This is a genomic window from Marivita sp. GX14005, assembly GCF_023370775.1.
Taxonomy (GTDB): domain Bacteria; phylum Pseudomonadota; class Alphaproteobacteria; order Rhodobacterales; family Rhodobacteraceae; genus Marivita.
In genome coordinates this window covers 1-57,671 of the sequence record NZ_JAMCCQ010000007.1, presented here as the reverse complement: position 1 = coordinate 57,671, position 57,671 = coordinate 1, and the positions used below count along the sequence as shown (strand labels likewise).

Annotated in this window: 51 protein-coding genes and 2 pseudogenes (1 of these 53 running past the window's edge); 31 read left to right on the top strand and 22 right to left on the bottom strand. The window is 62.7% G+C overall.

Annotated elements, in window-relative coordinates; all coding sequences use genetic code 11:
• On the top strand, positions 1–894 hold the 3' portion of the coding sequence (locus tag M3465_RS16685) for a quaternary amine ABC transporter ATP-binding protein (protein ID WP_249502835.1). The gene continues 174 nt to the left of window position 1, outside the view; the window shows 894 of its 1,068 coding nt (coding positions 175–1,068); its start codon lies off the left edge, out of view; its stop codon occupies positions 892–894.
• Here M3465_RS16685 and M3465_RS16680 read toward each other — a convergent pair.
• From M3465_RS16680 to M3465_RS17210, 9 genes and pseudogenes are all read right to left on the bottom strand, one after another.
• Entirely contained in the window at positions 891–2,327 is a 1,437-nt protein-coding gene (locus tag M3465_RS16680) for a UdgX family uracil-DNA binding protein (protein WP_249502834.1), read from the bottom strand. The genes M3465_RS16685 and M3465_RS16680 overlap by 4 nt on opposite strands.
• On the bottom strand, positions 2,327–3,562 hold the full coding sequence (locus M3465_RS16675; RefSeq protein ID WP_249502833.1) for a putative DNA modification/repair radical SAM protein: 1,236 nt from the start codon (positions 3,560–3,562) through the stop codon (positions 2,327–2,329). The genes M3465_RS16680 and M3465_RS16675 overlap by 1 nt, the downstream gene beginning before the upstream one ends.
• 213 nt (positions 3,563–3,775) lie before the next feature.
• Entirely contained in the window at positions 3,776–5,068 is a 1,293-nt protein-coding gene (locus tag M3465_RS16670; protein WP_249502832.1) for an HlyD family type I secretion periplasmic adaptor subunit, read from the bottom strand.
• A gap of 53 nt (positions 5,069–5,121) precedes the next feature.
• Positions 5,122–6,891, bottom strand: coding sequence for a type I secretion system permease/ATPase (locus M3465_RS16665; protein WP_249502831.1), 1,770 nt, complete (start codon positions 6,889–6,891; stop codon positions 5,122–5,124).
• 178 nt (positions 6,892–7,069) lie between these two features.
• On the bottom strand, positions 7,070–7,261 hold the full coding sequence (locus tag M3465_RS16660; protein ID WP_249502830.1) for a DUF6447 family protein: 192 nt from the start codon (positions 7,259–7,261) through the stop codon (positions 7,070–7,072).
• 126 nt (positions 7,262–7,387) lie between these two features.
• On the bottom strand, positions 7,388–9,022 hold the full coding sequence (locus M3465_RS16655; protein ID WP_249502829.1) for a leishmanolysin-related zinc metalloendopeptidase: 1,635 nt from the start codon (positions 9,020–9,022) through the stop codon (positions 7,388–7,390).
• A gap of 219 nt (positions 9,023–9,241) precedes the next feature.
• Complete coding sequence (locus tag M3465_RS16650; protein ID WP_249502828.1) at positions 9,242–11,149, bottom strand: hypothetical protein; 1,908 nt, start codon at positions 11,147–11,149, stop codon at positions 9,242–9,244.
• Positions 11,150–11,233: 84 nt separating this feature from the next.
• A complete protein-coding gene (locus M3465_RS16645) occupies positions 11,234–15,274 on the bottom strand; it encodes a beta strand repeat-containing protein (RefSeq protein WP_249502827.1) in 4,041 nt (1,346 codons plus the stop codon).
• Positions 15,275–15,280: 6 nt separating this feature from the next.
• A pseudogene (locus M3465_RS17210) lies at positions 15,281–15,571 on the bottom strand (DUF4214 domain-containing protein); the annotation flags it as partial.
• Between the two features lie 554 nt (positions 15,572–16,125).
• On the opposite strand from M3465_RS17210, the gene M3465_RS16640 reads away from it, so the two are divergent.
• Both M3465_RS16640 and M3465_RS16635 read left to right on the top strand, forming a co-directional pair.
• Positions 16,126–16,785, top strand: a complete 660-nt coding sequence (locus M3465_RS16640; RefSeq protein ID WP_249502826.1) for a ParA family protein — start codon at positions 16,126–16,128, stop codon at positions 16,783–16,785.
• Between the two features lies 1 nt (position 16,786).
• A complete protein-coding gene (locus M3465_RS16635; RefSeq protein ID WP_249502825.1) occupies positions 16,787–17,089 on the top strand; it encodes a chromosome partitioning protein ParB in 303 nt (100 codons plus the stop codon).
• 4 nt (positions 17,090–17,093) lie between these two features.
• Here M3465_RS16635 and M3465_RS16630 read toward each other — a convergent pair whose 3' ends face one another.
• Positions 17,094–20,423, bottom strand: coding sequence for a glycosyltransferase (locus M3465_RS16630; RefSeq protein WP_249502824.1), 3,330 nt, complete (start codon positions 20,421–20,423; stop codon positions 17,094–17,096).
• 116 nt (positions 20,424–20,539) lie between these two features.
• Here M3465_RS16630 and M3465_RS16625 point away from each other — a divergent pair, with 116 nt between their 5' ends.
• The gene (locus M3465_RS16625) at positions 20,540–21,979 is read left to right on the top strand and encodes a glycosyltransferase family 4 protein (protein ID WP_249502823.1); all 1,440 of its coding nucleotides are present in this window, start codon (positions 20,540–20,542) and stop codon (positions 21,977–21,979) included.
• 5 nt (positions 21,980–21,984) lie between these two features.
• On the opposite strand, the gene M3465_RS16620 is transcribed toward M3465_RS16625, so the two are convergent.
• On the bottom strand, positions 21,985–23,013 hold the full coding sequence (locus M3465_RS16620) for a replication initiator protein A (protein WP_249502822.1): 1,029 nt from the start codon (positions 23,011–23,013) through the stop codon (positions 21,985–21,987).
• Positions 23,014–23,866: 853 nt separating this feature from the next.
• Between M3465_RS16620 and M3465_RS16615 the strand changes: the two genes are divergently transcribed.
• Genes M3465_RS16615 through M3465_RS16590 form a run of 6 tightly spaced genes read left to right on the top strand, consistent with a single transcriptional unit; the run spans position 23,867 to position 29,121 of the window.
• Positions 23,867–24,997: a TRAP transporter substrate-binding protein gene (locus tag M3465_RS16615; RefSeq protein ID WP_249502821.1), complete on the top strand. Its 1,131-nt coding sequence runs from the start codon at positions 23,867–23,869 to the stop codon at positions 24,995–24,997.
• Between the two features lie 58 nt (positions 24,998–25,055).
• Positions 25,056–25,640, top strand: a complete 585-nt coding sequence (locus tag M3465_RS16610; RefSeq protein ID WP_249502820.1) for a TRAP transporter small permease subunit — start codon at positions 25,056–25,058, stop codon at positions 25,638–25,640.
• Positions 25,637–27,055, top strand: coding sequence for a TRAP transporter large permease (locus tag M3465_RS16605; protein WP_249502819.1), 1,419 nt, complete (start codon positions 25,637–25,639; stop codon positions 27,053–27,055). Before M3465_RS16610 ends, M3465_RS16605 begins: the two co-directional genes overlap by 4 nt.
• Positions 27,048–28,370, top strand: coding sequence for an amidase (locus M3465_RS16600; protein ID WP_249502818.1), 1,323 nt, complete (start codon positions 27,048–27,050; stop codon positions 28,368–28,370). The genes M3465_RS16605 and M3465_RS16600 overlap by 8 nt, the downstream gene beginning before the upstream one ends.
• Positions 28,367–28,522 (top strand): hypothetical protein, encoded by a 156-nt coding sequence (locus M3465_RS16595; protein WP_249502817.1) that lies wholly within the window; start codon positions 28,367–28,369, stop codon positions 28,520–28,522. Before M3465_RS16600 ends, M3465_RS16595 begins: the two co-directional genes overlap by 4 nt.
• Before the next feature lie 14 nt (positions 28,523–28,536).
• Positions 28,537–29,121, top strand: coding sequence for an alpha-ketoglutarate-dependent dioxygenase AlkB (locus M3465_RS16590; protein ID WP_249502816.1), 585 nt, complete (start codon positions 28,537–28,539; stop codon positions 29,119–29,121).
• A 716-nt stretch (positions 29,122–29,837) separates the two neighbouring features.
• Here the strand turns inward: M3465_RS16590 and M3465_RS16585 are convergent.
• Positions 29,838–30,644, bottom strand: coding sequence for a sulfotransferase family protein (locus tag M3465_RS16585; protein WP_249502815.1), 807 nt, complete (start codon positions 30,642–30,644; stop codon positions 29,838–29,840).
• A gap of 144 nt (positions 30,645–30,788) precedes the next feature.
• Here M3465_RS16585 and M3465_RS16580 point away from each other — a divergent pair, with 144 nt between their 5' ends.
• From M3465_RS16580 to M3465_RS16555, 6 genes are all read left to right on the top strand, one after another.
• Positions 30,789–32,840: an HAD-IIB family hydrolase gene (locus tag M3465_RS16580; RefSeq protein WP_249502814.1), complete on the top strand. Its 2,052-nt coding sequence runs from the start codon at positions 30,789–30,791 to the stop codon at positions 32,838–32,840.
• Positions 32,837–33,997 carry a glycosyltransferase gene (locus M3465_RS16575; RefSeq protein ID WP_249502813.1) on the top strand — a complete coding sequence of 387 codons (1,161 nt, stop codon included), beginning with the start codon at positions 32,837–32,839 and terminating at the stop codon, positions 33,995–33,997. Before M3465_RS16580 ends, M3465_RS16575 begins: the two co-directional genes overlap by 4 nt.
• Positions 33,969–34,910, top strand: a complete 942-nt coding sequence (locus M3465_RS16570) for a glycosyltransferase family 2 protein (RefSeq protein ID WP_249502812.1) — start codon at positions 33,969–33,971, stop codon at positions 34,908–34,910. Before M3465_RS16575 ends, M3465_RS16570 begins: the two co-directional genes overlap by 29 nt.
• A complete protein-coding gene (locus M3465_RS16565) occupies positions 34,907–36,079 on the top strand; it encodes a glycosyltransferase (protein ID WP_249502811.1) in 1,173 nt (390 codons plus the stop codon). The genes M3465_RS16570 and M3465_RS16565 overlap by 4 nt, the downstream gene beginning before the upstream one ends.
• A 164-nt stretch (positions 36,080–36,243) precedes the next feature.
• Positions 36,244–36,534 (top strand): CopG family ribbon-helix-helix protein, encoded by a 291-nt coding sequence (locus M3465_RS16560; protein WP_249502810.1) that lies wholly within the window; start codon positions 36,244–36,246, stop codon positions 36,532–36,534.
• Positions 36,531–36,812 (top strand): type II toxin-antitoxin system RelE/ParE family toxin, encoded by a 282-nt coding sequence (locus M3465_RS16555; RefSeq protein ID WP_249502809.1) that lies wholly within the window; start codon positions 36,531–36,533, stop codon positions 36,810–36,812. Before M3465_RS16560 ends, M3465_RS16555 begins: the two co-directional genes overlap by 4 nt.
• A gap of 93 nt (positions 36,813–36,905) precedes the next feature.
• Here M3465_RS16555 and M3465_RS16550 read toward each other — a convergent pair whose 3' ends face one another.
• The 6 genes from M3465_RS16550 to M3465_RS16525 form a co-directional block, all read right to left on the bottom strand.
• Positions 36,906–37,880 (bottom strand): ABC transporter substrate-binding protein, encoded by a 975-nt coding sequence (locus M3465_RS16550; RefSeq protein WP_249502808.1) that lies wholly within the window; start codon positions 37,878–37,880, stop codon positions 36,906–36,908.
• Between the two features lie 232 nt (positions 37,881–38,112).
• Positions 38,113–38,514, bottom strand: a complete 402-nt coding sequence (locus M3465_RS16545) for a response regulator (RefSeq protein ID WP_249502807.1) — start codon at positions 38,512–38,514, stop codon at positions 38,113–38,115.
• A gap of 34 nt (positions 38,515–38,548) precedes the next feature.
• On the bottom strand, positions 38,549–39,742 hold the full coding sequence (locus M3465_RS16540; RefSeq protein WP_249502806.1) for a sensor histidine kinase: 1,194 nt from the start codon (positions 39,740–39,742) through the stop codon (positions 38,549–38,551).
• A 142-nt stretch (positions 39,743–39,884) separates the two neighbouring features.
• Positions 39,885–40,253, bottom strand: a complete 369-nt coding sequence (locus M3465_RS16535) for an Hpt domain-containing protein (protein WP_249502805.1) — start codon at positions 40,251–40,253, stop codon at positions 39,885–39,887.
• Positions 40,243–41,211 (bottom strand): response regulator, encoded by a 969-nt coding sequence (locus tag M3465_RS16530; protein ID WP_249502804.1) that lies wholly within the window; start codon positions 41,209–41,211, stop codon positions 40,243–40,245. Before M3465_RS16530 ends, M3465_RS16535 begins: the two co-directional genes overlap by 11 nt.
• A gap of 140 nt (positions 41,212–41,351) precedes the next feature.
• The gene (locus tag M3465_RS16525; protein WP_249502803.1) at positions 41,352–42,092 is read right to left on the bottom strand and encodes a Crp/Fnr family transcriptional regulator; all 741 of its coding nucleotides are present in this window, start codon (positions 42,090–42,092) and stop codon (positions 41,352–41,354) included.
• Between the two features lie 133 nt (positions 42,093–42,225).
• Between M3465_RS16525 and M3465_RS16520 the strand changes: the two genes are divergently transcribed.
• Positions 42,226–42,495: a type II toxin-antitoxin system ParD family antitoxin gene (locus M3465_RS16520; RefSeq protein ID WP_249502802.1), complete on the top strand. Its 270-nt coding sequence runs from the start codon at positions 42,226–42,228 to the stop codon at positions 42,493–42,495.
• 381 nt (positions 42,496–42,876) lie between these two features.
• Here the strand turns inward: M3465_RS16520 and M3465_RS16515 are convergent, their stop codons facing one another.
• The 3 genes from M3465_RS16515 to M3465_RS16505 are packed head-to-tail and all read right to left on the bottom strand — an operon-like array spanning position 42,877 to position 45,180.
• Complete coding sequence (locus M3465_RS16515; RefSeq protein ID WP_249502801.1) at positions 42,877–44,154, bottom strand: DUF3618 domain-containing protein; 1,278 nt, start codon at positions 44,152–44,154, stop codon at positions 42,877–42,879.
• Positions 44,144–44,560: a phage holin family protein gene (locus M3465_RS16510; protein WP_249502800.1), complete on the bottom strand. Its 417-nt coding sequence runs from the start codon at positions 44,558–44,560 to the stop codon at positions 44,144–44,146. The genes M3465_RS16515 and M3465_RS16510 overlap by 11 nt, the downstream gene beginning before the upstream one ends.
• A complete protein-coding gene (locus M3465_RS16505) occupies positions 44,557–45,180 on the bottom strand; it encodes a F0F1 ATP synthase subunit B family protein (RefSeq protein ID WP_249502799.1) in 624 nt (207 codons plus the stop codon). The genes M3465_RS16510 and M3465_RS16505 overlap by 4 nt, the downstream gene beginning before the upstream one ends.
• 257 nt (positions 45,181–45,437) lie before the next feature.
• Here M3465_RS16505 and M3465_RS16500 point away from each other — a divergent pair, with 257 nt between their 5' ends.
• The 9 genes from M3465_RS16500 to M3465_RS16460 all read left to right on the top strand — a co-directional run bounded on the left by M3465_RS16500 (position 45,438) and on the right by M3465_RS16460 (position 54,526).
• Positions 45,438–46,340 carry a phytoene desaturase family protein gene (locus M3465_RS16500; protein ID WP_249502798.1) on the top strand — a complete coding sequence of 301 codons (903 nt, stop codon included), beginning with the start codon at positions 45,438–45,440 and terminating at the stop codon, positions 46,338–46,340.
• Positions 46,337–47,008, top strand: a complete 672-nt coding sequence (locus M3465_RS16495; protein WP_249502797.1) for a phytoene desaturase family protein — start codon at positions 46,337–46,339, stop codon at positions 47,006–47,008. The genes M3465_RS16500 and M3465_RS16495 overlap by 4 nt, the downstream gene beginning before the upstream one ends.
• A gap of 82 nt (positions 47,009–47,090) precedes the next feature.
• Positions 47,091–48,923: an ABC transporter ATP-binding protein gene (locus M3465_RS16490; protein WP_249502796.1), complete on the top strand. Its 1,833-nt coding sequence runs from the start codon at positions 47,091–47,093 to the stop codon at positions 48,921–48,923.
• 135 nt (positions 48,924–49,058) lie between these two features.
• A complete protein-coding gene (locus tag M3465_RS16485) occupies positions 49,059–49,301 on the top strand; it encodes a class I SAM-dependent methyltransferase (protein ID WP_249502795.1) in 243 nt (80 codons plus the stop codon).
• Positions 49,302–49,709: 408 nt separating this feature from the next.
• Entirely contained in the window at positions 49,710–50,096 is a 387-nt protein-coding gene (locus tag M3465_RS16480; protein ID WP_249502794.1) for a hypothetical protein, read from the top strand.
• A complete protein-coding gene (locus tag M3465_RS16475) occupies positions 50,093–50,803 on the top strand; it encodes a hypothetical protein (RefSeq protein ID WP_249502793.1) in 711 nt (236 codons plus the stop codon). Before M3465_RS16480 ends, M3465_RS16475 begins: the two co-directional genes overlap by 4 nt.
• On the top strand, positions 50,800–51,318 hold the full coding sequence (locus M3465_RS16470; protein WP_249502792.1) for a hypothetical protein: 519 nt from the start codon (positions 50,800–50,802) through the stop codon (positions 51,316–51,318). The genes M3465_RS16475 and M3465_RS16470 overlap by 4 nt, the downstream gene beginning before the upstream one ends.
• 131 nt (positions 51,319–51,449) lie before the next feature.
• The gene (locus tag M3465_RS16465) at positions 51,450–51,818 is read left to right on the top strand and encodes a hypothetical protein (protein WP_249502791.1); all 369 of its coding nucleotides are present in this window, start codon (positions 51,450–51,452) and stop codon (positions 51,816–51,818) included.
• Positions 51,815–54,526 (top strand): relaxase/mobilization nuclease domain-containing protein, encoded by a 2,712-nt coding sequence (locus M3465_RS16460; RefSeq protein WP_249502790.1) that lies wholly within the window; start codon positions 51,815–51,817, stop codon positions 54,524–54,526. The genes M3465_RS16465 and M3465_RS16460 overlap by 4 nt, the downstream gene beginning before the upstream one ends.
• A gap of 408 nt (positions 54,527–54,934) precedes the next feature.
• On the opposite strand, the gene M3465_RS16455 is transcribed toward M3465_RS16460, so the two are convergent.
• Entirely contained in the window at positions 54,935–55,285 is a 351-nt protein-coding gene (locus M3465_RS16455) for a hypothetical protein (protein WP_249502789.1), read from the bottom strand.
• 130 nt (positions 55,286–55,415) lie between these two features.
• Here M3465_RS16455 and tnpA point away from each other — a divergent pair, with 130 nt between their 5' ends.
• From tnpA to M3465_RS16430, 5 genes and pseudogenes are all read left to right on the top strand, one after another.
• Positions 55,416–55,820, top strand: a complete 405-nt coding sequence (gene tnpA, locus M3465_RS16450) for an IS66-like element accessory protein TnpA (protein ID WP_249502788.1) — start codon at positions 55,416–55,418, stop codon at positions 55,818–55,820.
• Positions 55,817–56,167, top strand: a complete 351-nt coding sequence (gene tnpB / locus M3465_RS16445; RefSeq protein ID WP_067630184.1) for an IS66 family insertion sequence element accessory protein TnpB — start codon at positions 55,817–55,819, stop codon at positions 56,165–56,167. Before tnpA ends, tnpB begins: the two co-directional genes overlap by 4 nt.
• Positions 56,168–56,190: 23 nt before the next feature.
• Positions 56,191–56,514: pseudogene (locus M3465_RS16440) on the top strand (transposase domain-containing protein); the annotation flags it as partial.
• Complete coding sequence (locus M3465_RS16435; RefSeq protein ID WP_249502787.1) at positions 56,511–56,738, top strand: hypothetical protein; 228 nt, start codon at positions 56,511–56,513, stop codon at positions 56,736–56,738. The pseudogene M3465_RS16440 and the gene M3465_RS16435, both read left to right, overlap by 4 nt.
• 116 nt (positions 56,739–56,854) lie before the next feature.
• The coding region (locus M3465_RS16430; protein WP_249502786.1) for a GumC family protein at positions 56,855–57,671 on the top strand (817 nt) is incomplete at its 3' end.

The following is a 57,671-nucleotide window of genomic DNA, read 5'->3' as shown; positions in this document are numbered from 1 at the left end:
AAGACCACGGTGATCATGGGCCTGTCGGGCTCGGGCAAATCGACCCTGATCCGGCATCTCAACCGGCTGATCGAACCCACCGCCGGAGAGGTGCTGGTCGATGGCGAGGATATCCTGAGCAACAACGACCGCCAGCTGCGCGATCTGCGTCAGCATCGCATGTCGATGGTGTTCCAGAAATTCGCGCTTCTGCCGCATCGCACGGTGCTGGAAAACGCAGGGCTCGCCCCTGCCGTCGCCGGACAAAGCAAGAAGCAATACGCCGCCGAGGCGACCAAATGGCTCGACCGCGTGGGGCTTGAGGGGCAGGGCAACCAGTATCCCGCGCAGCTTTCGGGCGGGATGCAGCAGCGTGTCGGCATCGCGCGCGCGCTGACCTCCAATTCCGACATCATGCTGATGGACGAGGCGTTCTCGGCGCTCGATCCGCTGATCCGCACCGACATGCAGGATCTGCTGATCGAATTGCAGGGCGAATTGCAGAAAACCATCGTCTTCATCACGCATGATCTCGACGAGGCGCTGAAGCTGGCCGATCACCTGGTGATCCTCAAGGACGGCTATGTCGTCCAGCAGGGCGAGCCGCAGCAGATCCTGCTCAACCCGAACGATCCCTACATCGAGGATTTCGTGGCCGACATCAACCGCGCCCGCGTGCTGCGCGTGCGCTCGGTGATGGAGAAGACGGATCGCCCGGTAGCGGATGTGGCCGGCGAGGTCGATCACGACGACACGCTGGAGGCGGTGATCGCGCTCTCGGGGGGCGATACCACGCTCAATTACCGGGTGATGCGGGACGGGCTGCAGGTCGGCATCCTGCACATGCGCGATCTGGTGCGCGCATTGGTGCCCTCGCGCGGGCCGGAGGAGCCTGTCGCGAGACAGGCGGGCTAGGCGGCGGCGCGACCCTCCAGGATATCCACCGCGCGGCGCAGATCCGCGCGGAACTGCTCTGTGGCCTGCGCCCTGGCCTCGGCATCCGGCAGGCGCAACAGGTAGGACGGGTGCAGCGTGATGAGCGCGCTTTGCCCGCCGCGCGTCTTCTCGATGCCGCCGCGCCGCGCAAGGATCCCCTCGCGCCGCCCGGTCAGCGCCTGCGCGGCGGTGGCGCCCATGGCAAGCACCAGCTTCGGCTTGACCAGCGCGAGCTCGGCGTCGAGCCACCAGCGGCATTGCTCGACCTCGCCGGCATCGGGGCGCTGGTGAATGCGCCGCTTGCCGCGCGGCGTGAACTTGAAATGCTTGACCGCATTGGTGACATAGGCCTTTTCGCGCTCCAGCCCGGCCTCTGCCGCGATCCGGTCGAACATCTGGCCTGCCGGGCCGACCAAAGGCCGCCCGGTCAGATCCTCCATATCGCCCGGCTGCTCGCCGACGATCATCAGCGGCGCATCAAGCGGCCCTTCGCCAGGCACGGCCTGCGTCGCATCGCGGTAAAGCGGGCAGCGCCTGCAGGCGGCAAGCGCGGCGGGCAAACCCTCTGCCGGCCCGTCCCAGGCCGATATGCAGCCTGCAAGCTGCGCCTGCGCGCTGGCCATGCGGGCGGGGGGCAATGTCGGCGCGGCCTCTGCCATGGCGCGGGCGCGGGCGGGCGCAGAGGCCACCAGATCGGGGATCGCGGCGGCTTCGGGCAGGTTTTTCCAGTATTTGCGCGGCATCTCCGATTGCATCGCTTGAACCTTGAGCCGCGCCGGGTTGAAGATATTGCGAAAATAGGTGACCCAAAGCGCCTCGCTGGCATCCTCGGGCAGATCGGGGCGCGGCTGGCCCTCCTCGAAGCGCAGCTTGCCGCCCTCGAACACCGCCGAGACATCCGGCGTCAGGATGCGCCAGTCCATGTCGCCGAAACGCCGCACGAAGAAATCCGCCGTCGGCTCCACCGTATGATGGGTCGGCTCGAACCATGCAGCGAAAGACCGGCGCGGGGCGTCCGGTGCCCCGATCTCGCGAAAGCGCACGAACGCCTTCATCTTGTGCTGGCAGCGCCGCACGTTCTTTTCCATCGCCCGCAGCCGCGCCAGATCAACGTCGCCCCGATCGCGCATCAGATGCGGCGCGCGCTGCAGCCGCCAGAGGAACGCGTAAAGCCGGGCGAAGCGTTCGGGATCGCTGTGCCAGACCGCCACCTGCGCCATCTCGACGAAACTGCGCGGCACGGTGATCGCGCCCCTGGCGGGCATCGCCGTTTGCGCGCCGAAGAGATCCCGCTCCGCGCCCGCACCGCTCCAGAGGATCTCCTCGGGCGGCACGCCGGCGGCCAGGAGGCGCCGCGCGGCATCGCGCCAGGCGTTCCATGTGCCAAGGGCGGGGATCTGCACGCTGTGCATCAGAACAGGCTGAGTTGCTCGGGCGGCGGCGCGAAGCGGGCGCGCAGATGGGCGCTGTCCACCAGCGCGCCGGGGGACCAGCCGCCGGCGGTGATGAAGGCGCGGGCCTTCTTCATCGACGCCCCCATGCGCACCAGATCCTCGTAGCGCAGGGCGCGGTGGCGGCGCGTCGTCAGGATGCGGTTGACGGTTTTCACCCCGAAGCCCGGCACGCGCAGCAGCATCTCGCGGCTGGCGCGGTTCACATCGAGCGGAAACACCCCCCGATGCGCCAGCGCCCAGGCGAGCTTGGGGTCGATCTCCAGATCGAGATTGCCGTCCGGCGCGACCGAGGTGATCTCGTCGAGCCGGAAATCATAGAACCGCAGCAGCCAATCGGCCTGATAGAGCCGGTGCTCGCGCTGCAGGGGCGGGCGGATCAACGGCAGTTTCGACGAGCTGTCGGGAATGGGCGAGAAGGCCGAGTAATAGACGCGCTTGAGCTGGTAACTGGAATAAAGCCGCGTCGATTGGCCCAGGATCGCGGCATCGCTCGAGCCATCCGCGCCGATGATCACCTGCGTCGCCTGGCCCGCAGGCGCGAAGCGCGCGGGGCGCTTGCCGGTGTGGCTCTTGTCACGCGCGGCCTCCTTGCGCAGCCGCACATCGGCCATGGCGCGGCGGATTTGCTCGGGCTTCTTCTCGGGCGCGTATTGCTTGACGGCGGCATCGGTGGGCAGTTCCACATTGATCGACAGCCGGTCGGCCAGAAGCCCCGCTTCCTCGATCAGTTCGGGCGCGGCGTCGGGGATGGTCTTGAGATGGATATAGCCGCGGAAATTCTCCTCGTGGCGCAGCTTGCGGGCGATCTGCACCATGTCCGACATGGTCGCATCCGGCGAGCGGATCACGCCGGAGGACAGAAACAGCCCCTCGATGTAATTGCGCCGGTAGAACTCGATGGTGAGCTTGACCACCTCATCGACGCTGAACCGCGCGCGGTCCACGTTCGAGGAGACGCGGTTGATGCAATAGCTGCAATCGTAGATGCAGAAATTCGTCATCAGGATCTTCAGAAGGCTGATGCAGCGCCCGTCAGGGGCATAGGCGTGGCAAATCCCGCTGCCCTCGTTGGAGCCGAGCCCTTTGCCATCGCGCGAATGGCGCTTGGTCGATCCCGACGAAGCGCAGGACGCGTCGTATTTCGCCGCGTCGCTCAGAATCGCCAGTTTCTGTTCCAGGGTCTGCTTGGCCATATGTTCTATATATGTTCCAAGGGCGGACCTGTCCATTCATGGAAATGTGCATCGCCCCCCCCCGGGGGGGGGGCGGAAATGTCGTTCTTATTTCGTGAGGGAATGCGAAAGCCGGCCGAACCAACCAGCACGATTGGACAGCTGATAATGCTCGAAAAGTTAAGTCGGTGACTTGCCGAGATAGGAACGGAAAGGCATATCGCCACCCCTGCCCTATTCCTCGGTCATGCTCTTGCGCACCGCGTCCATCAGCGGGGAGACGATGAAGTTGGCGACCGTGCGTTCGCCGGTGGTGATGATCACATCGGCCGGCATGCCCGCCGTCAGCCGGTCCTTGATCGAGGGCGGGATATCCTCCTCGTCGACGGTGACGCGGGCCAGGTAATAGGGCGGCTCGTTCGGATTCTCGGGCGTGATGACATCGTTCGACACGGTCTCGACCTCGCCGAGCATGATCGGGGTCAGCTTGGTCTTGAAGGCGGTGAAGCGCACTTCGGTCGACAGGCCGGCGGTGACGTTGTCCTTGTCGATGGGCGAGACGCGCGCGTTGATGATAAGTTCCTCATCCTCGGGCACCAGTTCCATCAGCACGTCGCCGGGGCGCACCACCGAGCCCACGGTATGCACCTTGAGGTTCTGGATCGTGCCCGATCCCGGCGCGCGGATCTCGGTCCGGTTCAGCACATCCTGTGCCACCTTGCGCCGTTCCTGGAATTCGCTGATTTCCGAGCGCACCTGCTCCAGCGCGGTATTGGCGGTCTGGCGGTATTCCTGCGTCAGTTGCAGGATCTGCAGCTCGGTCTCGCCGATGCTGGCACGCGCCTGCGCGATATCTGAGATCACCTGCCCCAGATTGGCCTCGATCTCGATCAGCTCGTCCTCGCGCTGGCTCAGGATATTGCCTTGGATCAGCCCGCGGCTTTCGCCGTCGCGCATCCGGGTCAGCATGTCGGTGTAATTCGCGATCCGCCGTTCGAAGGCGGATTTCTGCAATTCCAGCCCCTCGATCTGCACCTTGATCTGTTCGACCCGCGCCTTGAGGATATCCTCCTGCGATTTCAGGATCGAGCGGCCTTCCTTGAAAAGATCGCGCTGGTCGGCCAGCACCGCGTTGACGGTATGGGTGTCCTTGGCGACCACGTCTTCGGGAAACTCGACCTCCTCGGCCAGCTTGCGCTCGGCCAGAAGCCGCGCCTCGATCAGGCGGGCCACGTCGAGCCGGTTGGACATCACTTCAAGGTTGGAACGCGCCTCGACGGCATTGAGGCGCAGCAGCACGTCGCCCTGCTCCACCGCGTTCGCTTCCTTGACGGCGATCTCCTCGACGATGCCGCCCTCGAAATGCTGCACCACGCGGCGGTTGCCCTCGAGCGAGATCGTCGCCGGGGCCACCACCGCGCTGTCGAGCTTGGCCACCGCGGCCCAGCTTCCCAGCACCCCGAAGGTGAGGAAGATCAGCACATAGCCCGCAAGGGCGACGGGTTTGGGGCTTGGTTTCTTTGCCATTGGCGTATCGGCTCCTTGCAAGAGCGGTCGTTTGGATCAGGATATGAGGCGCGTCAGCCGCGCGGCGTGTCCGCCATGCTCACCACGGCGGGGGCCGCATCGGCCGCAACCTCCTTTTTCTTCGGTGCCTGCTGGACCTTGGCCTGCTGCTGCTGTTGCTGGGCCTGCGCGAAGATCTCGCGCGTGGGGCCGAATTTCTCGACCTGGCCGTTCACCAGCATCAGCGCCTTGTCCGACAGCGCCAGAAGGTTGGCCTTATGCGTGACCAGAACCACGGTCTTGCCGCGCTTTTTCATTTCCTGGATGCAATTGGCCAGCGCCTGCTCGCCATGCGCATCGAGATTGGAGTTCGGCTCATCGAGCACGATCAGGCTCGGCTCGCGGAAGACCGCGCGAGCAAGACCGACGCGCTGGCGCTGGCCGCCCGACAGCCCGTTGCCGCCATCGCCGACATCGGTGTCATAGCCCTCGGGGAGCGTGGCGATCATCTCATGCGCGCCCGACAGCGTGGCGGCGGCGACGATCTCCTTGTCCTCCACCCCGTCGATGAAACGCGAAATATTCTCTGAGACCGTGCCGCGGAAGAGTTTCACATCCTGCGGCATGTAGCCCATGTAGCGGCCCAGCTGGTCGGCATCCCAGTGATGCAGCTCGGTCCCCTCGAGCCGCACCGCGCCCGATTGCGGCTGCATCGCGCCCACGAGGTGACGCACCAGCGTGGATTTGCCCGATCCGCTCGGCCCGATCACCGCCAGCACCTCGCCCTGCGCGATGTTGAAGGAGATGCCCTTGAGGATCGGCGCGCGCGAACCCGGCGCGGTGGCGATGAGGTTCTGCACCACCAGGTTGCCCTTGGGCGCGGGCAGCTGCATCCGGTCTTCCTCATCGCCCAGGGTCTCGAAAATCTCGTCGAGCCGCTTATGCGCCTGGCGCGCGGCGACGAATTGCTTCCATTGGCCGACCGCCTGTTCGACGGGCGCAAGCGCGCGGCCCATGACGATCGACGCCGCGATCATGATGCCGGGCGAGATCTGCTGCTGGATCGCGAGATAGGCGCCGGTGCCCAGGATGGCGATCTGCAGCGACATGCGCACGAACTTGGTCGAGGCCATGATGGCCCCGGCCCGCCCCGACGCCTTGGCCTGCGCGCTCAGCACCTCGTCATGCTGCTTGAGCCAGCGATTGGTGAGCGGCTTTTCCATGCCCAGAGCGCGGATCACCTCGGCGTTCTGGACCGTGGTGTTGACGAAATGCGCGGCACCCATATTGGCGGTGCCGGCTTCTTTCAGAAGGCCGCGCGTGGCGAATTCATTGGTCAGCGCGAGGATGAAGATCACCACCGCGCCCGCCGTCGCCACCATGCCGAGCCACGGGTGGAAGGCGAAGACCAGCGCCAGGAAGAGCGGCACCCAGGGCGCGTCGAAAAACGCCAGGATCCCCTGCCCCGTCAGGAATTCGCGCACCCGGTCGACATCCTGCAACGTGGCATGGGCGCCGGAATTGGGCGCCGCCAATTGCTTGCGCACCACGCGGTTGAAGGCCGGGTTGGCCAGCATGTCGTCGAATTGCAGCCCCGCCCGCACCAGCATCTTGGAGCGGATGAATTCCAGAAACCCGTATGTCACCAGAAGCGCCACGGCGATGGCGGTGATCATCAGCAGGGTAAATTCGTTCCGGCTCGCCAACACGCGGTCATAGACCTGCAGCATGTAGAGCGGGCCGACGAACATCAGCAGGTTGGAGAAGAAACTGAACACCACGGTGGCGAAGATGATCGCCTTGAACCGGCCATACGCCTTTTTCAGAGGTGACGTGGCTGTCATGCGCAAAACGTCCTTTCGCAAGTCGCAGGCCGGCACGGCAAAACCTTCGGCCCGGCCACCCTCTTTCTGGCGAAATCCATACACCAGACAGGGGAGCCATGCAATTGAAGCCGCCCCCCTGCCCTATCCCGAGGGAGTGAATAATTCGTAAGCTGGCGCGATTGCACCGGAGCGCCGGTCAGGCGTCTTTCGGCAGCGCGCCCTTCAGGGCCTGCGCATAGGCGTTCCGCGCGGTTTGTGCAATCGCCAGCTCGCGGCGCAGCTCGGCCATTTTCTGCTCACAGAACTGCACGTTCTGGATATTGCCCTTCGCCTCGTCCGAGAGCGCGTCGGTGTCGTATTCCTTGCCGTCGATGGTGATCTTGGCCATGTGCCTTGGTCCTTTACCTCTTCGTGTTCAAATCACCGCGCTCTTAACCAATTCACCGGGCAACCGCAAAGCGAAAGCAAGCGCCGGAAGTCCGGCCGCTCGCTGGTTTCGATTTTTACGAAGTCTTCAAGCGGCGTATCCCGTTTCAGCCACACCCGATGTGCCGACGCCGACAAGCGCCATTTCGAGCGGATCATCAGCCAAGGGAATCCCGGAAAAATCCGGTACCGTCGCCAGGTCGTCATATCTCACGGTGTTGTCGACGTCAGAACTTTCGAAGAGGCTTAGATCGAATGCCCCCGCGAAATCATAAAGCTGCGGCATCACGGCATTAGGAGCGCCTATATCGTAGATCGTGTCATACCCCATATCCTCCAGCGCCGCGACAGTCATGGCGGACATGAAAGCGGCACTGCTGGAGAACCCGGTCATCGTTTCGTCAAAGAACGTTTCTTCGTCCCAATGTCCGCCAGCGGTGCCCGGCCCGTAATTCATCTCTACCGGAACGCCGATCAGGGAATACGGGTCAGACGAAGCGATCCCCGAAAATTCCGAATTATAGGCCGCAATCGCGTTGTCGCCTTCAAATCGCCAGTCATAGGAACTGTAATCGACCAGCCCCATGAAATCCCAGACCGTGCCGAAACCCATGACGTGCAGCATCTCATGCAGCACCGTGTCGATGAAGGTACCCTCGGCTTCCTCGCGTCCGATATCGGCAATATCGAAGATCATCTCTCCTTCCGACGGCAAGTAGCTATACGGCCGGATATAACTCGGCCCTGCCTGCCCCAGGATGCCGTATTCGCCATCGATCCATTCGATACTTGCGGTAATGCTGATATCGTCGATGATCCCGTCATCGGAGACATCGCCCACGATCAGTGAGGACAGGTAATCGGCTGCTGTCACGAAAGCCGCGCGCTGGCTGGCAGTAACGGCGGTTTCGAAGATCACCTCGATATTGAAATTCGAGAACACGCCGTTACCGCCATAGCCGGAGATGTAATTGCCCGTGGCATCGGTGCTGGTGTCGAGCACGGTGACATCGGCCGAGGCGAGGCCGCCCTCCAATGTCACCGTCAGGGTTTCGGTCCCTTCGGTCAGCTCGTCCGCGAGAACCGGGATCTGGATCAACGCGCCGCCGAAGGAAAGCACGGTTGTCGTGCCTGTCAACGGACCGCCGATATCCGCTTCACTGACGCCCGAGATCGTATAGCTGATCTCGGTCCCTTCGGCGACGCCGCTCGTCTCCAGAGAAAAGCTCGCGGCGTTTCCTTCCTCGATCACCGCATCGAGCGGTGTCAGCGCGTAGGTCGGCACGGGAGCACCCACATCGGCGCTGCCGTCGTCATTGATGACGGAGGAGCCGCCCTGCGCCACCAATCCGCCGGACGGGATGGAAACGCCGAGGATATCCTGTGTGAAATCGGCATAGCCCAATTCGGCGCCTGTCCCATCGCCGGCGGCCGCGTTCTGGCCGACCTGATAGGTGAACGTATCGGCGCCGCGGATGTCGATCTCGGCGCCATTGCTCAGCGTCAGGATCGTCTGATCGGCGATCACGAGACTGCTGGCGATGGTCAGGCCGGCGGGCAGTTCGATGGTATTGCTGCCGCCCTGGTCGATGATGGTGATCGTCTCGCCGGGTTCGATGATGAAGGGATTGATGGAATATGTCTGGTCGCTGCCGTCTCCGTTATAGGTGACGCCGGCGCTTTGCGCCAAAATATATGCTTCGGAAATATTGTTGATTGCCATGGACTTCACCCCAATGCCGCTGGTTACACCTGCACCTTTCAGAATGGCGCATGGGCGGCAGCTTAGGCGAGGAGCGCGCGGCGGGGCCACAGGAAAGTTAAGATTTTCCTTATCCGGCATCCCTGCCAGCGACTGCCGGGCCACATCCGGCGCCGGACGGGCCACGAAAAAAGGGCCGGCGCAGCGGCCGGCCCTTCTCTATCGTCATTGCAATGCCGATCAGGCGATGGTCAGGAAGCCGTCCGCGAAGGACACGTCATCCGCATCGACGCCTGCCAGGGTGATCCGCGTGACGTCGTCGGTTCCGGAGGAGTTGCCGCCGAAGGTCTCTTCTTCGAGGTAAAGCACCAGATCGTTACCGTCCTGCTCCCAGAGGATCTCCAGCGCGTTGGCATCGCCGACATTGTTGCCGATGTCCTGACCGTCGGGGATCATGACCAGCGCTTCGAAATCCATGCCGAAATAGATCACGTCGTCACCGGCATCGCCGAAGTTGTTGATGGTTCCATTGGTGCCATCGGCCATGACGAGATGAACGTCATCCTGCGGGGTCGAGTTCTGAGTACCCTCGCGCAGGTTGAGACCAAGCCCACCATCCTCGACGTCATCCGTGATGGCCTCCAGAGCGGCTTGAGCGGCATCGGCAGCGGCCTGCTCTGCATCCTCGAGCGCGTCGAGATTTGCCTGAATGGCGTCATTCTCGGCGACAGCCGCTTCGTAATCGGCGACCGCATCATTCAGATCGTCGAGATTTTCTTGCTGTGCTGCCACGGCGTTCCGTGCGTCGAGAACTTCGTCTGCTTCGGGCGCATTCAGTCCAGAACCACCGGCCAACAAATTGATCGTCGCCTCAGCACCGGAGGTGTCGACTGCACCGTTTGGCACGTCATCGACGTCTTCAAGAGCCGGATTATCGTTCTCGAGTTGAAGAACGTCGAGAATTTCTTCCCGAAGCGCGGTTTCCTCTGCATCCGCAGCCGCGTCAGCGTCTGCCCGATCCTGAAGCGCAGCGAGAAGATCATCGAAATTGGTGAGATCGTCGAAACCCTCCGCAGCCAATGAGCTAAAGTCGGCTCCCGGGATTTCCACCCAAGTGCCATCATCCAGCTCTGCCACGTTGATCGCTGTGCTCCCGCCGTTCGGTGTAAGAGACAAAAATCCGCCGCTTACGGCTGCGACGTCACCGTTGACTGCATTGAACGCACCAAGCTCCGCCGTCACCTGCGTGTCGGCCGCCTCTGCATCATCCAGCGCCACATTGAGCGCGTCGAGCGCCGGCGCAAGATCGTCGAGTTCTGCAGCTGTGCCGTCCGCGAGGTCTTCTTCCTCGGTCGCCACATCCGCTTCTGCCGCAGCGATGAGATCTTCCGCCGCGGCGATTCCGTCCGCGATCAATGCGTCGCGCACGTTCTCGGAAACACCGGTGTCGTCGAAATCACCATCGTTGAAGTCGAAGTCATCGGACGAATCCTCACCGGCGATCGCCTCCAGCGCATCGTCGACATCGCTTGCGGTGGCGACAACTGCCTCTTCCGCTTCATCTGCATCCGTCGTGCCGTCGTCGTCCTCATCGGCGTTCTGGGCTTCGTCCAGAGCTTCTTCCGCCGCAGTTTCCGCTTCACGCGCGGCCAGCAGCGTTTCCAGCGCAGCAGCCAGATCGTCATCGCCGCCGGCGCCGCCATCGTCGCTGCCATCGGGGGTTGCGGTGCCGTCGTCATTGACGGTCACGCTGCCGCCTTCCGCCACGGGCTCGCCCGCTGCCGGAACGGTCACGCCGAGCACGTCCTGCGCGAACTGCTCGAACGTCAGATCCTCACCGGTCGTGTCGCCACTACCCTGGTTCTGACCGACGTTGAAGGTGAAGGTATCGGCGCCGCGAATGTCGACGACCGCGCCATTGCTCAGCGTCAGGATCGTCTGATCCGCGATCACCTGGCTGGACGTGATCGTCAGGCCCGCGGGCAGTTCGATCGAGTTGTTGCCGCCCTGATCGATGATGGTGATCGTGTCACCGGCGCCGATGAGGAAGGGGTTGATGGAATATGTCTGGTCGCTGCTGTCACCATTGTAGGTGTTCCCCGCAGTCTGCGCCAGGACATAGGATTCGGAAGTGTTGATAATAGCCATGTCTGTCTCTGTCTCTCATTACCCAGGGGTGAATTTCCCTGCCCGCTTACGCGGACAGGGATAGCTTAGGCAGATTCTTCGGGATTAGGCTACCGAGAAGTCGACATCCGCCAGATCGGAGACGCCCACCAGGGTCAGACCGTATGCATCACCATCCGCGTTGTCCGCGAAGATGAAGTCCAGCTCGTTCTGGATACCGTTGCCCGAGACGGTCGGGGTGGTATCGCCGAAGGTCGCCGTGGTCAGCGTGCCGCCGTCGACATCATCGAACACGATGCTGTCTTCGGTCGGGTTGAACCCGTCGATGGTGTAGTCGCCATCGGCCAGCGAAACGGCGTCGCCGCTGCTGCTGTCGATTGCGTAGACGAAGGTCTCTGCAACGCCATCCACAGCCGTCAGGTCGCCGGTGACGTCGATCGGGGTGCCGGTGTCGGTGCCGCCGTCGCCGCCGTCATCGCCGCCGCCGGTGTCACCACCGTCGTCGTCGCTGCCGTCTGCAACCGCATCGAACAGGGCCTTGTAGGCCTCGGTGTTGACGATGTTGCAGTCTTCGAGATCCAGCGTGTCGCCGAAGTCGAGGCTACCGAGCAGGTTGGCGCTGACATTCTCGTCACCGTCTTCCTCGCTGGCATCCCAGGACAGTTCGAACACCTTGTATTCGCCCCGGTTGCCTTCGTTCTCGACCATCAGGATGCCCTTGGCATTGCCGTCAACCACAGTTTCGTCGTTCTGGTTGTCGCTGACATCGAAGTTGGCATCGTCCAGCGCACCGTTGTCGAAGTCTCCATCATCGTTGAAGAGGTCTTCGATATCGGAGGCCGACAGGCTCTCGAACGTGTCGTCGCTGTTGTCGTCATCGGTGTAACGGACAACGACCACCTCGTTCGCATCGACTTCACCCGCATCCGCGTCGGTGCCGTAATCCAGCGTGACGTCGATCAGACGCTCGGACTCGCTCGATCCGGAATCGGATTCAAGGCTCGTCAGATAGGCGTCGAAGTTGAGGAAGTCCTTCCCGTCTTCATCGCAGCCCGAGGTGAAGTTCATCACGGTGTCGTCGCCGAAGTTGTCACCGGTCAGAACGATGGTCTCGTTCGATGCACCGTTGATCAGGGCGTTGCTGCCGCTGACGGTGAAGGCCGGGATGGACGCTTCGATCGCGTCGGTGCTCAGAACGATCAGGTCATCGCCCGAACCGCCGTTGATCACGGTGTCGGTCTCTTCGACCGAGGCCGTGCCAACGGTGTGCAGGTTGGATTCACCTTCGCCCACACCGGCTGCTGCCGAGTTGTCATCGTCGCCGATGTTGCTCAGACCATCGTACCATGCATCCGCGTCGGCACTCGTGCCCAGATCGGCTGCAACGGCATTGGCATCGTCCAGATCCTCGATCACGATCGTGGAATCCTGGAACAGATCCTGCGCCTCGGCTTCGACCTTCGACCAGTAGCTGTCATCCGAAGAATCTGCCTGGGTGATGTCGATCCGCAGATCGGTTTCGTCGAATGCGCCGGATGTCGTGGACGTCACGATCAACGTGTTGTTCGGGCCCATTTCGACCGTAAGCAACTTCTTGAGAACGTCGTCACCATTGATCGCTTCCATGACGGCTGCGTTGATGTCGGCCTGCGTGCCGTAGTACTCTTTGCCGTTCAGCAGGGCTCCGATATCGAAAGTGGCTTCATAACCGTCCTCGGTCGCGACAGCACCAACGTGATCGTCACCGTCCAGATTATCAACAGCCATCACGCCGCCACCGGCAGCCAAGTCGCCCGAGATGCCGGCACCCGACAGGGTCACGGTGATGGTTGCGCCACCGATATAGGCCAGCGACAGCTCTTCACCCGGAAGTTCGTCCCGACCAAAGTCGCCAATACCGTCATCGGAGCCATCGGACGCACGAACTGCGTCGAAGTTGAACGCCCAGACGGCTGTCGAGGAGGAATCGCCCGATGTGTCGATGACGTCGTTACCTGCACCACCATCGATGTTGGCGACACCGATACCCGAGAGCTCGACCGTATCATCGCCGGAACCGGCTTCGATTTTGACGTTGTCGAGGATCGTGTGGTTCAGCTGCTCGCTGTCGTCGCTGCTGTCATCAAGACCGGTGCCTTCGTTGTTCAGATCGAAGTCGACACGGATCGTATCGTTTCCGTCAGCAGTAGACACGTTCAGCGAGGAACCGGCATAATCCAGCGCGTCGCCGTCCAGCAGGATGTCGACATTGTCATTGCCTGCGCCGGTCGTCACGGAATAGGCCTCGTTGACCTCATTGCCGTCATAGAGCAGACCCAGCGTCACGTCGCCGCCGCCAGCTGCCGTGATCGTGTCGGCATTGGTCACACGACCGGCATTGTTCGCGGCATCGATATCGCCCAGCGTCAGATCGCCAAGGAACCCGTCAGCGTCGATCCGCTCAAGATCACCGGTTTCGACGTTTGCGTTGACGTCTTCGTCAAAGCCATTGCGCACCGTCAGGCTGGCATAGGTGTTGCCATCCTTGAAATCGGAATGAGTCGCGATGTTGATGACGCGCAGTTCATTGCCGGTCGATGTGATCGTGCCGACATTGGACGGCTTGGTCATGTTGCCATCGGGATCCTCGTTGCCGGCGCCCTTGACGTTGACATTGATGACCTCGATGCCGTCCGCGATGCCGTCAGGCGTGTTCACGGACTTGCCACCGATGACGACGTCGCCGCCTTCACCGCCACGGCCTGCCTTGTGCAGGTCGAGATCGACGGAGATCGGCTCATCCGTGCTGCCGAATTCGTCGCGGAACTCACCGAAGACGTCGAACGCGCCAGTCACTTCGTCAGGAGCGGTGAAGCCGAGCGCGTCGATCGGGGAACCGTCACCGGATGTGATCCGGATGGCCGGGATCAGCTCGGACAATGTCCCGTCATTCAGACCGGTGCGGTTCAGCGTCTTGCCGCTCGCATCGCGGATGACAGTGTCGTACTCGACCAACTCGATCGTTGTGCCTACCGGCAGAACACCGTCGCTGATCAACTGGGCAAGAGGCCCGCGCAGCGCGTCGACGAATTGCTGATGCGTATCGACAGTTTCACCCGCCGGTGTGTCGATATCAATCAGCGCAGGGTCGAAGGACAGCTCGACCACTTCACCGTTGATTTCGAAACGAAGACCGTTCTTGTCGATCTCGTCGAGGCGGCCCTCAACGCTTTCGCCGTTCAGACGGTTCAGTTCCGCCTTTTCGTCGAGCAGGAAGAACTCGGCAAACCCCTGCGAGGTCTGGCCCGACAGCAGGTAGTCATTGTCGAACAGGACTTCGAGGTCGGCTGCGTCACCGTCGCTGTTGAAGTTGTCGGTGTGATCCATCGTGACGGTGATTTCCGACGTGTTGCGCGCGGAGTTGTCGTCAGAGGTTTCCTTGGTCGTCAGGTTCTCGATCACCAGATCGCCATCGGAATAGTAGGAGCCAATCTTGTCGTGACCGACGATGTGCTTGGCGTCGAGAATGATCGTGTCATCTTCGTTCGGGTTATCCTGCGTATCGTCACGCGCCTCGATGTCGATCGTCTCGATGCTTGTCAGACGTGGCTGGATATCGGTTGCCTGCGAATTCTCGCCAGATGCACCGAGGAATTCCTTGCTCAGCTCTGCATACAGACGGTCATTGCCGCCCTCACCGTCGAGACGGTCTGCGGAGGACAGGGAATTGGACACGCCGCCCGCGAACGGGTTCTGCGCGATGTAGCCGTAGAACGTGTCGTCGTTGTCGGAGGACTCAAGACCGTTCATGCCAGACACGTCGGTGCTGCTGGTCAGGAAGATGTCGTTGCCCGGAACGGCCGGGGGCGGTGCGGGCTGGAATTCCTCGTCGATTTCGGCTTTTGCCGCGTCGACGGTGGACTGCTCATCGGTGACGTCGTCGATGATATCCTCGGCGCTTTCCACCGCGTCATCATCGGCAAGATACTCGGCGTCCGTCGTGATGCCGGATGCTTTTGCTGCTTCGAACCAGTCGATGCCGACTTCGATCTTGTTCAGGAGCGTCGTGCGATCGTTGAACTCAGCCGTGTTCTGCGCACCACCGATAAAGTCGAGAATGACCTGACCGATCGCCGCATCGCCGTTTGCGCTGTTGATCGCGTCCACGAGTTGTCCGGCCCAGTAATCGAGGCCATCCGCATCCGGGTCACGCTCGAGCAGGTTATTGTAGAGCTTCGTGACGAAGGCCTCTGCTTCCTCGACGGTCGGATCCGTGAAGAAAGGATGCTCTTCGGTCGTCTCGGTCTGGTCGACAAAGTTCGCTGCGACGTCGGCAAGGGTTGCCCCGCCATCCAGGTCACTGATCCAGTATTCGAACCCACCCGGGTTCGGCGCACGGTTGTAGTAACCGATGTAAAGCGCTGCAACCTGCTGTTGGGTTGTAAGCGAATCTAGGAAAGCCATAGATTTTCTTCCTCTTTAAGTTCGGCGCCTGTAAATTGCGGCCCCATCAACGATCGTTGTTGTCCCCACCTTGCCCATGCCGCGCATGATGCAATGCACCACGCCCGGCAAAAAACCGGCAGGGTTCAACTGGATAGGTGTCTAGCCTGTCGATCCCAGTTCAACAAGGAGAAATGTATAGCAACTTTCACACCCCTGTATAGCGATTTGTATACCCTTCGGCAGAATTCCGCTAATACCCTGTTAAATAAAGGATATATCCGTTTTGGACAATTCAGACGTGGCCAAAGCGCAACAATTCCGGAAAGCCGGCCGGGCGGCTGGAACATGGGCTTGGCGCGGGGCCGGCTTCCACAAGGGCAAAAGGTCGCCAAGAGCCATGATTACCGGATAATCAGTATAACCGGGTATTTGAACTTACCTGGTACTTTTAGTTACCGGGTAATATAAATTACCGGATTAATTGGATAACCCGATAAAAAAAGATATTGGATATTTTGGATTACCAGGTTATCGATAATACCGGGTAACCATAAAACAGAGCAGGACAACATATGCCCACCATCGTCATCGCATCCCCCAAGGGTGGGGCCGGGAAATCCACTGCGGCCGTGCTTCTGGGCACCGAACTTGCGCATGAAGGCGTGCCCGTCACCATGCTCGATTGCGACCCCAACCGCTCGCTCACGCTATGGGCCAGCCAGTCGGCGCTGCCCGATAACGTCACCGTGCTGTCGGACATCACCGAGGCCGATATCGTGCGCACCATCAAGGCGCATGATGCCGACGGGCAGATCGTGGTGGTCGATCTCGAAGGGGTGGCCTCGCGGCTGGTGTCCCGCGCGATCAGCCAGGCCGATCTGGTGCTCACCCCGATGCGGGCCACAACGCTCGATGCCACCATCGGCGCGCGCGCCTTGCAGCTCATCGCCGAGGAGGAAGAGGCGCTGGACCGCGCCATTCCCCATGCGGTCGTCTTCACCATGACCAAGGCGATCCGCTCCAAGCAGCACAAGGGCATCGAAAGCTCGCTGGCGGGGCAGGGGGTCGATGTGATCGACCCGCCGCTGATGGAGCGGGCGGCGTTCTCGGGGCTTTTTGCCTTTGGCGGCGATCTTCATTCGATGCCCGCGCAGGGCAACATGCAGGCGGCGCGCGACAATGCCCGCGCTTTTGCCATCCAGGTCTATAAACGCCTTGCAGGGGAGGGATGAGATGACCGATGCAAACCCGTTCGGGATCGCGCTGAGTCCCGGAAAACTGCGCAGCAAACCCAAGGACAGCAGCCCGGATGCACAGGCCAGATCGGATGCGGCGGCTGAAAAGCACGGCTTCGTCGATCGCAGCCCGAAAAAGCGCCGCGGCCGCAAGCCGAGCCCGCGCACCGGCCAGGTCCATGCCAAGGTGATGCCCGAAATCTCGCGCGAGATCGCCGCCGAGGCGCGGGCGCGCGGCGTGCAGCAGGGCGTGCTGATCGAGGAGGCCTGGGCGCTCTACAAGGCGGATCGGGGGCAGTGATCCGTCAGTGAATTCCGTTTTGCAAGTCGTCCCAGAGCGCGATGATCATACCCTTGAGTTGAGGTCCAAGCACTGCATAGGAGCGCCGGGCTATATGATCACGTGCCTGTTCGAGCATGCTTACCATCTTGGCGTCCAATGCGGGTTCCGCCGTATCCCGCATGCGGTCGATCACGTCGGCAATACCGCGAGCTATTTGTGATGCGGAGATGCCCGGCAGTTGAATTGTATAGGGCTTTACATCGGAGAAAATCTCAAGCGGAGTGACCGCCACCGGACGCCCCGATACCAAACCGTAGCGTACCGCACCGCTGGCCGATTCCGAGCTCTGTTGATAGCCGAAAACAATTAGATCGCAATCCGATAGCTTTGCCAATGCAGCCTCGTCGGACAGGAACTCCGTCGTTATATCGACCAGATCGGCAAGTCCGTTCTGCTTGATCTGCTTTTCAACTTTTTCAATAAGTGTGCGCGATTCCGCAACTGGATATTCCGCGTTTATCATACGCAAGCGCACGTTACGACCTTCCGAATGCAGGATATTAATCGCATCCACAAGTTCGGACAGTCCCTTGTTGGGCAAAAAGAAACCATAGCTGCCAACCGTAAAGCATGCGTCTGAAGCCAGCTTACATGGGGCAGGGGATTCAGCTGCCGGAAGGACCCCATGAGGGAATAGCGCAACCGAATCAACGAACCCCAGGTTTTTCAAACGGTTGGCATCGGCGACCGTGTGTACAAGTAACCGGTCGCAACGCCCCAGCGCATCTTTTATCGAGGCCAGTCTAATATCGCTTGGATGCGGAGTATCGTTGGTGGAATGTAGGGTGACAAGAACCTGGCGGCCGTCGTCTTTCAATGCATTGATCAGGCTTGCAAGACGCGGAAAGGCAAAAAAGCCATAATTGAACTGAATTACGATTGTCTGTAAATTCTCCGCGCGGATTGCTGAGAGTAAGTTTCCAAGATCGTCTTCACGTCCTTCCTCCCAGCAACGGGTGACGCGCAATTCCAAGTCACTGTCAGGCACAATTGGCGCATCTGTATGAGCAGCCAGAACATGTACCGGAAGCCTCAAATAACGGATCAGATGCTCCGAATACGTCGCAATTCCGCAACGTGTGTTATATGTCGTTACCCAGCCGATCCGAGGTGGGACCGGCTCAGGTCGACAAGCAGCATGGCGCAAAGCCGAAAGGCTTCGCTCCGCGACCCGATCCCAGCTGAACCTGCTCAGAAGCAGCTCGCGCGTGCGGATACGATCTTTTTCGCTCGGCGGCGAGGAAGACGCCATGTTCCGCATGAGTTCGGCCAAGTGATGGGGGTTCGGATCAGCCCACATGCTCAACCCGGCGCCGACGTGACTTTCGCTTTCCGCGAAGCGGTAATCGATTTGGTGAACCAGTGGCAGATCAGCGAATACCATCTGTCCGCTCCAACCGGTTGTCAGGACAGGTTTGCCCAACAACAGTGCCTCGGCCAGGGGCAAACCAAACCCTTCAGCGCGAGAGGGAAACACGGCCACGTCACAAGCTTCGCACAGCGTACGCATTTGTCCATTGCTCAATTCCCGGTCGATAAGGTGGATCGGCGCGAGTTTGGGATGGTCCGCTTGCAGTGCGGCGACCTGTTGCGCGATGTCGTTATGAGGATTTGGAAAGCTCTTGATAATCAGCGCTACGTCATCGTCTGCAGTAAAGGCTTTGGCCCAAGCTGCGAGAAGGACATCTGCTCCTTTGCGTGGAAAACAAGAAGAAATATGCAGAAAACGTCTTCCGGCATGAGGCAAATCAGGAACCGGCTCGGATGCGATCCGATCAAAATGATCAACGCCATTGCCCACCGCGTAGGTCGGAACGAAGACGCCATTGTCAATCATCACCTTGCGCACATGATCCGATGTGACCGTTAGGTAACGTAGCACATTGTTGAAGTCAGTTGTGTATTCACGCGGAAAGCCGGTTTCTTCCCATGCGTAGGAATGCAGACCGGGTAGGGCACTCTTTATGTCCGCCACCCGCGGGGGATACATGTTCCTGCTGACCGTATCAGCCTGGATGCGATTGATGGCCTGCATGGCTGCTAGGTCGGGATTGGCGGCAAGAAACTCCCGGTTGGGATCAAAATCACCGGGTCCTTCGGAAGATTTCAGGGTGACATCCGCGCCCTGACGCGCAAGCGCGCGGGCGAGTTCACGATTGACGATCGCAAGGCTATAACTGCTGTCGAATGGCCCCTCGAGACGCCATCTTGGCCTACGCGGTAATTTTACGCGTTTCCAGTGGCCGCTACGGTCGACCGAGATGTTGCCGTGCTGCACTCTGGCAGCCTTGGCGCGCCGGTCTTCTCGCCGCTCAATAAACCAACGAATAATCTTTTTATGATATTTCTCAATTTTTTTGGATCGATAGTAAAGGCGCGTCTTTTTTGTTTTTTTCAAGCGCGAGATCTGGTTATTGAGAACGGAAATAGTGGCATTCTGATTTTCGATTTTTTGATCGGATTGCTGTAGAAGGTCTTCAAGACGTCTATGCAAATCCGCGTAATTCTCCTGTAGTGCCGCAAACTGAGCTTTCAATTCTTTGACAAATATTCTTTGCTCGGCATCAAAGCGTCGCACCAGTTCCCGTGTCGAGAGGTTTGTAGGCTCGAGAAACGCTCCTTCAGTAGCCTCCATCAGTGCTCCGTTCCCTGCTTTTTGTGCAACCAACGCATAATCGGGGCTGGTTCGGAACAGAACATCTTCGAGGCTAATCGCGCTGTCTGAAAATTGAGCATTTAGCCGCAGCAATTTTATCCGAGCGTAACCGGCATGTTCGGCCAAAAATTTCAGAACATTCGGCGGTATCGGCGCGATATGAGTGCTGTCATTGTAGAACGTAACCGTGCCAACTTCGATATTTTCAGGGTTTGGCGTTTCCAGCACCAAAAGCCCACCTGGCGCCAGAACACGTAATCCTTCGTTGACAATGGTTCGGATTTCATCGAAGGGCAGATGCTCGATCAGGTGGAAGGCCGAAAGAATACACAGGCTTTCGTTCTCGGTAGCGGCGAGTGCCTCAAGTGCATCCTGCTCTTCAGCTGGCAGCCCTGCAGAAATGCAATCAGATAGCATGCCCTTGTCCAGATCCACACCACGCGCGTCGAACCCAAATTCTTCAAGAGTTTCGAGCCACTCACCCCGGCCACAGCCCAGATCGAGCACGCCGCGGGGCAGGTTCTGTTTCGACAGCGCTTCTAGGAACGGCGCATAACTGCGCAAACGCTCAAGGATCTCGGCCCTGCTGCCGCGAAACGCTGCTTCGAAAGCGTGATAGAACGTGCTCTTGGTCATGCGTCCCCTCTAGACAATTTCCGGAAAGCCGGCAATCTGCCAACTTGGGTCTGTGACCGGCTTGTCAAAGCCCGAGCAGGGCTGCATTAGACCGCCTGAAGATTGAGGAGTTCGACGTGCAGCGTATCTTTTTTGATGTGACCAATCTACGGTCCTACCTTGAGAATGAACGACAACTCTCCGGCATTCAGAGAGTCACTATCATGCTGATCGAGCATGTAGCACATCGGATCGGAAAGGACAAAATTTATATTTCTTTTCAGGACGATAAGTCGAATGCCTATCGTGCCATATCATACGACGCAGCGGCGCCCGCAGGAAGCATATTACCTCTCGAAACACTTCGCGCCGCACTTTTTCGCACTCAACCGGGCCTCCGCCCTCGACCGACATTGGGAAGATATGCTCAAAAACCTCTGAAGAGATCTGTACATACAGCCATTCGAAATCTGAACGCTCTGGTCGGCAATCATCGGCACTTCGAGAAACGTCATTCCACGCTTGATGCTTGGCGGGCTTCAAAAAAGGCGCCAAAATCCCAGAACCTTTCCAATTCACGCAAAGAACCGTTCACCGATTTTTCAAAAATTGCAAAATCCGGTGATTGTATCATATTGGCGGACGCCGCCGGCTCTGCTCCTTCAAGTGCATTGAAGAAAGCACAAGCGCAGGGTATTTTTTGTTATCTCCTTATCCATGATCTTATTCAAATAAACGCTCCTGAATTCATTTCAGGTTCTACCCAATCCTTACGCTTTCACAATTGGTTGTTGGAAACAACCAAATATGCTGACCGGTATCTTGCGAACTCGCAGGCAACGGCACATGACTTGCGAATTTTTCTGGAAACTTACGGCAAAACGCAAACGATCGATGTAGTGCCTCTTGCTGTAGCCGGGTTACCGATCTCCACGCCGGAAGTGCAGCGTTCCCAAACCACTACGGTGGATACCGAAACCTATCCTGAACTGACGAAAAACGTCCTTATTGATGACAAGATCCGCAGCCTGTTGAAACGCCCCTATGTGCTTTGTGTAGGCACTATGGAAACCAGGAAAAACATGTGGGGCTTAGCGCAGGCCTGGGACAGGCTGCGCCAGAAAGACGATATCGAACTACCGCGTCTTGTTTTTGTCGGCAACCCGGGTTGGCTCAATCAGGATTTCGAAAGGTGGATGGCAGCATCAGGCAATCTTCACGGTTGGGTCGAACTGATAACCAGTCCGTCCGATGAGGAGCTCGATTTCCTATATCGCAACTGCCTCTTCACCGCGATGCCCAGCTTCGTCGAAGGCTGGGGGCTGCCGGTGGGCGAAAGCCTCAGCTATGGCAAGACCGCTGTGGTCTCGAACGCGGGATCCTTACCGGAGGTGGGCGGCGATCTGGTACTCTATTTCGACCCCAATTCGATCTCTTCGATTACCTCAACGATATATCGAATGCTCGTCGAAGAGGGTCTTCGGAAGAAGTTGGAACTCAAAATCGCGCATTCTACCCTTCGCAGCTGGGACGATGTGGCGCGCGATGTACTGACAGCGGTTCAGCGACCTGCCTGATCCGCTCAGGGCGCCCCGCGCCGTTCGGCCCATTTGCGGCAGAAGCCGAGAAAGGCCATTTCTGGGTTGCGCGGCACCTCGCCGGCCCAGGCGCGCCATTCGGCCTCGATCATGCGCACGTCCCAGCCGGGGGCGGCGGCGCGGGCCATGTCGTAGACCTCCGGATCGAGCGCGGGGATGTCCAGCGGGGCGGCGTAATCGGCGCCCACCGTGCCGCGGCTGCGGGCGATCAGCTGGTCGCGCGCGTCGTCGATGCGGATCTCGTAATCGGGCATGTGGCCGTATTCCTCGTCCTCCTTGGCGATGGTCATCACCAGGCGGCGAAACTCGCGCAAGGTCGACCCGGAGCCGCATTTCTTCTGCAGCACCTCCATCGAGACGCGCCATTCCTTCTGGCGGCCGCAATGCTTGCGCGCCAGCTCGTAGATGCGCCGCTCCAGCGGCTTGCGCAGGCGGAAATACTCGCGGGACAGCGTCAGCACCTCCTGCGCGCGGATCGCGTTGAAGACCCAGTCGCTGAGCTTGACCTCGACCTCCTGCATCCGCCCGTCGCGGGTCTCGCGCACGATGCGGGCGCGTTCGATCAGGCCGAAGGTCTCGAAGATCTCCTGCCCGCCGGTGGTGATGTTGGTCGAGATCCGCGTGCCCGCCAGCCGCTCCATCGCCGCCTTCAGGAGGTTGTAGCCGCGCCCGGTGGTCATCCGGTTGGTCGCCTTCAGAAGGTCGGCGGCATGGAAGCGGATCACCTGCTGCGGCTCGCGGCCCTCGTTCATGCCCTTGATGAGCGCCGAAATGCAGTAGATCAGCACGTCCCGGTCGTGCACCGTGGCCAGTCCGTCGACCGAGGGCTTGATCTCGATGGTGACGCCGTTGTGCTCGTATTTGCGCGGCCGGGTGTCGGGTTTGGTCGAGAGCGAGAAGATCGGATGTTCCATCGAGCCCATGTCGCCCTTGGGGGCCGCATCGAGGATGTCGCAGACGAAGAAATCGCCCTGCGGGTGACGGTCGGGCAGCAGGGGATAGGCGGTGCTCATGGGCGGTCCTTTTTACGCGGTGCCGGTATCGGGACCGGCTTCGACACTTCACACACGGACGACCCTACAACGACACTTCACACACGCCAAGGGCAAAACGACACTTCACACACGAGCCTTTCGACACTTCACACACGGAACGAGCGGAATTCGCGAGTCGCGTCAAAGGGTTATCGCGCAGATGTCGCGGGGCGCGCGGGATCGATTCGGGAATCACCACTTTGCACACGCAGAATCACCACTTTACACACGGTGAATCACCACTTTACACACGGGGGGTGTTTGCAGGGGTTTGAAATGTCTGGGAAAAACCGGCTTCTGGGAAGGCGTAACACTACTATAACACATATTAACACCCCCCTTGGCCGAAACCGGCCCTCCGGAAAGACGGTCGCCCCGGCCCTCGGGGACCGGAACAGGCAGGGAAAAGAGTCGGATATCAACGGTTTGACGACGGATCGGAACGGCTTGATTGCGTTGTATGGTTTTATGGTTCGTTGGCTGAACCAAGCATTCGTCTTGTGTTTAAATTGCTAACTTGAAGACCCCTGCGAAGTCATCAGTCGACAGGCTGTCCTCGATCAAGCTCGCAACGGCTTGGGCCTCCTTCACCTCAACGTAAAAACAGCAAAAATTCGGGGCGGATGAAGGGAGTATACACACTTGTCCATGGTAGCCTGTTGGAACTGCTTTCAGCGCGACACCTGTTCGCGAATCTTCGGTTTTCCCTTGATATTTTCGTATTGCGGTGAAACCGTGTCGCTGCCCGGTCGGGAGGAGTTCGGCCGGGCTTGAAGATGCCGATCATGCGCGCTTGCGTGCTGCGCAGATCCGGGTTCCTGGGAGGTAAAGAATGACGAATTCCGACAAGATGGGCCGCCGGTCCTTTCTGAAGAAGGCCGCTCTGGGCGGCAGTGCGGCCGGGGTCGCCGGGCTGGCCGCGCCGGCGGTGCTGGCGCAATCGCCGATGGTGCTCAAGATGCAGACGGCCTGGCCGTCCTCGAACATCTGGCAGGAGATGGCGCAGGATTACGTCACCCGCGTCGAGGCCATGGCCGGCGGGCGGCTCAAGATCGACCTGCTGCCGGCCGGCGCGGTCGTGGGGGCGTTCCAGGTGCTGGATGCGGTCAATGACGGGCTGCTCGATATCGGCCATGACGTGCCGGTCTACTGGTACGGCAAGAACAAGGCCGCCTCGCTCTTCGGCACCGGGCCGGTCTTCGGCGGCTCGGCCACCACGATGATGAACTGGTTCTACGAGGGCGGCGGCAAGGCGCTTTACGACGAGCTGACGCAGGACATCATGGGGCTCGACGTGGATGGCTACATGGCCTTCCCGATGCCCGCCCAGCCCTTCGGCTGGTTCAAGGATCCGGTGAGCAAGGTCTCCGATCTTGACGGTTTCAAGTATCGCACCGTGGGGCTTGCGGCCGATCTGATGAACAAGCTCGGCATGTCCGTGGCGCAGCTTCCCGGCGGCGAGATCGTTCCGGCGATGGAGCGCGGCGTGATCGACGCGTTCGAGTTCAACAACCCCTCCTCGGACCGCGATTTCGGCGCGCAGGACGTGGCCAAGAACTATATCCTGTCGTCGTATCACCAGGCGTCCGAGAGCTTCGAGTTCCTGTTCAACGGGCTCACGCTCGAGGACATGGAGCCCGATCTCAAGGCGATCCTCATTCATGGCGTCGAGGCGGTCTCGACCGCGAATGTCGCCAAGGCGGCGCGGCGCTACTCGGCCGATCTGGCCTATCTGCGCGACGAGGCCGGGGTGGATGTGCAGCGCACCTCCGAGGAAATCCTCGCCGCCCAGCTCGACGCCTGGGACGCGCTCATCCCCGAGCTGGAGCAGGATCCCTTCATGAAGAAATGCCTCGACAGCCAGCGCGAATGGGTGGACCAGGTGGTCTATTACGAGTTGATGAACTCGCCCGACTACCAGCTCGCCTACGAGCACTACTTCCCCGGCAAGCTGAACCTGTGATGCAAGCGGCCCCTTCCCGCAAAGGGCAGGGGCCCCACCCTTGGGGAGGGACGAAACCTTGCTGAGTTACATCCGCTTCGCCGACGCCCTTTCCGCGTGGTTCGGCAAGGCGTTCGCGTGGCTGATCATCTTCATGGCGGTCGGCACCGGCTACGAGGTGGTGGTGCGCTACCTCTTCAACAGCCCGACCGTCTGGGCGCTCGATGTGTCCTTTATCATGTATGGCACGCTCTTCATGATGGGCGGTGCCTATACGCTGTCGCGGGGCGGCCATGTGCGGGGCGACTTCCTCTACCGGCTCTGGTCCACGCGCTGGCAGGCGCGGGTCGATCTGGTGCTTTACTTCCTGTTCTTCTTTCCCGGCGTGCTGGCGCTGATCCTGGCGGGCTGGAAATACGCCGACCGGTCGTGGGCTTACGGCGAGGTGTCGGTCAACAGCCCGGCGGGCATCCCGATCTACCAGTTCAAGACCGCGATGGTCGCCGCCGGCATCCTGCTCTTCATCCAGGGCATCGCCGAGGTGATGCGCTGTATCCACTGCATCCGCACGGGCGTCTGGCTCAAGGCGGATGAGGACGTGTTCGAAACCGAGGATCTGCTGATGCAGAAGGCCGCAGAGGCAGAAAAGGACGCCCATCCATGACCGATCCGCAGGTCGCCCTGTTCATGCTGGGCCTGTTCATCGTCTTTGTCTTCCTGGGGTTTCCCATCGCCTTCACGCTGATGGCGATGGGCATCGGGTTCGGCTATTACGCCTATTTCGACGAACGCCGCATGTGGCGCGCCTATGACCGGCTCGATGCCGAAACGGCCAGTTGGTGGGACAGCACGAGCCTCTGGATAGACGGGCTGTTCAACAACCGGATATTCGACCTCTTCGTGAACCAGACCTACACGGTGATGTCGAACGAGGTGCTGACGGCGGTGCCGCTTTTCCTCTTCATGGGCTATATCGTGGAGCGGGCCAATATCGTCACGCGCCTGTTCGACACGCTCAACATCGCCTCGCGCAACGTGCCGGGCTCCATGGGGGTCGCAGCGCTCATCACCTGCGCGCTGTTCGCCACCGCCACCGGCATCGTCGGCGCGGTGGTGACGCTGATGGGGCTGCTGGCGCTGCCGGCGATGCTCAAGGCGCGCTATTCGCACAGTTTCGCCTCCGGCATCATCTGCGCCGGCGGCACGCTGGGCATCCTCATTCCGCCCTCGATCATGCTTATCGTCTATGCGGCGGCCTCCAACGTGTCGATCGTGCGGCTTTACGCGGGCGCATTGCTGCCGGGGCTGACGCTGACCGGGCTTTACCTCGTCTATGTGGTGGGCCGGTCGATCCTGCAGCCCAGCGTTGCGCCGAGGCCCACCGCGGAGGATATCCCCGACGTGCCGGGCGGCAAGCTGGCGATGATGATGCTGACATCCTTCCTGCCGCTGGCCTTCCTGATCCTGGCGGTTCTGGGCTCGATCCTCTTCGGCCTCGCCACCCCGACCGAAGCGGCTTCCATCGGCGCGCTCGGCGGCATCCTTCTGGCGGTGCTCTACCGCGCGATGACATGGCAGCGCCTGCGCGAAAGCGTCTATCTGACGGTGCGCACCACGGCGATGGTCTGCTGGCTCTTCGTCGGCTCCTACACCTTCTCGTCGGTCTTTTCCTATCTGGGCGGCGAGCATGTGATCAGCGAATTCGTGCAATCGCTGAACCTCACGCCGATCATGTTCCTGATCCTGGCGCAGCTCATCATCTTTTTGCTGGGCTGGCCGCTGGAATGGTCCGAGATCATCATCATCTTCGTGCCGATCTTCCTGCCGCTGCTGCTCATCTTCGAGATCGACCCGCTTTTCTTCGGCGTGCTGGTGGCGCTCAACCTGCAGACCAGTTTCCTGACCCCGCCGATGGCGATGTCGGCCTATTACCTCAAGGGCATCGCGCCGCCGCAGGTCAAGCTGACCGAGATCTTCGCCGGCTGCCTGCCGTTCCTCGTCTGCGTCATCCTGTCGATGGTGCTGATGTATGTCTTCCCGCAGATCGTCTATTACCTGCCGGAGCTGTTTTATGGCTGATGCCCCTGCGGCGGATGCCGTTGCCCTGCGCGACCGCGTCGCGCGCGGCGAGATCTCGGCGGCCGATGTGGCCGAGGCGCAGATCGCCCGGATCGAGGAAGCCGACGGCGACATCGGTGCCTTCTGCTGGTTCGATGCCGACTATGTGCGCCGGCAAGCCCAGATGCTCGACAAGCAGCGCAGGGCAGGGCGGCCCATCGGCCCACTGCACGGGCTGCCCGTCGCGCTCAAGGACGTGATCGACACCGCGCGCATTCCGACCGAGAACGGCACCGCCGTCGATGCGGGCCGCGTGCCCTCCGAGGATGCCGAACTGGTGCGCCAGCTTCGCGCGGCCGGCGCGCTGATCCTGGGCAAGACGGTGACGGCGGAACTGGCCTTCATGACACCGGGCAAGACGCGCAACCCGCATAATCTCGATTGCACGCCGGGCGGCTCCTCCTCGGGCTCCGCGGCAGCCGTCGCGGCGGGCATGGCGCCGCTGGCCGTGGGCACGCAGACCGGCGGGTCGGTGATCCGCCCGGCGGCCTTTTGCGGCGTGACCGGCTTCAAGCCGACATTCGACGCGATCTCCAGGCGCGGCGTGCTGGCGCAATCGCCCAGCCTCGACACGGTGGGCGTCTTTTCCGCCACCCCGCGCGAGGCCGCGCTGCTTTGCGAAACGCTTTTCGCGCCCGAACGCGCGGGCGTGCCGATGCCGCCGCCGCACTTGCTGAAAACCGTGGACGCGGGCGCACCGCTGCCGCCCGTCTTCGCCGTGCTGCGCCCGCCCGCCTGGGACCGCGCGGCGCCCGAGACGAAGGACGCGCTGGCCGAACTCACCGAAGCCCTGGGCGAGCAGGCCTTCGAATTCACCCTCCCGGCGCTCTTCGACGAGGCCGCCGATATCCGCTATCGCATCAACATCGCCGAAATGGCGCGCTGCTTTCACCGCTATGACGGGCGGCGCGGCATAGGGGACGCGGTGCGCGAGGCGATGGCGGAGGGCAAACAGGTTCTTGCGGGCGACTATATCGCCGCGCTCGACTGGCCCGATGTGCTCAATGCCGCGCTGGATGAAGTGTTCTCGCGCTGCGACGCGATCCTGTGTCCCGCCGCGCTCGGCCCCGCGCCGGGGCTGGAGACGACGGGGGACTCGATCTTCAACGGTCTCTGGACGCTCTGCCGCACGCCCGCCGTCACCGTGCCGATCCTGGAGGCGGATGGCCTGCCGCTCGGTGCGCAGCTCGTCGGGCCGCGCGGCGGCGATGCCCGCTTGCTTCGCAGCGCGCAATGGCTCTACGATTGGACCCAAAGCGCGGGAGAAACGACATGAACCGCATCATGGCCCTCATCGCCTTCGCCGTGCTGGCGGGCTTTGTCGGCATCCTGGTTATCAAGGTGCCCAGCCCCGACCTCATCGCCGTGGCCCTGCTGACGCTGGGGCTGGCGGCCTATGACCTGGCCACCTCCTCGGGCAGGAAGTAATCGGCGGGACGGCCTTGCAGCTTTCCCTTCTTCCGCCTGACAGTCCGGACGGGCTGATTTGCCATCACCGCTACATTTCGCAAGCCGAGGCCGATGCGCTCGTCCGGTGGATTGATGCTCAGCCCTGGCAAGACGATCTGAAACGTCGCGTGCAGCATTACGGCTACCGCTACGACTACCGGGCTCGGCGTGTCCGGCGGGGCGATCGTCTTGGCCCGCGGCCCGAACCTTTCGGGTGTCTGGTGGAACGGATGACGACGGAGGGGCATTTTGCGGCCTTGCCGGATCAGGTCATCGTCAATGAATACATGCCGGGGCAGGGCATCTCGGCCCATGTCGATTGCCAGCCATGTTTCGGCGACACCATCGCATCTCTGAGCCTGCTCTCGGCCTGCATGATGCGGTTTGCCGAACGATGCGGTGCGGGAAGGATCGATCTGCCCCTACCACCTCGCAGCCTTCTGGTGATGTGCGGCGCGGCGCGGCACGACTGGACCCATGGCATCGCCGCACGGAAGAACGACACCGTGGCCGGACGTAAACATCCCCGCGCCCGCCGCCTTTCCCTGACCTTCCGAACCATACGGCTCGAGGGGTGACCGTCCGTCGAACCTCGGGATCGAAGACGAAGGCATCGACACATCAAGGTATCGGCAATCTGCCGCGGGGCATCTCGTGTTGCGCTTTACCAAGAGCGTCTTGCCTGTCCGATCGCGGCCGTCTGCGCCGCATACGCTGCGAAAGTCATAACTTTTCAAGCGGACCCGCAGAAAAACCTCTGGCGGCATTTTGCGCCGGTTTCGCGTTACAGCAGGCAAACCGGCTGCGCTGATCGATGCTTGTCTTGAAAGCTACGGATTTTAAGACGGGCAGATATGGGACCTTGTTCAAATGGCGTGGGCGAGACGCTTTGTGGCGCAGGCCAAAATCCCTGACCATTCGTCCGATCCTCGATATCCTGCCGATCTGCCGCACTGAGGTTCCGGCCTCTTCATGCTCCGCGCCCCCCGCATTGGCCCAAGCGCCTGCGACGGGGCAGGCGGGATGCCTTCCGGCGGAGCTTGAAACGGTTTTTTTGGAGCGCATGACAATGGAACCCGTCGCGTAAGACAGCGCGGAATCCAAGGGTTTACGAGGGCCATACGGCCACCATGTCCGCTGTATTGGGTGTCACGCAGATTGAGGGCGAAAAAAGGATTTCGTGTCAGGTAACAGTCAAAGAGCCTGAGTTTTCCAGAGACTTTATGCTCAGTAAGGATTCCGCATCATGCCAATTTTTACAGTGAAGCCTGCCGAGCGAATACTTGAACCACGCTCAAGCCCGCTCCACCGCCTGGAGCACGGCGCGCAGCGGGTGCCGGACATGGCCCGGCCACGGCGCGCAGCGCAGGCCGGGGGCATAGCCCCAGTCCGCGGCGGCGCTGGCCTGCGCCGGGCTCATCGGGTCAGTGCCGGCATATTGCGCGTTGCCATCGGTGACAGGCTCGCCGCCCGCGCCGTCCGCGTCCAGCGACAGGAACGCGGCGATCCGCGCGCGGGCGCGGCCGGGATCGGCGGTGATGTCCTCGTAGCGCAGCACCAGGCAGGCATGCAGATAGGGCAGATCGGCCTTGAGCCGTTCATGCGCGGCGATCCAGTGATCGATCAGATCGGGGCGGGGGCGGGGCGTCCAGCCCGCGACCGAGGCCGCCACGGCCTCGGGATGGCGCAGCACGATCAGGAATTGCGATAGCGGGAAAAGCTGTTGCAAGAGCCGCGTGCGGGTCAGGTTGACCGGCGATTTCTCCACCCGCCAGCGCAGGCCGTCCTCGAACCAGGGCGCCCAGTCGCGCTCCAGCCGCAGCTTCGTCTCCAGCGTGTTGAGCGGATGGGCCTCGGTCAGATGCTCGGCCGGATCGGTGGCGAACTGCATCGGCCGGCCCAACAGCGCGGTATGCGGGATCGCGCCCTGCAGGTAGACGCCCTCGTTCTCCGGCACCGGCGCGCCGGTGATGCCGCCCGCGCCTGGCAATTCCGCCGCCAGCCGCGCGGTCAGCGAGGTGCCCGAGCGGTGCAGCCCGCCGATGAAGAGATAGCGGGGCCTGTCCCGCCCCGCGCCGCGATCCGCATCCTCTGTTCGCATGGGCCTCTTCCCCCGGCCGGTTCCGTTCCGACAGCGGGAGTCTAGGGCGCGGCGCGGGAAGGTCCAGCGGGTCCGAAAATGATCTTTTCGATAGGAACATCAGGGACCTTATCGTGGTTGATACTCCGTTCAAGGAGCATCGACGTGAAGATTACGCATATCGCCCTGGGCGGCTGCATCACCGCCCCCGACGTGCCCTACGGGCTGACCGAGGATACCGGCGGGCATATCGCCTATATCCTGGGCGCGGCGCAGGCGCAGGCGGAGCGGCGCGACATATCGGCGGTGGAGCTGGTCACCCGCGCCTTCGACGTGCCCGAACTGGGTGAGGTCTATGGGCGCGCGCATCAGAGGGTCGGGCCGAAATTCACCATCCGCCGGCTGCGCACCGCCAATACCGGCTATCTGTCCAAGGAGGCACTGGCGGCCGAGCTGCCCGCGCTGGAGGCGGCGTTTCTGGAGAGCTTGCGCGATGCGCGGCAAAGGCCCGACCTGATCCATGCGCATTTCGCCGATGCCGCATTGCTGGCCCGCGCCGCGCGCGCCGCGTTCGGCATCCCCTTCGTCTACACGCCCCATTCGCTCGGCATCGACAAGAGCGGATGCCTGGGGGCCGGGCAGGGCGATCCGGTGCTGGCCGCCCGCATCGAGCAGGAGCGCGCCGCGCTCGATGAGGCCGATGCGGTGATCGTCTCCTCGCGCGACGAAGGCGAGCGGCAGGTCGCGGCCTACGGGGTCGGGCTGGAGCGGCGGGTGCATCGCGTCTCTCCGGGGGTGACGCTGGCGCCGCGGCCCGATCACGCGGCCGCGCGGGCGTTTCTTGCCCCGCATCTGGACGATCCCGAAAAGCCGTTGATCCTGGCCATCGCGCGGCCCGTTTCGCGCAAGAACCTCGCCGCGCTGGCGCGGGCCTATGCCGCCAGCCCGGCGCTGCAGGACAAGGCCAATCTCGTCATCCTCGCCGGCCAGCACCGCGCGCGCGAAGAGGAAGGCGCCCGTGTCCTGCGCGATCTGACGCGCGCGCTCTCCGCGCCCGGCCTTGCCGGCAGGGCCGCCCTGCCGCCGGCGCATGACAGCGCGGAGGTCAAGGCGCTCTACGCCTTCGCCGCCCGCACGCGGGGTGTTTTCGTCAACCCGGCGCTGCACGAGCCTTTCGGGCTGACCGTTCTGGAGGCAGCGGCGAACGGGCTGCCGGTGGTGGCCACGCGCAATGGCGGGCCGGCCGATATCGTGGCGACGCTCGGCCATGGGCGCTGCGTCGATCCGGCCTGCGAGACCGGGATCGGAGAGGCCATTCTCGGGCTGCTGACGGACGCGGCCGAATGGGACCGCGCGGCGCGGGCCGGGCGGGGCAATATCTGGCGCTACGACTGGACGGCATGGGCGCGCGAGGCGCAGAAGATCTACCGCGAGGCCAGCGCCCGGCCCGCCCCCGCTGTCCCCGCCGCTCCCTGCCTGCTGGTCAGCGATATCGACGGCACGCTCACCGGCTGCACCGAGGGGCTGCGCGCGCTGATGGGCTGGCAACGTGCGGCGCGGCCCCGTTTCGCCGTCGCCACCGGGCGCTCCATCGTCGAGGCGCGGCGGGTGCTGCGCGAATGGAACGTGCCGCCGCCCGAGATCTTCATCGCTTCGGTCGGCACCGAGATCTACCGCCGTTGCGGCTCGGGGGCCTTCACGCTTGATACGCGCTATGCCGCAAGGCTGGACGAGGATTGGGACCGCGCCGCCACCCTGCGCGCGATGCGCGCCTTCGGCCTGCCGTTTCAGGCGGAGGTCGAGCAGCGTCGCTGGAAGCTCAGCGGCGTCGGCACCGGCGCGGAGGCCGAGCGGCTGGCGCGGCATCTCGAGGCGGTCGGGCTGGCGGCACGGGTCGTGGCCTCGCATGACCGGCTCATCGACGTGATCCCGGCGCAGGGCGGCAAGGGCGCGGCGGTGGCGCATGTGACCGAACGGCTCGGGCTGGCACCAAGCGACGTGATCGTCGCCGGAGACAGCGGCAACGATCTCGATATGCTGGAGCGCGCGGGCCGCGCCATCGTCGTGGGCAACGCGCTGCCCGAATTGCTGGACCGGCTAACCAGCGACAATGTCTATTACGCCGAGCGGCCCCATGCCGGCGGCGTGCTCGAAGGGCTGGGCCATTTCGGGCTCGCGGCGGGGCAGGCGCAGCCGAGCCTGGAAGCCGCGCAATGATGGCACGCGCCCGCCAGCCCATCGGCTATTTCGTCCACCACCAGGGGCGGGGCCATGCCGCGCGCTGCGCCGCGCTGGTGAACGCGCTGCCGCGCGAGCGTCCGGTGACGGTGTTTTGCGCGCGCACCGATATCTTCCCGCGCTGGGAGCGTCCGGTGGAGATGGTCGAGCTGCCTTCGCTTTTCGAGCCGACAGGGCAGGAGCGGCTCAATGATTTCACCGCGCCGCCCGACACCGTGCATTGCGCGCCGCTGGGCTGGCCCGGCATCCGCCGCGCCATGGCAACGCTGGCGGGCTGGTTCGATGCCGCGGATCCCGCGCTGATGATCTGCGATGTCTCGGCCGAGATCGCGCAGCTGGCGCGGCTTTGTTCGGTGCCGCATGTCAAGGTGCTGCAACACGGGCGGCGGGGCGATCCGGGGCACCGGGCCGCCTATGACGGCGCGGCGGGGCTGCTTGCGCCCTGCGCCAAGGCGCTGGCGCAACCCGACTGGACCGCCGCCATGCGCGAGAAGACCTGTTTTGCCGGGGGTCTGGGCGTTGCGCCCGATCTGCCGGACCGCGCCGCCGCGCGGGCGCGGCTGGGAATTGCGGCTGAGGCGCGGATCGTTCTGGTCATGTCGGGCGGCGGCGGAGCGGGCTTTGCCTCTGCCCCCATCGCGGTGGGCGCGCGCGCCACGCCCGAGCTGCACTGGATCACCATCGGACAGATCGCGCCCGACTGGCATGCGACCGAGCCGGACAACCTGCGCCATGACGGCTGGGTAAAGGCGCCGCAGGATTACCTCGCCGCCGCCGATATCGTCGTTGCCTCCACCGGCAACAGCACCTGTCACCAGATCCTCGCGGCGGCGAAGCCGTGGGTGGCGATTCCCGAATGGCGCTATTTCGACGAACAGGTCGCCAAGGCCGAGGCGCTGGCCGCGGCGGGCGCGGCGCATCATTGCCCGCATCTGCCGTCGTCGGTTCAGGACTGGCGCGCCGCGCTGGAGGCCGCGCTTTCGGATCATGACCCGGCCCGCCAACGCGCCCTGATCGACCCGGATGCCGCCGGCAAGGCGGCGGGCTGGCTGGAGGCGCTGATCGCCCGGCTGGCCCCCTCCGACCATCACGACAAAGGAGAACAGAATGACCGTCTCGTTCAATTCCCCGGCTGAAGGCCAAGCCAGCGCCCTGACCATCGCCCGCGGGCGCGAGGATCACCTGCGCAACGTGGTGCTGGGCCTGACACGGCAAAGCGTGCCGCCGGCCGAACTGGTCATCGGGGTGATGCAGGATGCGCTTTACGAAGACCTGCCCGAGACCGGTTTTCCCATCCGCCAGATCCGCATTCCGGGCGAGGAGCTGCCGCTGGCCCGGGCGCGCAACGCCGTGGCGGAGGCCGCGCGGGGCGATGTGCTGGTCTTTCTCGATGTCGATTGCATCCCGGATCCCGGTCTGATCGCCGATTACACCCGCTATGCGCAGCCCGGACGCGGGCTCATCATGGGCGAGGTCGCCTATCTGCCCGCCGGCGCGGCTACGGGCGATTGGCGCTACGCCGATTTCCGCGCCGTTGCGGAGCGCCATTCCGACCGGCAGGGCCCGCCCCCCGAAGGGCTGCGCCGCTGCGAGGATTACCGCTGTTTCTGGTCGCTCAACTTCACCATGCACCGCAGCGACTGGGACCGCACGGGCGGTTTCGACGAACGCTTCGTGGGCTATGGCGGCGAGGATACCGATTTCGGCCGCCAGCTGCATCAGATCGGCATGGAGATCCACTGGGCCAAGGGGGCTTGCGTCTATCACCAGCATCACCCCCATTGCATGCCGCCGATCCATCACATCCCCTCGATCCTGCGAAACACCGCGATCTTCGCCTCCAAATGGGGGCACCGGACGATGGAGCATTGGCTTTATGCGTTCCGCACCATGGGCTTGATCGAAGAGGTTGACGGAGAGCTTCAAGTCGCGCGGGAACCCGGCGAGGCCGATTTCGCGCTCTGCCGGCAGCAATCGCACATGCCCTACGCCAACACCGCGCGGGTGCTGCGGCGGCTGGAGGCGCAGGGCCGGATCGCCGCCGAATGAGCCTGCGCATCGCGATCGTCGCCCATGTGCGCCACCCGATCGCACCGCCCTTCAAGGGCGGGATGGAGGCGTTCACCTGGCATTTGGCGCGCGCATTGGCGGCGGCGGGGCATCGCGTGACGCTGCTGGCCAGCGGCGACAGCCGCGCGGGGCTGCCCGGCGGGGTGGATCTGCTGCCGATCCTGGACGAGCATTACGACCGCCGGTTTCCGTGGCACGACTATCACGGCACCGATGCGCTGAACGATCATCTCGATGCCTGTTTCGCACGGGCCGGTCGGCTCTTGCTGGAGGGCGATTTCGATGTGATCCACAACAATTGCCTGCATCGCTTCATCCCGCGTCTTGCGCGGGAGCGGCGGCTGGCGATGGTCACCTCGCTGCATATCCCGCCCTTCGGCGCGCTGCGCCGCGCGGTGGAGGACAGCGCCGCGCCCTGGAACCTCTCCGCCGTCACCTCGCGCCGCCAGCGCGGCATCTGGTGGCCGGACGGCGCGCCGGAGACCGCCTTCGCGGTGCATAACGGGATCGACCCGGAGGCCTGGCCCTTCCGCCCCGGCGGCGACGGCTCGGCGATCTGGTCGGGGCGCATCACGCCGACCAAGGGCACGCATCTGGCCGTGCAGGCGGCAAGGCTGGCGGATATCCCGCTGGCGATCTGCGGCGTGATCGAGCATCGCGACTATTTCGAAGACGAGATCGCCCCCCATCTGAACGCGCGGATCCGCCATCTCGGCCATCTGCCGGCCGCGGATCTCGCCCGTGCCTATGGGCAAGCCTCGGCGCTGATGTTCACCCCGCTCTGGGAAGAGCCCTTCGGCCTTGCCGCCGTGGAGGCGATGGCGACGGGCCTGCCGGTGGCCGCGCTCGGCAATGGCGCGGCGGCGGAGGTGATCGGGGAGGCGGGCGCCATCGCGCAAGACGACACGCCCGAAGCCCTGGCAGAGGCGCTGCGGCATGCCCTGCGCATCCCGCCCCACCTGCCGCGCGAGCGGGTCATGGAGCGCTTCACCCTCTCCCGGATGGTGGCACGGTTCGAGACGCTCTATGCCAGCGCGATGTCGGCCCGCGCCGCGCCCGCAGCGACAGCTGCTTTCTCCTCACTGCAGCTGCGGCTTGCGCCAAGGTCGGTTGCAACGCTCGATCGCCAGCGCAAGATTGCGGGTTAATACTTTTTGTCAAAGGACTGACTTGGAAATCTCGGGTCTTGCATGAAGGTGGGTCGCCAACCGTAAGATACGAAAAAGAAGAATCCCAAGAAGGCATCTTTCGTGACATCCTTGGGCCTTGCCCGATGTTGTATTACGCTGTATTACAACGTAGACGAAAGGATATGACATTGGGCACCGCACCTTACTCAATTCGTCTGGACGAGGCGCTCAGGCAATCGCTTGAACGGGAAGCGGCGATCGAGGATCGGCCGCCTACCCAACTGGCGGTGCGCGCCATTCGCTCGATGCTGGAAGCCAAGGCTGCAAAGCGCGCGGCGATCGAGGCCGCTCTGGAGCGGGCAGACCAGGGGAGGTTCATTTCCGCCGAGGCGATGAATGACTGGATCGAGTCCTGGGACACCCGGAACGAGGTTCCCTCGCCGAAAGCAGACATCACGCCCGACAGTGGATGAAGATCGTCTTCCTCGAAGATACGGCGCAGGACATCCAATGGTTCCGCTACTATTATCGTTCCGTCTTTCCTGAAGGCAGCGCAAAGGCCCGCGCTCACCTGAAAGCCATTCAGATGACGCTGGCGGCCAATCCCTATGCCGGTCACCCAAGCGATGCTCGGGAAAACGTGCGCGAGCTTTCGATCCCTCGGACACCGTTCACGCTCATCTACCGCGTGGCAGCGACCAGAATCGAGATCCTGCGCCTTTGGGATACCAGGCAAGGTGCCGGTTATTGATGCGTTGAAAGCAGCGCCAGATCGGGCGCCGCTTTCACATTTGCCGTCAAGGCTGGGCCGTCGAGCCCCCGCGTCTTCGGGAAGATCCGATAATTAGCCGTCGAGCAGTTTTGACAGCCGCGCGCGGGCGTCGTCATTCAGCCAGTCGCGCCAGACATCCTGCTTTGTGGTCAGGAAATGAACGGCGGTTTCCTCGGCAGTGGCATTGTTCTCGCCCTTCCAGGCCAGAAGCGCGCTCATCTCGTCGGTGCCGAAGCTGATATTGCCGATCAGCTTGGCGACCTCGGGATACTCCTCGACGAAATCGGTGGTCGCCACCGTGTAGACGAGGCTGGGCGGGTAACGGCTGGGCTTGGGATCGGTGACATCGGGATCGAGATTGGCCTCATGCGCCTCGAGATCGACATCGCCGATATCGACCATCGTCATGTCGAACCGCCCCATGATCGCCGTCGGCTCCCAATAGTAGCCGAACCACGGCTCGCGGTTCTCGTAGGCCGCCGCCAGCGATGCGGCGAGCGTCTCGCCGCTGCCGTGGTCGAACACCTCGATCCCGGCCTCTTCGAGCCCGTAGGCGCGGGCGATGTTGGCGTTGATGATGTTGCACACCCAGCCGCCATCGGGGCAGTTGTTGAACCGCCCGCCGACGAGATCGGGATTGTCGAGAATGCCCTGGATGGTGGTCAGCTCGGGATGGTCCTCGGCGAGATAGGTGGGGATCCACCACGCCTCCACCCCGCCGGGATCGAGCACGGGCGCCATGTCGACGATCACGCCATCGGCCTTGAGCTTGTCATAGGCGCTTCCGGCGGAATTGACCCAAAGCTCGGTGACGATGTCGGGCTCGCCATTCTCGGCCAGCGATGTGAGCGCCGGGATCGTGTCGGACGGCACCCGCGTGACATCGCAGCCATAGCCCTGCTCCATCAGGAAAGAGGCGATTTCGGTGGTCACGATGGCCGAGGCGAAGGACATCTCGGTGATGCTCACCTCGCCGCATTCTTCGGCGGCGACAAGCCCCGGGGCGGCCGCCGCAAGGGCCGAGGCGGACAGAATATACTTCAACATATGTGTTTATCTCCCTGTTATCGAGCCCGTTCTTGCGATGGCAAGGCAGGGCCGGGGGGCCGGACCGGCCCCCGCGTCTCGTGCCGGCGATTATGCCGCCTGCCTCGGAGGTTGCAAGCGCGCGCACCGGCCAGGGCCGAAGACTCATCGATCGGCGGGGCGATGTGGAGTGTAATGAAATCCTGCAAGATCAGGGAGTTGCAAAGCGTATTTCATCTTCTTGGCCGGCCCGTCAGCCGGCCTTGTCCAGACGATCGCGGTTTTCGCTCCAGATGGTCTTCAGCGTGTCGGCCAGCGTCATCGGATCGAAAGGTTTCGTGATCACCGCCAGCGCGCCGCTCGCGCGTAGCCGATCGGTGAAACTGTCTTCGGCCTTTGCCGTGACGAAGACGGTCGGCACATTCGCGAAACGCGGGTTTTTCGCGATCTCGGTCCTCAGTTCCTGTCCGGTCATGCCCGGCATCATCACATCCAAGAGGAAAAGATCGGGCGCCGGCCCGTCCAGCCCCGCCAGCGCCGAAGGTCCGTCCGCGAATTGCACCAGCTTCATCTGTCCGACGGTTTCGATCGCGATCTGCACGATCGTGCGGATATCCTCGTCATCGTCCACGTGAACGATCGTCTCAAGCTCCATGCCTCGTCCTTTCATCGCAAAATCGGCGCCCGCATCAGGCCGCCTCCTGCATGTCATCGGGCATCTCGAAGGCGAACTCGCTGCCATGACCTTCCCGCGATGTCACCAGAAGCCCCAGGCGATAATGCGACAGGATACGCTTCACGATGGTCAGGCCGAGCCCGGTTCCGAGATGTTTCTTGTTCTGTGTCGCCTCCAGTTGCAGGAAGGGCTGGCCGATCTTCGCGATCATCGCTTCGGGAATGCCCGGCCCGTTGTCGTGAACCGAAAGACGCCATCCACCGTCGATCCTTTCGAGCCGGATCGTGACCTCCCCGTTATCGGGAGAGAATTTCGCGGCGTTCGAAATGAGATTGACCAGCACCTGCATCAGCCGGTTGGGATCGCCGAACGCGCGGGCGGGCGTGTCGGGGCGTTCGAGCCGCAGCCTGACATGGTTGAGCTCCGCATAGCCCTTCATGTTTTCCAGCGCTTCCAGCACCAGCTTGTGCAGATCGATCCTGACATCGGAGAAGGTCATCTTGTCCGAGGCCAGTTTCTCGTAATCGAGAATGTCGTTGATCATGTTCAGCAAACGGTCGCTGTTGCGGTTCGCGATGGCCAGGATATCGCCCGCCTGCGGCGACATCCCGCCCAGGGCCCCCGAGTTCAACAGCGCGAGCGCCCCCTTGATCGAGGTCAGCGGCGTGCGAAGCTCGTGGCTGATCATCGAGATCGTCTGCATCCTGGCCTGTTCGATCTCGTGGCGTTCGGACAGATCGCGCAAGGTCGAGACGAAAAGCCGCTTCCCATCCGAGCCGAGGATCAATCTGGTGACGACTTCCACCGGCCCCTTGGCATGCATCGCCTGGATCGTCGTGGCATCCTTTTCGCCCGAAAGAAGCGGATCGGTATGCTGGCGGAACAGATCCATATCGAAGCCCGGAACCGTATCGCCGATCCGCTTGCCCTGCAGATCGCTCTCGCGCCATCGGCAACGCGCGCGCGCCTCGCGGTTCAGGTAGCGCAATTCGAGCGTTTCGGCATCGTAGAGATAGACGTCCTCGTTCAGATGCTCGAGGGCGGCGTGCAGCATGTCGTCGACGGCCGCCGCTTCCTGCCGCTCGCCGGACGGAGAGGACGGGGTGCGGAAAATCCGTCGGAACACCGTCTTGAAGAGCGCCGGGAAAGACAGATGGGATTTGTGAAAATACCTGATATTCGTCAATGAGTTCAACGCTGCGACCATCACACACCCTGCACGCTATCGATATTTGCCGGCCTCTGACAGGCTGTCGTTTTCATAGGCCGGCAGAAAGGTTGAATTGAGACCATTTCCGGAAAACGCGAGGCTGCGACATCATGCTTCATCTCCCCGCGTGCTTCCTGTTTCACCGCCGCGGCACCTCTGGCTGCGGGGTTTCGAGAATATCCTCCATGAGATCGAGCAGATGTTCGGCGCGCGCCAGAACCGCATCCCGCGCCTGCTGCGAAGGCGCCCCGGAAAGGGCGTTTGCACCGAGCTCGACGGCGCGCGCCTCCTCGCCGAGCTGCGGAAACCCGAAAGAGGCGGCCACGCCGGCGAGCTTGTGACACAATCCGGCAAGCCGCGCGAACGCTTCGGGGTTTTCGGGCCGCCGGCAGTCCTGCGCGGCGCGATCGATATCTGCGAGGCGAAATTCCAGATCGTCCAGAAACCGGCGCCGCAGCGCGGAGATCGCGGTCTCGGCCGTTCGGGTGATGCAGGCATCAGCTCTCATGGCGGTGATATTCCGGCGCTGCGGATGCCGCGGCACGCGGGGCGTTCCGGCTCCGGGCATCGTGGATCGCGCCGACGAGAACGGCGGACGGATCCTTGAACGAGAACAACCCGTTCGATTGCGGCCGGCCGACCCGAACGCGCGGTGTTTGCGATGTTCCGAACACGTATCGCGTCATCTGGTCGAGACGGTCATTGATCGTCATGGCCGCCTCCTCGGGATCGAACGGGGCCAGCCGCGGGATGATGGCGCAGAAATCTCCCGATCCGGCATAGGCGAGGAAATTCGCCGGGCCGGGCAGCGTCTCGCCGATGACCGAGGCGATCTCAGACATGCCGTCGACGAATTCGACCCCGCTGGAGGCGGCATAGAGATCGGCCGCGTTCTCGACGTGAAAGCCGATGGCGACATTGGCGATCATGCGCATGTTGCCGAGCCTCAAAACATAGTTCTCAAGGCTGGCAAAGGGCATTGTCCGCGACAGTTCGGGCAGGCCAAAGGCTTCGTCGAATGCGATCTGCCGGCCGAAAGCGGCTTCGGTTTCATGTAGTTGCGATTGCAGCGTGCCGGAGATCATCCGCTCCGACAGGAGCTTTTGCACCATGCCCATCCGGGCCTTGATCTCCACCGTCTCGATGGGCTTGGTCACGTAATCGTTCGCCCCGGCCCGGAAGGCCTGATCCACGAAATGCTTTTCGGTCATCGCGGTGACCATGACGATCGGCGTATAGGCGTATTCGGGGGATTCGCGGAGGATTTCACAAAGCTCGATCCCGTCCATGCCCGGCATCTGGATATCGAGCAGGAAACACTGGAACGGTGTCTTCGCCGTATTGGCAGCGCGCAGGGCCTCATGCGCGGAGGACGCTTGATAGATATCCGAATAGCCCAAAGCGCGCAGCGTCTGCTCCATCAGATCGAGGAACAGGGGATCATCGTCGACGACAAGAATTTTCATTTCGGGTCCTGCGAGTTCTGGAAAAGGAGGAAACAGGGAACCTGCGGTCACAACACTGTCCCCGTCTTGGCGACAATTTATGACAATACTGGGGCATAATTTCAGCGAAGCGGCGGTTTTCGAACCGGCCCGCCCATTCGTCAGACCGGCGCGCCGGGCTCCGGCAGGTAGAGATACCCGGCATTGAACGCGCCGAGGCGGTGCAGGGCGGGGCGGTCATGCACATGCAGGACGCCCGCCTGGAAGGCGGCGCTGCCATCCTCGCGCAGATCCCTGAGCACGCGGTTGACATGGGCCGTGGTCAGCCCGCAGGCATCGGCGATATCGGCCTGGGTGAGGCCGATTTCATGCACGTTTCGCATCGCGCGATGCACCGCGTTCATCCGCGTGTCGATCTCGCAGAAGAAATTCGCCACCCGCCCCAGCGCCCGCATCGCGCTGTTGCGCATCGCCCAGTGCCGGTGGATCGACGCGTCGATCAGCGTCAGCGACCAGAGCAGGCGGGCGAGCGGCAAGTCGGCATCGACGAGGGCGGCAAGATCGGCATGGGCGATCACCGCCATTTCGGTTTCGGTGAGCGTGACGACATCATGATCGAGCCGCTTGAGCGGAAAGCCGTGCAGATCGACGAAATCGCCCGGCACCTGCAACGCCACGACGGTGCTGCGCGCGCCGTTGGCGCGGGGGATGGAGCGCACGACGATGCCGCTCAGGACGAGAAGGCTCTGCTCGAGCCGTTCGCCGCGCCGGCTGAGCACGGTGCCGGCGGCATGGGTGTCGATCCGCGAGATGCGCGCGGCAAGGCGCGCCCATCGATCCTCGGGCAGATGCCGCGTCATCCCGAGCCGCGGCAACGCCTTTTCGGTCCTGTGCTGCGGCATGATCGGCCCCGGTTCGCTTGTGATGTCGCAAGAGTTTACGCCGGGGGGGCGATTTTCTTCAAGCCATGGCGGCAACTTGATCCTGCCGGGCAGGGAATGCTACTCAGTAGTATATCCAGAAGGAAACGCCCCCATGTCGGTGAAATCATCCGTTTCGATATCCGAAGAGCAGGACGCCTTCGTGCGCACGCAGGTCGAGCAGGGGCGTTTCGCCAGTGCAAGTGCCGTCATGCAGCAGGGGATCGAGCTCTTGCGCCGCAAGATCGAACAGGAGGAGGCGGAACTCGCCGCGCTGCGCGCCTTTCTCGATGAGCGCCGGGCGGGCGCTTTCGAGGATGCCGGCACCGCCCGCGCGGCCACGGCGGAGATGATCGCGGCCAAGCGCAAGGCCCATGGGCTTTGACGTCAGGCGGTCCATCGCCTGCCGCCGCGATCTCGAGGTTCTGTTCGACCATCTTCATCAAAGCTATCGGGACATGGGAGAGACTGCGCCGGAGGCAGTGGACCGCGCTGCATTGCGTATCGCGCGCATAGAAGATGCGATGGATGCTCTGGGCGCCGCCCCGTATCAGGGCACGCTCTGGTCGCAGGTCATGGACGGGTTGCGATGGGTCACGAAGGAACGCGCGGTTTTCTATTTCCTGACCGATGACGGCAATCGCGCGGTGCAGGTATTGGCGGTGTTCTTCGGCGGGCAGGATCACAAGGAACATATGCTGGAACGCATAAGGGCCGGCGCCCGGGGAAAGGCGCCGGCCCGGACAGGGCTTGGGGCGAAATCCGGTCAGGATTTCTTCACATCGCCCAGATCCTGTTTCTTCGCTTCGGACTTGGCCGCATCCGCCACCCGTTCGCCGGCCTTCTTGGCCTTGTCCGCGGCGGCATCGGCGGCGGTGTCGCTCGACGCCTTGTCGTCCAGCTCGCGCTTGGTCTCCCTGGCGACCTTGCCGGCCTCGTCGGCCGCGGCATCCGCGACCTTGCGCAGCTTTTGCGTCTCTTCCTCGAAGATCCGTTCGGCCTCGTCCATCAGCGCGTCGCTCTGCTCGCCCATGTAGCGGTCTTCCATGTCGCTGCGGGGCAGGGCGGCGCCGAGGGCCGCGCCGATGGCGAGTGCGATGGCGCCGCCGATCATCGGCTGTTCCTCGAAGAGATCGGCCGCGCGGTCGGCGCCGCGGCGGGCCTGGCGCATGGCGCGGTCGCGCGCATCCATCGCCCTCTCGCGCGCGGCGATCACCCGCTGGCGGGCCTCGTCCGAGAGATCCTCGGTGCCCTGCGCCAGCTTGCGGCGATAGCGCTCGGCGCGGGCACGGGCCCGGCTGGCGGCATCCTGGGCGCGGTGTTTTGCCGTGCCGGCGGCATCCTGCGCACGGTGCTTGGCCGATTGCCCGGCCTCCGAGACGGATTGCCCGGCCTGCCTGGCCTTGTCCGCCGCGCCCGATCCGGCAGCGCGGGCCGATCCGGCAGCCGAGGAGGCGGCACCGGAGATGCGATCACCGGCCTCCGAGGCGCGGTCCTTTGCCTTGTCGGTCCAGCTTTCGTCGTCGCTGTCATCGCTGTCATCGACGCGCGCCCAGGCGGGCACATCGCGGGTCTGCGCGTGATGGCGCGAATAGTAGGAACTGGGCGAGGGCCCCATCACCGGGCGGCCCGGCCGCGCGCCGGGGCGGTCATAGGGATCGGTGCGCTCCAGCCGGTCCTCCAGATCGCGCTCATAGTCGTCGTCATGCGCGAAACGCACCTTTGCGCGGGCGCGGGCGGCCTCGATGCGGTCGTAATCGGGATGGCCGTATTCCACCCGGCGGCGCGGCGCGCTGCGATCGCTCGTCATCAGCCAGGCAAGGCCCACGCCGGTCAGCGCCAGCGCCAGCGGGTTGCGCTTGACGGCCTCCGAGACGGAGCGGCCGATATCGCCGCCATGTTCGCGGAACTGGTCGGTGACCTGGCGGGCCATGTATTCGACCGAAAAGCGATCCTGCAGATCGTCCAGCGTGTCGGTCAGCCCGGCGCGTTCGCGCTCGATCTCGCGTTCGATCTCTTCGGGACTGCGGGTCTCATTTGTCATCATACACCTCCTTGACGGCATGTGCATCGCGCTTCACGTTCTTGGCTGTCCGGGTGGGCGCAAGGCTTCTGAGTTTCAGATCGTTGGTGCCCTTGTGGAGCATGGCATAGGCGATGATCCCGAAGATCACGCCGACGATCACCGCCGACCATCCCGCCGGGATGCCCAGCTCGGTCAGCGCCGCGACCAGCGCGGCCGACAGCACGTTGAGCGCGGTCAGCGCGACCACGGCGGCCCCCACGATCAGACCGATGGCGACACCGGCCTGCTTGAGGTTCTCGTCCACTTCGGCGCGGGCCAGATCGACCTCGCTCCGCACCAGCGAGCTGACATGCGCCAGCGCATCGTTCAGCAGCCCGGTGGTGGACTTGTTCGGATCGGTGGTCTTGTTGGGATCGGTGGTCATTGCGTGCCTCCCTTCGTTGTCTGCCCCGGCGTGACGACGGGTTGCGGCGTGGTCCCCGCCGGGGTGGTCGGCGGCTGGGTGGCCGGGGTGCGTGCGCCCGTGCCCTGACCTGCGCCTTGGCCGATGCTATGGCCCGCCCCGTGACCGGCGCTGTAATCATGGCGCCCGCTATAGCCAGCATCGCGATCCGAAGAGGCGCGGGCAAAACGCGTGGCGGCGAACCCGACCAGCGCGGCGCTGCCCAGAAAGAGCATCGGATTGCGCCGGGCAAAGCCGTTGAGCGCGCCCATCATCTCGCCCAGATCCTTGTCGCGCATCGCGTCGGATGCATCGGCGAGGCTGTCGGCAATCTGGCTGAAGGTGCGTTCCTGCGGCGAGCCGCTGCGCAGCTCGTCGGCCGCCGTGCGCAGCGCGGAGGCGACGCTTTTCACCTCTCCGGCCGCGCTTTGCTTGGCCTGGTCCGCGTAATGCGCCGCTTCCTCGGCCACCGCATCGGCGGTGCCGCGCGCGCGGGCCTTGGCGTCCTCGGCGACGTCCCGCGCGGCCGATTTCACGTCCTGCCTCGCTTCCTGCGCCGTGGCCTTGGCCTGGTTCGAATGGGATTTGTCTTGCGATGTCATGGGAATGCTCCTTGCAACTTAGGCGATCAAGTTGAGGACCGCGAGAATGATTGCGATGAGGCCGATAAGGTAAATGATGCCATACATCCTTGGGTCTCCTGCGTGTCAGCGATATGTCGTTCGGTCTGTCATCGAAGGGGGAACGCCGCTTCACGCCATCGTGTTCCGCGTGTTCCGCGCGCTTCGCCCGAGCTGCGGGGAAAGGGCCGGGCGCATAGGTCCATGGGGGACACCCCCTTGCCGATGGAGCCCGCACCATGCGCCATGACCGAACCGACGACACCCCAGACGCCATCCTCATCGGATCGGGCCATAACAGCCTCGTCTGCGCGCTCTACCTGCTGCGCGCGGGCTGGAGCGTGCGGGTTCTCGAGCGCGCGCAGACCCCCGGCGGGGCGGTCAAGACGCAGGAGCTGACCGAGCCGGGGTTCCGGCATGACTGGGCGGCGATGAACCTGTCGAATTTCCGCAATTCCGGCTTTTACGCCGATTTCGGCGAGGCGCTGGAGGCCCGCGGCGCGGAGTTCGCGCGCGCCGAGAAGTGCTTTGCCTCTGTCTATGACGACGGCACCTGGTTCGGCGTCGGCACCGACACGGAGGCCAACCTGGCCCGCATCCGGGCGCTGTCGGAGCGCGATGCGGACACCTGGCGCGCACTGACCGAGGGGTTCGAAGCGCGCGCGGGGCTGATCGGCGGGCTGATGTCGAGCCCGATGAGCTGGACCGCGCTGAGCGGGCTGGGCTTCAAGGCGCTGCGCGAGTGCGGCTGGGGCGGCAGCCTCGATCTGCTGCGCTTCACCCTGTCCTCGCCGCGCGACTGGCTGGGGCGCAGTTTCGAGAGCGAGAAGATCCGCGCCGCTCTGGCACCCTGGGGGATGCATATCGATTACGCCCCCGACATCGCCTCCGGCGCGATCTTTCCCTATCTCGAAGCCTTCGGCGATCAGGCCGGCGGTATGTTCCTGGGCCGGGGCGGCTCGGACACGATCATCCGCGCCATGGTGGCCGAGATCGAGGCGCAGGGCGGCTCGGTCGAATGCGGCACCGAGGTCACCCGCATCCTGCATGAAGGCGGCCGTGCCCGCGTGATCGAGACGGCGGACGGGCGGCGAACAAGGCGATCATCGCCAATGTCGCCCCCGGCGCGCTGGCACGGATGACCGGGCCGACGGGGGATGCGCATTACGATGCGGGGCTCAGGGAGTTCCGCCATGCGCCCGGCACGGTGATGATCCATCTGGCGCTGTCGGATCTGCCCGACTGGCGCGCCGGGGCCGAATTGCGCGACTATGCCTATGTCACCATCGCGCCGACGCTCGATGCGATGGCCAAGACCTATCAGCAGCCGATGGCCGGGCTTTTGCCCGAAGAGCCGATGATCGTCGTCGGCCAGCCCTCGGCCATCGATCCATCCCGCGCGCCGGAGGGCAAGCACACGCTCTGGCTGCAGGTCCGCATGGTGCCGGCCGAAATCGCGGGCGATGCCGCCGGCCAGATCGACGCGCGCGACTGGGAGGCTGCGCTTGCGCCTTTCTGCGAACGCGCACTGGACATCGTGGAGCGCCATGCGCCGGGGCTGCGGGGCAAGATCCTCGGCATGCGCTGCGTCTCGCCGCGCGATCTGGAGGCGGACAATCCCAATCTGGTGGGCGGCGATCAGGTCTGCGGCAGCCATCACCTGTCGCAGAATGCCATCTTCCGTCCGGTGCGCGGCCATGCCGACGGCACCACCCCGCTCGATGGGCTCTACCACACCGGCGCCGCCGTCTGGCCCGGCGCCAGCACCGGCGCGGGGCCGGGCACATTGCTGGGCAAGATGCTGGGCTGATCGGCAAAGGGGCGCGCAAAGCGGGGGCTGACCTGCCCGGCAAATCCCTGTAGAGCCGGCCCAGACCAATCCGGAGCCTGCCATGGCGCTGTCCGATCTTCTGCCCAAACCGGTGTCGCGCACCGGGGCCGAGAGGCCCGAAAAGCCTGAAAAGCCCGAGAAACGGCCGATGTTCTCCGAGATCGACCGGGGCAATATCGTCTGGTTCTGGAACCGCTACCTGAAATCCAAGACGCCGTGGCTTTTTCTCGTGCTGGGCATGATCGCCATCCAGGGGTTCGTCTACCAGCAATTCCTCGCCCTGACCGAGGACGGCTTGCGGGTGATCTTCGAAAGCGGGGCGACACGCGATCTGGTCAAGGTCTGCGGCATCGTCTTCGCGCTTTTCACCACGCGGGCGCTGATGTCCTATCTCATCCCGCGCCTGTCGGTCTGGCTGGCCAGCGACGCGGTGATGAAGATGCGGCGCGATCTGATCGACCACCTGATGACGCTCGATCTGGCGTTTTTCGAGCGCACCCAGTCGGGCGAGATCATCCTGCGGCTGGTCAACCAGTCCCAGGGGCTGAGCCAGTTCGTCGGCCAGGCGACGGTCAACGCGGTGCGCGATGCGGCGACGATCCTGATCGTGTCGGGATACCTGATCTACAAATCGCCCCTGCTCTTCACCGCCGCACTGATCGTGCTGCCGATGATCCTGCTGCTGCTGCAGCACGTTTCGAGCACGATCAAGAATATCCAGGCGACAGCCGAAAATGCGCTCGGCGCCTACATGACCGGCATCGACGAGATGACAAGCGGCATGCGCACGGTCAAGATCGCGGGGCAGGAACCGGTCGAGCGCGCGCGCCTTGTCACCGCGACAGAGGGCATCCGTTCGATCTCGATCCGGTTGCAGGCAGCGCAGGCGCTGGTGATGCCGGCGATCGACATGATGGCGGCCTTCGTCTACGTGCTGGTGATCGGCGGCGGCGGCTACATGGTGCTGTCGGGCGATTTCGGGCTCGATGGGGCGGGGATCATCGCCTATCTGCTGGGCCTTGCGCTGATCTTCGATCCGGCGCGGATGCTGGCGGGGTTCTTTGCAAAGTTGCAGGCCAACCTGATCCTGCTCGACGGTATCCGCAGCCTTTACCGCGAAATCCCCCGCATCACCAACGCGCCGGATGCGCATGAGGAGTTCGACCGCTCAGGCGATCTGGCGCTGGAGGATGTGCGTTTCAGCTACGATCCGCAGCACCCGCTTTTCGACGGCCTGTCGATGCGCTTTCCCGGCGGCAGGATCACCGCCATCGTCGGCGCGACAGGGTCGGGCAAGACCACCGTCCTGAGCCTTCTGACCCGGCTCTACGATGTCGAGGAGGGGCGGGTGAGCATCGGTGGCACGCCCATCGACAGGCTGAAGATCAAGGCGCTGCGCTCTTCGTTTTCGGTGGTGGCGCAGGATATCGTGATCTTCAACAGCTCGCTGAAGGACAACATCCGTTACGTGCGCCCCGATGCCACCGACGAGGAGGTCCGCGCCGCCGCCGAGGCCGCCGAGATCGCCGATCTGATGGATGCGCGCGGCGACGCGCCGCTCGGCCCCAAGGGCAGCCAGCTCTCGGGCGGGCAGAAACAGCGCATCGCCATCGCGCGCGCCTTCCTGCGCGGCTCGCCCATCCTGCTCTTGGACGAGGCCACATCGGCGCTCGACCAGAAGACCGAGGACAAGGTTAAGCGCGCGCTGAACCGGCTGTCGGAAGGGCGCACCACGCTGATCGTGGCGCATCGGCTCTCGGCCATCGCCCATGCCGACTGGATCTATGTCATGGATGTGGGGAAGGTCGTCGAGCAGGGCACCCATGCCGACCTGCTGGCCCAAGACGGGCTCTATGCCGGCATGTATGGCGCGCAGAAGCAAAGCTACGGGTAGGCGGGCGAGGCGCTATCTTCCGTGATGATTGTGTTGCAACCAAGCCGCTCTTCCGGATGACGTCCTGGCACGAAAGATGCGCGCGGAATCGGTTCGATTATACATCGCATGACGCATGTGAGTGAGGGTGGTGTGATGTCCAATATCAATATGAAAAAGGCCAAGGGTGATCGGTATTATGGCGGCACCGCCGCAAAATACGACCAGGTGCGTCAGAAACAGGCATGGTGGCACATCGAACAGGAGGCACTCGGGAGCCTCCTTGACACATTGCCCAAGGGCCTCAGCGTTGTGGATATTCCTTTCGGCACAGGCCGGTTTGTCCCGCATTATCTTGAACGCGGCTTTGACTCCGCGGTTTGGAAAAACGCGGAATGATCGTAAAAGCTGTCAATCGGCATTGAAGTTTGACCCCTTATTGGAGTGCGCCCCTCGGGGTGCTTAGGGCACCATCCCGCACCCCTTCCGGAATCCACTTCAAACTGGCTCAGTTCCGGCAGACCATTCCCCGTCCCATCGGGTCAGGATCTGGTTTTTCCATGCGCCATTCTCCCGTCACCTATTGCCCAGGACGCCACGCGGAGAAGCCCCCGGCGCCGACAAGTTGGCCATCCCGCGAGAAGAAGACACCTTCGTGTCTGCGCCGCTGCGGGATCAGGGGGGGGACGGTTTACCGTCGCCATACCCTGCTAAGGGCAGGGTGATCCCCAAAGCGGATTCCGAAGATTTATTTTCGTATTTTCACGGTCTTCAAAGACACTCGCCGTGTAGCACGAGGATAACATCATGGCACTCAAACGGAAACACCTGAAGGAGGCAAAGTCAGCGCTCAAGTCCATGTCGACGCGACGGGAGAAGAAACTGACGCGGGCGGATTTTGTCGCCGGCCTGATCCAGGACATCCACAAAAAGATGATGGCCGGGTTTTCTCTGGAAGAGATTTGCGAGGAACTCAACAAGACCCTCCCGGACGGCGAACAGCTCAACATGAACACGTTCAAAACATACGTCCGCAGGGCCCGGACCCAGGCCGGGATTGCGCCGACCAGATCGTGGACGCGCCGGACCCGTCCCGCAAATACCAAGGCAGAGACCGCCCCGGACAAGGGGAGGACAAAGGTCCGCAAAGAGGACCATGCATCGGATTTTCGCGATCAAGGAGGTGAACTGTGAAGCGGATTTTTTTCATCCACGGTGACAAAGGGGGCGTCGGCAAGACCGAAGTCGCAAAGCGCATGGCGGCCGTGATGCTCCAGGCCGGACATCCGGTCACGCTGGTCGATGGTGACGATAAAAACGCCGGCCTTCACGCCGCGTTCGAACACAGTGGACTTGATGTTCAGCGCATCAAGGTCATGACACCCGCTGGCCGCGATGCCCTCTTTGACGTCATTGCGGAAAGCCCCGGGGATGTCCTGATCGATCTGCCTGCACGCGGCTCCGACGTCACCGAGAGGCTGACCCAGGACGGCGCTTCCGAAGACGGGTTCAGCCTCGAATTGCTTCTCGCCGAGATCGACGCCGAACTGACCATCGTCTTCGTGATCGATCAGACCCGGCCCCCGCTCGTGGCGCTCAAGGATGAGCTGGCAGCCCTGCCGGATGCCACGCGCTGGATCATCGTGCGCAACTGGCGCGAGGAGCGCGATTTCACGTTGTTCGACAAGACCAGGGTCAAAGCCGATCTCGAAGCGCGCGGGGCCGCCATCATCGACCTGGTCCGGCTTGATCCGGGTGTGAATGATATTCTCGAAAACGCTGGCCTGAACCTGATTTCCGCGCAGACCTCGGACAGGCTCTCCATGCTTCAGAAGATGCGCGTAAAGGCAGCGGTCCGGTCATGGTCCGAGCAGATGAAGATCGCAGGGCTTCTCGAATGACCGAGTTTCCGGAAAACCTCTTCGCCCAGATTTACCGCCGCGCACCGACGGAGCAGGACCGCACGCGCCTGATGGGGATCAAGGCGGGGCTCGGTCTCTCCCCGCGGGACGAGCTCTGGCCGGTGATCCTGGTGCTCGATCACTATGACCGTGCGATCAGGTCGGGCCGGGCCGCCACCTTGCGAGACGTTGAGCGCGTCATCGAAGAATTGAACGCCGTCCCGGATCGCGCCGGCCCGATCGCCAGCGCCGAAGCCCGGAAGGCCATCGCGCGGATCATCGAGGCGGCATCCGACAAGATCGCCCGGGCTTCCTCGCAAAAATCGATCACCACAGCCGATCGCATTTCCCGAAGGCAGTTTATCGTGGCGGCCCTCGTCGGCGCGTTCAGTGCCGCGTGTCTGGCCTTGGCCGCAGCCTGGGGCACATATGAATTCCTCGAGGCGCGCGGCCTCTGCGCCGAGCCACCGTTTCCCACAGTCGACGGACAGGTCGGATGTTTCGTTCAGCGGTGATGGGCTGATCTCCTTCTCCGCCAGATGGCGTCGGCGGGATCAGCTGTGGGCGTTAGGAGGAAAGGCGAGAATTAGGGATTTTCAGGGAAGGGTCATAAAAATGAAAGAGGGGTGAGTAGGGCTGAGCAGGCATGGCACGCGCAGGGGATGGAGCACCGAGGTCGAACCGCCGGAGACGGAACAACCTCCTTCAGAAGCGGGTAAATGATGAAGAGCTGGACCGGTTCATTGCACGGGCGCGCGAGGCCGGGTTCCACGACCACCGTGATTATCACGGTGCCCTGATCTCCGGAGAGGCCGGGTTTGATCGTCGAGAGCGCCATGATCTGCTGCGCATCCTCGGCGAGCTGGGAAAACACGGCTCAAACCTGAACCAGCTTGCATATGCCGTGAACGCGGGCCGCCTCACCGCCTTGTCGGCCGATGATTTGCGCGGGATCCATGAGGCCCGCATCGCTGTCGAGAAGGCCGCCGCACAGATCAGGGCGCAGCTGGCATGATCGGCGAGGTCATCAAAAAGGAAGGAGAGAAGGGATCCGGCGGCGGCGCGGATGCCTTCAGGCCCGGTGTGACATATGTGTGCAGCAAAGCCGTCCGGGTCGCGCTGCGCAACATCGCCTCATCCGGTTGGCAGGATGCAGCCGAGGAAATGCGCCTGACGTCGGAGCTGAACAGCCGGGTCCGGAAACCCTATTACCATCTGGTCCTCAGTTGGCACGAGCTGGAGCAGCCGACCGATGACCAGATGGTGGAGGCCGCAGACCACATGATCCGCAGCCTTGGGCTCAAGGAGCATCAGGTCGTCATCGGCACGCATCACGACACGAAGCGGCGGCACATTCATCTGGTCTGCAACACCGTCCACCCCACAACCGGCAAAGTCTGGTCGAAGTCGAACGACCACCTGCGGATCGAGAAGGCCTGTCGCGAGATCGAGCTGGCACAAGGCTGGTCACATGACCGGGGCCGGTTCGAGTTCGATGTGTCTGCCGATGGCACGGTTGCGCTGAGGCCCAACCCGGCGGCCTGGGACAGGAAGAAGGCGGACCGGGGCGCTGGCAAAAGACCGAAAACCTCCGGCGCGCGCAAGTTCGAGAAATCGGCCGGCATCGAGACATTCGAGCACGGCGTCCCCGCCGCCCTGAAGGCTCGATTTGAAGAGGCCGTTGGCTCTGCGCGTGACTGGCAGGGCCTGCACGCCGCGCTCGGGGCGCTTGGGCTGCGCTATTACAGGGCCGGGTCCGGCGCACGGATCGGCCTCCTTGGCAGCGAGGAGTTCGCGAAAGCCTCAGCATTCGGATCGAAATATTCCATCAGGAAGATGGAGGCCGTCCTCGGGGCATATGAAGATCCGGGCAGCGCATATGTCAATGATCTCAAAGAGGACCACAAGGATATCGAAAGCATATCCGGAATGGTTTGGGATGAGGATCAAAAAGCGACCGCATCATCGGCGTTCAAGCTGACCCTTTTGCGCCGCATCTATTGCGACCTTCATCTCGACGCTGCCGTGTCTGAGGCGATCCGTTTTGTCGATCTGCAGGATGTGCCCCCTCAGATCACGTTCCGGGACAACGCAACGCTGGTCGATCACGGCGATCGTCTGTCGACATCCCGTAGCACCAGGCAGACGCGCACGGCGATGATCGCGATCGCCAAGGCCAAGGGATGGTCCTCGGTCAAACCCACCGGATCACCGGACTTCGTGCGTTTGGTGTCTCTTGAGGCTGCGCGCGCAGGTCTTGCGGTGCATGGCGTCCCGGAAGACATTCAGGCGCAGTGTGATGCGATCCTGGAGCGGCTGGAGCGCCAACAGCGCCGGATTGAGACCGAGGCCCGGGCCGGAAACCAGGCGGCCCATGAGGCTGTCGCTGACCGTGATCAGGCGATCCGGGGAAATGACGCGGAACGGGCAGAAGCTGCGGCCAGGATCGATGTCGGGACCGCCGAGGCCCGAGCGGTGATCAAGGCCATCGGCTCCGGGCGCGACCCCGTCCGGACCGCCCTGCGGACCGTGGCGCGCGCGGAAGAGAAGCGGATCAAGGCAGAGCTGCCGGATCGCCGGACCGTCTCGACCCCGCAATCCGCACCGGACGCAGATCGCAGAGGCGGCAGTGCAGATCGCCGGATCGCACGGGCGATCCACGAGAACGATCATCACGAGTTGGACCGGATGCGTACGGTGCATATCGACGAGATCGCCGTGCGCTGTGGCTGGTCCTGTGACCCCAAACACAAGGATGGGCATAACGACCCGAAGGGCCGGGATCGTCGTACCTATGTGCGCGGTGCCGAGACAATAAAGGCGACACGGAAGGGGCCGGTCTGGGTCTGGACGAACAACAAGACGGGCGCGTCCGGATCGGTCATCGATCTTTGGCTGTTGGACAACCCGGGATCGACACTGGGCGATGCGCGCAAAGCGTTCCGCGAGATCATGGGCATCGACGCTCCGGCGCCGGTGCCCGCCGCAGCACCACGCAGGAGCGAGACTCCGCAGGACCATACCGAGGCTCGGCGCAGATGGGAGGAGGCACCTTATATCGAGGACCGGCGGACCTACGCACAGGCTCGGGGCATCTCGACATCGACTCTGCACCGTTTCCGGGATGATGTGCGCTGCGGCGTCTTTGGCGGCATCTACTTCGCCCACCGCAATCCCGAGACCGGCGACATCCAGGGGTTTGAACAGCGATGGGAGAAGGATGGCCGGAAAAACACAGCGCGCTTTGCCAGGGGCGGCCTGAAGACCGTCGCGGTCCTCGGCAATCCCGAAACCGCAACACGCATGGTCATCTTCGAAGGCGGCCTCGATGCCCTCGCGCTCGCGGAACTCGAAGCCCGGGAGGACACGATCTACGTCAGCACGGGCGGCGGGTTCGGGGCGAGGACGGCGGTGGCCCTTCTCAAACTCGCCGAGGGCCGGCAGGTCATGTCGGGCTTCGACAATGATGCGGCGGGAGCCGCGCTGCATAAGCGGCTCGCCACGTTACTGCCCGGCGCGACACGTCTCGCGCCGCCATCACAGGTCGGGGGCGCAAAGAAGCCCTGCAAGGACTGGCTCGATGTTCTCAACGCATCCAGGGAGGCGCCATCGCCGGCCATGTCGTCGAGTAGTCTTGCAGCAGAGAGCAAACAGGCGGGCCTTGCCGAGAAGTCGATGCATGACCCGCATTTGGATGAACCCGAAATGCCAGGTTGTGGCTGACCTAAAAAACACCGCAGTACGACAAACAATAATGAGGTCACGTCAGATCCCTCGTCGCCACAAAAGTGATCACGACGCTTCTGAACTGGCCCCACTTTCGACCGGACATTCAGGCATAACCATGGAGGCTTAGGGATAGCCCTAAGCACGTGCTTATGTCTGACTATGAAATCATCACCGATGGCGGCCGCAGGCGTCGCTGGTCGTCATCAGAGAAGCTTCGCATCGGGACCCATTCGTAGCCTTCGAGGCATTCATCAGCGACCATGCGGCGCTGCTGGGCCAAGAGCCAGATCGAGCGCTGAGCCTCCACGAGCTTGGAATAGATTTCCTGATAGATGCCGTTGCGTGGTCTCGCAGTGAGGGAACCAATGGAGCCCGAAGATAACGCCCCGGGCTCCACTTCGTTCAGAAGCTCATCTCGTATCCAAGGCTCAGCCCGTAGCTTTCGAAGCCATCCGCGCCGATCCCATCGTAGAAAGTAGATGCCGAAAAGCGTCGGTTTGTCGAGAAGGCGTGGTCGAGGCCCAGTTCGACTCGCGCCCGGCCGCCCTCGTAGTCCGGCGTGACGGTGGAGACGAAGCCGCTGCCGCTAGTATGCGACCAGATGGCCGAGGCACCGCCCCAGAGCTCGAGAGTTCCAGATCTGACGTCGAACATCCTGCTGAAGTCCGTTCCGACCTCGATCTGCCCAAGCTCAATGTTGAACCGCACCGGGTTTGCCGGAGCAGTGGCACGCAGCTTGGTAGGCTGGGGCAATCACGTTCTTCAGGTGAGGCGAACATTAGCTGGGATGTGCAGGCAGAGCCTAAATCATACAGCGCTTCGCGGTAAGCCTCCGGGGGCGGCCGTCTGATCTTTGGTTCGCTCCGATGGTAAGTCCGACCTTATGTCCGACTTTATCAACCGCCCTCAAATTGAAGTTCTTTCCGCCGCCGATGGTGAACGCCGCCGGTATTGGTCGGATGATGACAAACTGCGCATTGTGGAGGAAAGCTTCATCGGCCACCGCCAGGCGGCAGCCACAGCGCGGCGGCATGGCATTTGCCGGTCGCTGCTGACAACCTGGCGGCGGCAGTATCGAAACGGTGAGCTTGGGTCTTCTCGCCCGGTATCGTTCGCGCCGGTGACGGTGACCAAAGCGCCCGCGCCGCAGACCAATTCAGTCGATCCCTGTCCGCCTCCGGGCTGTCAGGTTGAGATAGCCCTGCTGAATGGGCGCCGGGTCATCGTGCCGGTGGGCGTGGACCCTGAAGGGCTTGCCCGGATTCTGAACGTGGTGGACCGGCAATGATCGCGTTTCCGGCGGGCGTGAAGGTCTGGATCGCGGGCGGTGTGACAGACATGCGGCGGGGCATGAACACGCTGGCGCTGCAGGTGCAGGAGGGTCTCGGCCGCGATCCCCATGCCGGCGAGATCTTCTGCTTCCGAGGCCGTAAGGGTGATCTGGTCAAGATCCTGTGGCATGATGGCGTGGGCATGTCACTTTATCTGAAGCGCCTGGAAGCGGGCAAGTTCATCTGGCCGGTGAGCCGGTCGGGCGAAGCGGTGCAGATCTCGGCGGCGCAACTCGGATATCTCTTGGAAGGGATCGACTGGCGCAACCCACGTTGGACGCAACGCCCTGCAAAGGCCGGGTAAATTACTCTGATCGGCCTGTTTTATACATGTTCGAGAAAGAGGGCCGTTGGCAGGCCTTCACGGCATTCCTGGATGATGGGCGTATCTGCCTGACCAACAATGCGGCCGAACGCGCCCTGCGCGGCGTGGCTCTGGGCCGGAAGTCGTGGCTCTTCGCAGGTTCCGAGCGCGGCGGTGAGCGGGCCGCCGCCATGTATACCCTCATCGTCACGGCCAAGATGAACGACATCGACCCGCAGGCTTGGCTCGCCGATGTCCTCGCCCGGCTGCCCGACATGCCGGTCTCACGCATGCCGGAACTGCTGCCCTGGAACTGGAAAACCCGACCCCTCGCTGAGGCGGCATGACCATGCAGTTGAACAAGAGCCATTCCGTCAAGACCATCGAACGCGTTGCAGCCGAGCTCGGAGAAACCGTCGATCGGATCTTCGATCTCGCCATCGATATGGAAGCCGAAGATGGCGTGATCTGGGTCTACGGCCCCGCCGACGACAGCGTCATCGCATTCACTCCATTCGGCATCGAAAACCTGCGCGAGCTCATCGAAATGGACCGTCAACACGCGCATTGACCTCGCTGTGGCCTACGCCGGATGCCTACGATCTTCTTGATTGGGGTGCCAATATACTTGCAGTTGTGGAACCTATGTGGAAGGAGCGATGAAAGCCGTCAGGGGCCCAGTGCTACATGCTAGAACAGAAAAAAATCACGATCCCGCAGCAAACCTCGGCGCATCACGACAGCCATGAAAGCGATGAGATCGATCTGCTGGAACTCTTGCGGACGATCTGGCGCGGCAAATTTCTGATATTGATTGTCACCCTCGCCGCTTTGATCGTCGGGTTTTTATACGCGTTTGTTCTGGCTGTGCCGATGTATTCAGCTTCCACAACACTGGCGCTCGAAGTCAGAGATCAACAGCTCGTCGATCTGGAGAGCGTGATGTCGGGGGTCTCCACCGAATCCGAGGCGATGAACACTGAGTTGGAAGTCATCCGGTCACGGGGTCTTCTGGAAAACGTTGTGCAGGTGCTTGATCTCACCGACGATCCCGAGTTCAATCCAGATCTGCGCCCTGATCCGCTGATCCCGGTTGGCGCTATTTTAAAGCAGCTGCAAATCTTGCTTGGGCAACCTCCCCATGAGGACATGCCTGAGCCCAATCATGAACTGAACGTCGCTGTCGATATTCTGCGTGAGGCGATATCGGCGTCGGTCCAGCGCAACACGTATGTGTTCAACATCACCGTCACCACGCAAAACCCGCGCAAATCCATGCGGATTGTAAACACACTTGCCGAACTCTACATCGACAATCAGGTACAGGTGAAATTCAATGCCACCGAGAACGCGGTTGCCTGGCTGTCCGAACGCGTTGTCGAGCTCGAATCTGAATTGCAAGAACGGGAAGACGCGATCAATGCAAAGCAGGCCGGGTCCGACTTTGTCAGCGTCGAAGGTCTGGAATCCCTGAATCAGTTTAGAATGTGCCCGCGTACACTTG

Bases quoted from the DNA above. Each gene is read 5' to 3' on its own strand.
- M3465_RS16520 (WP_249502802.1), top strand. From the start codon at position 42,226: ATGTCGGTGAAATCATCCGTTTCGATATCCGAAGAGCAGGACGCCTTC.
- M3465_RS16515 (WP_249502801.1), bottom strand. From the start codon at position 44,154: ATGACAAATGAGACCCGCAGTCCCGAAGAGATCGAACGCGAGATCGAG.
- M3465_RS16555 (WP_249502809.1), top strand. From the start codon at position 36,531: ATGAAGATCGTCTTCCTCGAAGATACGGCGCAGGACATCCAATGGTTC.
- M3465_RS16570 (WP_249502812.1), top strand. From the start codon at position 33,969: ATGACCGTCTCGTTCAATTCCCCGGCTGAAGGCCAAGCCAGCGCCCTG.
- M3465_RS16605 (WP_249502819.1), top strand. From the start codon at position 25,637: ATGACCGATCCGCAGGTCGCCCTGTTCATGCTGGGCCTGTTCATCGTC.
- M3465_RS16545 (WP_249502807.1), bottom strand. From the start codon at position 38,514: ATGGAGCTTGAGACGATCGTTCACGTGGACGATGACGAGGATATCCGC.
- M3465_RS16480 (WP_249502794.1), top strand. From the start codon at position 49,710: ATGGCACTCAAACGGAAACACCTGAAGGAGGCAAAGTCAGCGCTCAAG.
- M3465_RS16680 (WP_249502834.1), bottom strand. From the start codon at position 2,327: ATGCACAGCGTGCAGATCCCCGCCCTTGGCACATGGAACGCCTGGCGC.
- M3465_RS16575 (WP_249502813.1), top strand. From the start codon at position 32,837: ATGATGGCACGCGCCCGCCAGCCCATCGGCTATTTCGTCCACCACCAG.
- M3465_RS16655 (WP_249502829.1), bottom strand. From the start codon at position 9,022: ATGGCAATCAACAATATTTCCGAAGCATATATTTTGGCGCAAAGCGCC.
- M3465_RS16535 (WP_249502805.1), bottom strand. From the start codon at position 40,253: ATGAGAGCTGATGCCTGCATCACCCGAACGGCCGAGACCGCGATCTCC.
- M3465_RS16560 (WP_249502810.1), top strand. From the start codon at position 36,244: ATGACATTGGGCACCGCACCTTACTCAATTCGTCTGGACGAGGCGCTC.
- M3465_RS16435 (WP_249502787.1), top strand. From the start codon at position 56,511: ATGACCATGCAGTTGAACAAGAGCCATTCCGTCAAGACCATCGAACGC.
- M3465_RS16465 (WP_249502791.1), top strand. From the start codon at position 51,450: ATGGCACGCGCAGGGGATGGAGCACCGAGGTCGAACCGCCGGAGACGG.
- M3465_RS16540 (WP_249502806.1), bottom strand. From the start codon at position 39,742: ATGGTCGCAGCGTTGAACTCATTGACGAATATCAGGTATTTTCACAAA.
- M3465_RS16530 (WP_249502804.1), bottom strand. From the start codon at position 41,211: ATGAAAATTCTTGTCGTCGACGATGATCCCCTGTTCCTCGATCTGATG.
- M3465_RS16550 (WP_249502808.1), bottom strand. From the start codon at position 37,880: ATGTTGAAGTATATTCTGTCCGCCTCGGCCCTTGCGGCGGCCGCCCCG.
- M3465_RS16500 (WP_249502798.1), top strand. From the start codon at position 45,438: ATGCGCCATGACCGAACCGACGACACCCCAGACGCCATCCTCATCGGA.
- tnpA (WP_249502788.1), top strand. From the start codon at position 55,416: ATGTCCGACTTTATCAACCGCCCTCAAATTGAAGTTCTTTCCGCCGCC.
- M3465_RS16670 (WP_249502832.1), bottom strand. From the start codon at position 5,068: ATGGCAAAGAAACCAAGCCCCAAACCCGTCGCCCTTGCGGGCTATGTG.
- M3465_RS16525 (WP_249502803.1), bottom strand. From the start codon at position 42,092: ATGCCGCAGCACAGGACCGAAAAGGCGTTGCCGCGGCTCGGGATGACG.
- M3465_RS16470 (WP_249502792.1), top strand. From the start codon at position 50,800: ATGACCGAGTTTCCGGAAAACCTCTTCGCCCAGATTTACCGCCGCGCA.
- M3465_RS16660 (WP_249502830.1), bottom strand. From the start codon at position 7,261: ATGGCCAAGATCACCATCGACGGCAAGGAATACGACACCGACGCGCTC.
- M3465_RS16505 (WP_249502799.1), bottom strand. From the start codon at position 45,180: ATGACATCGCAAGACAAATCCCATTCGAACCAGGCCAAGGCCACGGCG.
- M3465_RS16565 (WP_249502811.1), top strand. From the start codon at position 34,907: ATGAGCCTGCGCATCGCGATCGTCGCCCATGTGCGCCACCCGATCGCA.
- M3465_RS16635 (WP_249502825.1), top strand. From the start codon at position 16,787: ATGACCGATGCAAACCCGTTCGGGATCGCGCTGAGTCCCGGAAAACTG.
- M3465_RS16615 (WP_249502821.1), top strand. From the start codon at position 23,867: ATGACGAATTCCGACAAGATGGGCCGCCGGTCCTTTCTGAAGAAGGCC.
- M3465_RS16460 (WP_249502790.1), top strand. From the start codon at position 51,815: ATGATCGGCGAGGTCATCAAAAAGGAAGGAGAGAAGGGATCCGGCGGC.
- M3465_RS16675 (WP_249502833.1), bottom strand. From the start codon at position 3,562: ATGGCCAAGCAGACCCTGGAACAGAAACTGGCGATTCTGAGCGACGCG.
- M3465_RS16640 (WP_249502826.1), top strand. From the start codon at position 16,126: ATGCCCACCATCGTCATCGCATCCCCCAAGGGTGGGGCCGGGAAATCC.
- M3465_RS16585 (WP_249502815.1), bottom strand. From the start codon at position 30,644: ATGCGAACAGAGGATGCGGATCGCGGCGCGGGGCGGGACAGGCCCCGC.
- M3465_RS16510 (WP_249502800.1), bottom strand. From the start codon at position 44,560: ATGACCACCGATCCCAACAAGACCACCGATCCGAACAAGTCCACCACC.
- M3465_RS16485 (WP_249502795.1), top strand. From the start codon at position 49,059: ATGTCCAATATCAATATGAAAAAGGCCAAGGGTGATCGGTATTATGGC.
- M3465_RS16650 (WP_249502828.1), bottom strand. From the start codon at position 11,149: ATGGCTATTATCAACACTTCCGAATCCTATGTCCTGGCGCAGACTGCG.
- M3465_RS16600 (WP_249502818.1), top strand. From the start codon at position 27,048: ATGGCTGATGCCCCTGCGGCGGATGCCGTTGCCCTGCGCGACCGCGTC.
- tnpB (WP_067630184.1), top strand. From the start codon at position 55,817: ATGATCGCGTTTCCGGCGGGCGTGAAGGTCTGGATCGCGGGCGGTGTG.
- M3465_RS16490 (WP_249502796.1), top strand. From the start codon at position 47,091: ATGGCGCTGTCCGATCTTCTGCCCAAACCGGTGTCGCGCACCGGGGCC.
- M3465_RS16495 (WP_249502797.1), top strand. From the start codon at position 46,337: ATGACCGGGCCGACGGGGGATGCGCATTACGATGCGGGGCTCAGGGAG.
- M3465_RS16595 (WP_249502817.1), top strand. From the start codon at position 28,367: ATGAACCGCATCATGGCCCTCATCGCCTTCGCCGTGCTGGCGGGCTTT.
- M3465_RS16665 (WP_249502831.1), bottom strand. From the start codon at position 6,891: ATGACAGCCACGTCACCTCTGAAAAAGGCGTATGGCCGGTTCAAGGCG.
- M3465_RS16630 (WP_249502824.1), bottom strand. From the start codon at position 20,423: ATGACCAAGAGCACGTTCTATCACGCTTTCGAAGCAGCGTTTCGCGGC.
- M3465_RS16620 (WP_249502822.1), bottom strand. From the start codon at position 23,013: ATGAGCACCGCCTATCCCCTGCTGCCCGACCGTCACCCGCAGGGCGAT.